The sequence below is a fragment of the Paenibacillus sp. J22P51 genome (assembly GCF_059692215.1).
The window spans coordinates 1-57,671 of sequence record NZ_JCAUAZ010000015.1 but is presented as its reverse complement, the minus strand read 5'-3'; the positions used below and the strand labels follow the sequence as shown (position 1 = coordinate 57,671).

Annotated in this window: 43 protein-coding genes (1 of these 43 running past the window's edge); 17 read left to right on the top strand and 26 right to left on the bottom strand. The window is 45.9% G+C overall.

Annotation, left to right across the window (positions count from 1 at the left end):
* From AC58QC_RS24675 to AC58QC_RS24665, 3 genes are all read left to right on the top strand, one after another.
* A protein-coding gene (locus AC58QC_RS24675) for a UDP-glucose dehydrogenase family protein (RefSeq protein WP_497417693.1) crosses the window boundary here: on the top strand, positions 1–1,210 show its 3' portion. Its footprint begins 83 nt before the window's first position; 1,210 of the gene's 1,293 nt are visible here — the last part of the coding sequence; its start codon lies beyond the left edge, outside the window; it ends in the stop codon at positions 1,208–1,210.
* A gap of 28 nt (positions 1,211–1,238) precedes the next feature.
* A complete protein-coding gene (locus AC58QC_RS24670; protein WP_497417692.1) occupies positions 1,239–2,192 on the top strand; it encodes an NAD-dependent epimerase/dehydratase family protein in 954 nt (317 codons plus the stop codon).
* A gap of 378 nt (positions 2,193–2,570) precedes the next feature.
* Complete coding sequence (locus AC58QC_RS24665) at positions 2,571–3,113, top strand: hypothetical protein (RefSeq protein ID WP_497417691.1); 543 nt, start codon at positions 2,571–2,573, stop codon at positions 3,111–3,113.
* A gap of 863 nt (positions 3,114–3,976) precedes the next feature.
* Here the strand turns inward: AC58QC_RS24665 and AC58QC_RS24660 are convergent.
* The 4 genes from AC58QC_RS24660 to AC58QC_RS24645 form a co-directional block, all read right to left on the bottom strand.
* Positions 3,977–5,872: an LTA synthase family protein gene (locus AC58QC_RS24660; RefSeq protein WP_497417690.1), complete on the bottom strand. Its 1,896-nt coding sequence runs from the start codon at positions 5,870–5,872 to the stop codon at positions 3,977–3,979.
* Positions 5,873–6,163: 291 nt separating this feature from the next.
* Complete coding sequence (locus AC58QC_RS24655; protein ID WP_497417689.1) at positions 6,164–7,831, bottom strand: FAD-binding dehydrogenase; 1,668 nt, start codon at positions 7,829–7,831, stop codon at positions 6,164–6,166.
* A 126-nt stretch (positions 7,832–7,957) separates the two neighbouring features.
* The gene (locus AC58QC_RS24650) at positions 7,958–9,694 is read right to left on the bottom strand and encodes an AAA family ATPase (RefSeq protein ID WP_497417688.1); all 1,737 of its coding nucleotides are present in this window, start codon (positions 9,692–9,694) and stop codon (positions 7,958–7,960) included.
* 90 nt (positions 9,695–9,784) lie between these two features.
* On the bottom strand, positions 9,785–10,075 hold the full coding sequence (locus tag AC58QC_RS24645) for a hypothetical protein (protein ID WP_497417687.1): 291 nt from the start codon (positions 10,073–10,075) through the stop codon (positions 9,785–9,787).
* A gap of 458 nt (positions 10,076–10,533) precedes the next feature.
* On the opposite strand from AC58QC_RS24645, the gene AC58QC_RS24640 reads away from it, so the two are divergent.
* Entirely contained in the window at positions 10,534–12,699 is a 2,166-nt protein-coding gene (locus AC58QC_RS24640; protein ID WP_497417686.1) for an S-layer homology domain-containing protein, read from the top strand.
* Positions 12,700–13,105: 406 nt separating this feature from the next.
* On the opposite strand, the gene AC58QC_RS24635 is transcribed toward AC58QC_RS24640, so the two are convergent.
* The 4 genes from AC58QC_RS24635 to AC58QC_RS24620 all read right to left on the bottom strand — a co-directional run bounded on the left by AC58QC_RS24635 (position 13,106) and on the right by AC58QC_RS24620 (position 20,560).
* Positions 13,106–14,212 carry a rhamnogalacturonan acetylesterase gene (locus AC58QC_RS24635; protein ID WP_497417748.1) on the bottom strand — a complete coding sequence of 369 codons (1,107 nt, stop codon included), beginning with the start codon at positions 14,210–14,212 and terminating at the stop codon, positions 13,106–13,108.
* A gap of 18 nt (positions 14,213–14,230) precedes the next feature.
* On the bottom strand, positions 14,231–15,427 hold the full coding sequence (locus AC58QC_RS24630) for an FG-GAP-like repeat-containing protein (RefSeq protein WP_497417747.1): 1,197 nt from the start codon (positions 15,425–15,427) through the stop codon (positions 14,231–14,233).
* Between the two features lie 95 nt (positions 15,428–15,522).
* Positions 15,523–18,090 carry an exo-rhamnogalacturonan lyase family protein gene (locus AC58QC_RS24625; protein ID WP_497417685.1) on the bottom strand — a complete coding sequence of 856 codons (2,568 nt, stop codon included), beginning with the start codon at positions 18,088–18,090 and terminating at the stop codon, positions 15,523–15,525.
* Positions 18,091–18,214: 124 nt separating this feature from the next.
* Positions 18,215–20,560, bottom strand: coding sequence for a helix-turn-helix domain-containing protein (locus tag AC58QC_RS24620; RefSeq protein WP_497417684.1), 2,346 nt, complete (start codon positions 20,558–20,560; stop codon positions 18,215–18,217).
* A gap of 540 nt (positions 20,561–21,100) precedes the next feature.
* Here AC58QC_RS24620 and AC58QC_RS24615 point away from each other — a divergent pair.
* Positions 21,101–21,187, top strand: a complete 87-nt coding sequence (locus AC58QC_RS24615; protein ID WP_379304201.1) for a putative holin-like toxin — start codon at positions 21,101–21,103, stop codon at positions 21,185–21,187.
* Between the two features lie 140 nt (positions 21,188–21,327).
* On the opposite strand, the gene AC58QC_RS24610 is transcribed toward AC58QC_RS24615, so the two are convergent.
* The 3 genes from AC58QC_RS24610 to AC58QC_RS24600 are packed head-to-tail and all read right to left on the bottom strand — an operon-like array spanning position 21,328 to position 24,808.
* The gene (locus AC58QC_RS24610) at positions 21,328–22,914 is read right to left on the bottom strand and encodes an extracellular solute-binding protein (protein ID WP_497417683.1); all 1,587 of its coding nucleotides are present in this window, start codon (positions 22,912–22,914) and stop codon (positions 21,328–21,330) included.
* Positions 22,915–22,960: 46 nt separating this feature from the next.
* Positions 22,961–23,845, bottom strand: coding sequence for a carbohydrate ABC transporter permease (locus AC58QC_RS24605; RefSeq protein ID WP_497417682.1), 885 nt, complete (start codon positions 23,843–23,845; stop codon positions 22,961–22,963).
* A 33-nt stretch (positions 23,846–23,878) separates the two neighbouring features.
* Positions 23,879–24,808, bottom strand: coding sequence for an ABC transporter permease (locus tag AC58QC_RS24600; RefSeq protein ID WP_497417746.1), 930 nt, complete (start codon positions 24,806–24,808; stop codon positions 23,879–23,881).
* Positions 24,809–25,101: 293 nt separating this feature from the next.
* On the opposite strand from AC58QC_RS24600, the gene AC58QC_RS24595 reads away from it, so the two are divergent.
* Both AC58QC_RS24595 and AC58QC_RS24590 read left to right on the top strand, forming a co-directional pair.
* On the top strand, positions 25,102–27,090 hold the full coding sequence (locus AC58QC_RS24595; RefSeq protein WP_497417681.1) for a beta-galactosidase: 1,989 nt from the start codon (positions 25,102–25,104) through the stop codon (positions 27,088–27,090).
* A 91-nt stretch (positions 27,091–27,181) separates the two neighbouring features.
* Complete coding sequence (locus AC58QC_RS24590; protein ID WP_497417680.1) at positions 27,182–27,940, top strand: YheC/YheD family protein; 759 nt, start codon at positions 27,182–27,184, stop codon at positions 27,938–27,940.
* A gap of 325 nt (positions 27,941–28,265) precedes the next feature.
* Here the strand turns inward: AC58QC_RS24590 and AC58QC_RS24585 are convergent, their stop codons facing one another.
* From AC58QC_RS24585 to AC58QC_RS24555, 7 genes are all read right to left on the bottom strand, one after another.
* Positions 28,266–29,309: a glycoside hydrolase family 88/105 protein gene (locus tag AC58QC_RS24585; protein WP_497417679.1), complete on the bottom strand. Its 1,044-nt coding sequence runs from the start codon at positions 29,307–29,309 to the stop codon at positions 28,266–28,268.
* 24 nt (positions 29,310–29,333) lie between these two features.
* Complete coding sequence (locus tag AC58QC_RS24580) at positions 29,334–30,113, bottom strand: carbohydrate ABC transporter permease (RefSeq protein ID WP_497417745.1); 780 nt, start codon at positions 30,111–30,113, stop codon at positions 29,334–29,336.
* Between the two features lie 73 nt (positions 30,114–30,186).
* Positions 30,187–31,089, bottom strand: coding sequence for a carbohydrate ABC transporter permease (locus AC58QC_RS24575; protein WP_497417678.1), 903 nt, complete (start codon positions 31,087–31,089; stop codon positions 30,187–30,189).
* A 221-nt stretch (positions 31,090–31,310) separates the two neighbouring features.
* Positions 31,311–32,603: an ABC transporter substrate-binding protein gene (locus tag AC58QC_RS24570; protein ID WP_497417677.1), complete on the bottom strand. Its 1,293-nt coding sequence runs from the start codon at positions 32,601–32,603 to the stop codon at positions 31,311–31,313.
* Between the two features lie 39 nt (positions 32,604–32,642).
* On the bottom strand, positions 32,643–34,202 hold the full coding sequence (locus tag AC58QC_RS24565) for a response regulator transcription factor (protein WP_497417676.1): 1,560 nt from the start codon (positions 34,200–34,202) through the stop codon (positions 32,643–32,645).
* A gap of 3 nt (positions 34,203–34,205) precedes the next feature.
* Positions 34,206–35,954 (bottom strand): cache domain-containing sensor histidine kinase, encoded by a 1,749-nt coding sequence (locus tag AC58QC_RS24560; RefSeq protein ID WP_497417675.1) that lies wholly within the window; start codon positions 35,952–35,954, stop codon positions 34,206–34,208.
* A 139-nt stretch (positions 35,955–36,093) separates the two neighbouring features.
* Positions 36,094–36,939 (bottom strand): AraC family transcriptional regulator, encoded by an 846-nt coding sequence (locus AC58QC_RS24555; protein WP_497417674.1) that lies wholly within the window; start codon positions 36,937–36,939, stop codon positions 36,094–36,096.
* A gap of 154 nt (positions 36,940–37,093) precedes the next feature.
* On the opposite strand from AC58QC_RS24555, the gene AC58QC_RS24550 reads away from it, so the two are divergent.
* On the top strand, positions 37,094–38,605 hold the full coding sequence (locus tag AC58QC_RS24550; RefSeq protein ID WP_497417673.1) for a sulfatase family protein: 1,512 nt from the start codon (positions 37,094–37,096) through the stop codon (positions 38,603–38,605).
* A 145-nt stretch (positions 38,606–38,750) separates the two neighbouring features.
* On the opposite strand, the gene AC58QC_RS24545 is transcribed toward AC58QC_RS24550, so the two are convergent.
* Positions 38,751–39,443 carry a hypothetical protein gene (locus tag AC58QC_RS24545; RefSeq protein ID WP_497417672.1) on the bottom strand — a complete coding sequence of 231 codons (693 nt, stop codon included), beginning with the start codon at positions 39,441–39,443 and terminating at the stop codon, positions 38,751–38,753.
* Between the two features lie 228 nt (positions 39,444–39,671).
* Here AC58QC_RS24545 and AC58QC_RS24540 point away from each other — a divergent pair, with 228 nt between their 5' ends.
* Complete coding sequence (locus tag AC58QC_RS24540) at positions 39,672–39,938, top strand: hypothetical protein (RefSeq protein ID WP_497417671.1); 267 nt, start codon at positions 39,672–39,674, stop codon at positions 39,936–39,938.
* A gap of 160 nt (positions 39,939–40,098) precedes the next feature.
* On the opposite strand, the gene AC58QC_RS24535 is transcribed toward AC58QC_RS24540, so the two are convergent.
* Positions 40,099–40,869 carry a phytanoyl-CoA dioxygenase family protein gene (locus AC58QC_RS24535; protein ID WP_497417670.1) on the bottom strand — a complete coding sequence of 257 codons (771 nt, stop codon included), beginning with the start codon at positions 40,867–40,869 and terminating at the stop codon, positions 40,099–40,101.
* Between the two features lie 131 nt (positions 40,870–41,000).
* Here AC58QC_RS24535 and AC58QC_RS24530 point away from each other — a divergent pair, with 131 nt between their 5' ends.
* The 6 genes from AC58QC_RS24530 to AC58QC_RS24505 all read left to right on the top strand — a co-directional run bounded on the left by AC58QC_RS24530 (position 41,001) and on the right by AC58QC_RS24505 (position 45,974).
* Positions 41,001–41,801, top strand: coding sequence for a helix-turn-helix transcriptional regulator (locus tag AC58QC_RS24530; RefSeq protein WP_497417669.1), 801 nt, complete (start codon positions 41,001–41,003; stop codon positions 41,799–41,801).
* Positions 41,802–42,040: 239 nt separating this feature from the next.
* On the top strand, positions 42,041–42,199 hold the full coding sequence (locus tag AC58QC_RS24525; RefSeq protein WP_497417668.1) for a sensor histidine kinase: 159 nt from the start codon (positions 42,041–42,043) through the stop codon (positions 42,197–42,199).
* 119 nt (positions 42,200–42,318) lie between these two features.
* Positions 42,319–42,717, top strand: coding sequence for a CidA/LrgA family protein (locus AC58QC_RS24520; RefSeq protein WP_497417667.1), 399 nt, complete (start codon positions 42,319–42,321; stop codon positions 42,715–42,717).
* The gene (locus AC58QC_RS24515) at positions 42,714–43,406 is read left to right on the top strand and encodes an LrgB family protein (protein WP_497417666.1); all 693 of its coding nucleotides are present in this window, start codon (positions 42,714–42,716) and stop codon (positions 43,404–43,406) included. Before AC58QC_RS24520 ends, AC58QC_RS24515 begins: the two co-directional genes overlap by 4 nt.
* Positions 43,407–43,566: 160 nt before the next feature.
* Positions 43,567–44,556 (top strand): sulfite oxidase, encoded by a 990-nt coding sequence (locus AC58QC_RS24510; protein WP_497417744.1) that lies wholly within the window; start codon positions 43,567–43,569, stop codon positions 44,554–44,556.
* A gap of 188 nt (positions 44,557–44,744) precedes the next feature.
* Complete coding sequence (locus AC58QC_RS24505; protein ID WP_497417665.1) at positions 44,745–45,974, top strand: helix-turn-helix domain-containing protein; 1,230 nt, start codon at positions 44,745–44,747, stop codon at positions 45,972–45,974.
* A 45-nt stretch (positions 45,975–46,019) separates the two neighbouring features.
* Here the strand turns inward: AC58QC_RS24505 and AC58QC_RS24500 are convergent, their stop codons facing one another.
* From AC58QC_RS24500 to AC58QC_RS24490, 3 genes are all read right to left on the bottom strand, one after another.
* The gene (locus AC58QC_RS24500) at positions 46,020–50,300 is read right to left on the bottom strand and encodes a S8 family serine peptidase (RefSeq protein ID WP_497417664.1); all 4,281 of its coding nucleotides are present in this window, start codon (positions 50,298–50,300) and stop codon (positions 46,020–46,022) included.
* Between the two features lie 397 nt (positions 50,301–50,697).
* A complete protein-coding gene (locus AC58QC_RS24495) occupies positions 50,698–51,408 on the bottom strand; it encodes a YebC/PmpR family DNA-binding transcriptional regulator (RefSeq protein WP_497417663.1) in 711 nt (236 codons plus the stop codon).
* Between the two features lie 144 nt (positions 51,409–51,552).
* Positions 51,553–52,377 carry a phytanoyl-CoA dioxygenase family protein gene (locus AC58QC_RS24490; protein WP_497417662.1) on the bottom strand — a complete coding sequence of 275 codons (825 nt, stop codon included), beginning with the start codon at positions 52,375–52,377 and terminating at the stop codon, positions 51,553–51,555.
* Between the two features lie 194 nt (positions 52,378–52,571).
* Here AC58QC_RS24490 and AC58QC_RS24485 point away from each other — a divergent pair, with 194 nt between their 5' ends.
* Positions 52,572–53,387: a helix-turn-helix domain-containing protein gene (locus AC58QC_RS24485; RefSeq protein ID WP_497417743.1), complete on the top strand. Its 816-nt coding sequence runs from the start codon at positions 52,572–52,574 to the stop codon at positions 53,385–53,387.
* 37 nt (positions 53,388–53,424) lie between these two features.
* Here the strand turns inward: AC58QC_RS24485 and AC58QC_RS24480 are convergent, their stop codons facing one another.
* Together AC58QC_RS24480 and AC58QC_RS24475 are read right to left on the bottom strand one after the other, a co-directional pair.
* Positions 53,425–55,332, bottom strand: coding sequence for a glucosidase family protein (locus tag AC58QC_RS24480; protein ID WP_497417661.1), 1,908 nt, complete (start codon positions 55,330–55,332; stop codon positions 53,425–53,427).
* Positions 55,333–55,440: 108 nt separating this feature from the next.
* Positions 55,441–56,295 carry an AraC family transcriptional regulator gene (locus AC58QC_RS24475; RefSeq protein ID WP_497417660.1) on the bottom strand — a complete coding sequence of 285 codons (855 nt, stop codon included), beginning with the start codon at positions 56,293–56,295 and terminating at the stop codon, positions 55,441–55,443.
* Between the two features lie 141 nt (positions 56,296–56,436).
* Here AC58QC_RS24475 and AC58QC_RS24470 point away from each other — a divergent pair, with 141 nt between their 5' ends.
* The gene (locus AC58QC_RS24470) at positions 56,437–57,303 is read left to right on the top strand and encodes a phytanoyl-CoA dioxygenase family protein (RefSeq protein ID WP_497417659.1); all 867 of its coding nucleotides are present in this window, start codon (positions 56,437–56,439) and stop codon (positions 57,301–57,303) included.
* 234 nt (positions 57,304–57,537) lie between these two features.
* Here the strand turns inward: AC58QC_RS24470 and AC58QC_RS24465 are convergent.
* Positions 57,538–57,671, bottom strand: a 134-nt coding sequence (locus tag AC58QC_RS24465) for an IS3 family transposase (RefSeq protein ID WP_497417742.1), incomplete at its 5' end; no start/stop codon positions are given.

The window sequence follows — 57,671 nt, the reverse complement described above, 5'->3', positions numbered from 1 at the left end:
GTTAGATACAGATACGATCAAAATTCAGGCATTATCTGAGGGTAACTTATCCTTTTATGAACCGGGGCTGGACCTGTTATTAAAGAAACATATTGCATCTGGAAAAATCAATTTTATCTCTTCTCCAGAAAAGGGAATTCGAGACAATAGCATCATTTTCATATGTGTCGGCACCCCCTCCGATATAGATGGAAGCGCTGATCTTCAGGCTGTTCGAGGAGCCGCCCATAGTATTGGAACTTTCATGGATGACTATAAAATTATTACTGTGAAAAGCACAGTTCCTATAGACACAAACCGTAAATTAGTCGAGTGGGTCAGAGAAGCCCAAACCTATCCCCACCCTTTCGATGTTGTTTCTAACCCTGAGTTCCTCCGGGAAGGCAGCGCCTTGTTTGATTCACTGAATCCGGATCGCATTATTATAGGAAGCGATAATGAGCAAGCCGCAAATGTCATTCAATCCTTATATGGCAGCATAAAAGCCCCCATTTTTGTGACCAAACCCCGAACAGCGGAATTGATCAAATATGCATCGAATGCCTTCTTGGCAACTAAAATTTCCTACGTGAATGAATTAGCAAGACTCTGTGAATCGTTGGAGGTCAATGTCACCGATGTCACCAAAGGAATTGGAATGGACCAACGGATAGGCCCCCACTTCCTAAAAGCTGGGATCGGTTATGGAGGCTCTTGCTTCCCGAAAGACAGTATGGCTCTCTTATATACGGCGAAAGAGCAACAAGTTGAAATGAGCATTCTTGAACGGGTTGTTGCCGTCAACAACTCACAGTCTTCATACTTTTTGAACATGTGGGAGCAAAAGTTAGGTGGATTCAGCGGTAAAACCATTGCGATCCTTGGCATTGCCTTTAAACCGAATACTGATGATTTAAGGGAAGCACCCGCACTTTCCATCATTCAACAATTACATCATAAACAAGCGAACCTCAGAGTGCACGATCCCATAGCCAAGCTGCCTGAAGCTCTTCGCTCTGAGAAGGTTCAACAATTCGAATCGATCGAGATCACATTGCAGCATTGTGACGCAATCATCCTTTGCTCGGAATGGAAAGATTATATTCGTGCAGATTGGGCACAGTTACGAACGCATTTGAATGATTATTTTGTTTTTGATGGAAGAAATATGCTGAGTGGCAAAGAAATGACCAAGCTAGGCTATGCTTATTATGGCATTGGAAATAGATAATCTGCTTGAGATGGGAGGTTACTTGAAAATGAAAATACTCGTCACAGGAGCAGCAGGGTTTATCGGATCTCATCTTTGTGAAAAACTTCTCCAGGATCCACATAACGAAGTCATTGGATTGGATGCTTATGTTCAGAAATCTCCGACCCCTGTTCCCGTTAGGGAGTATAACCTTCGTTTCTTACTTCCTCACGCTCGATTCACCTTCATTAACCAGGATTTATTACATGTTCCGTGGGCGGAGATTCTTCCTGGCGTAGATATTGTCTACCACTTGGCTGGGATGCCTGGCGTGCGTTCTAGCTGGGGGGAAGATTTTAAAACCTACGTCACCAATAACATCGAAGCTACCCAAAGGCTGCTAGAAGGCTGTCGTACGTATCCCGTTAGTAAAATCGTTTATGCATCGACATCCTCCGTGTACGGCGAAAAAACGAATCAAGTGAATGAGGCCGCTACGACAGTGCCACTCTCGCCTTACGGGGTCACCAAACTGACTGGAGAGCAGCTCTGTAAGGTTTATGCAACGAAAGATGAGCTACCTATCGTTATTTTACGATTCTTCACTGTGTACGGTCCTAGACAGCGTCCTGACATGGCGTTTCATCGGTTTATCCAGCATATTCGGCAAAATAAACCAATCCCTATCCACGGAGATGGCCTCCAAACACGCGACTTTACATTTGTTGGCGACTGTGTAGAAGCCATCGCAGCAACGGCCTATGCAGCAAACGTCATAGGCGAAACCATCAATATCGGAGGCAAAGAACGCGCCTCTGTCCTTGATTGCATCGCCATTCTTGAGGAGCTTTTTGAACGGAAAATAGACAGGCAATTTCTTGGCAAGGCCTCGGGAGAGCCTCGACATACCTGGGCAGATATCAGTAAGGCACAAGCGCTGCTCGGCTATCAACCAAAAACCGATTTACGCAGTGGATTACAAGCAGAAATCATGGATTTATCCCAAACTCCTTATTTATAAGGAGTTTTTCTATTTGGATGGACATCCTTTCTACGCTCCGTGCAAATAAATTCGTAATTTGGACAAAGAATAGACCAATTTAACGTCATGAAATCCATTTATTTGTAAATAAAGGGGGAAATTGATCGTTTTTGATGCATCCAATCCAGTTATTTGAAAATATCAAGTCTGAATTCCCCGCAATTCGTCACAATTACAAGCGTTTCCATGACTTCCAATTAAGAAAATCAGCATTCTCCCGTATTTTCGCGCTCACTAACGTTTGCAATTCCCAATCTTATCGTTTATATTTTTATCTTGCTGGCTATCCTATTAACATAGAATTCGGATTATTTAACAATATAAGCCAGTACATAAATTATGATGAGGTGTACCCACATGACATTGAAAAAAACAGCTGCAGGGCTTCTAATACTTACAATGGCAGTAACAGTCGCTGCATGTACTTCCAAAGATTCTACAACTTCACCAACACCTGCAACTACAGCATCAGCAGCTCCACAAGCAACCGCTGCTGTAACGCAAGATGCAACGAACATGAAAGGCTATATCGCAGCTAGAATTGCACGCGAGAAAGTAGATTACTTGTTCGCTGAAGCGAAATCAGCAGACGGCGCTTTCATCGTTAACCCAATTGCTGCAAAAGATAAAGAAACAGCAAAGAAATTTCTATCCAGCTACATCGACGCTTCGTTGGTAGATACGTTAATGACTCATTACGTAACGGATAAAAAAGCGGGCGAGGCTTTCCTTACGAATACGAAATCGTATTTCACGTCCAATATTTTGGCAACGAAGAAAGAAGATATCACGTTTGATAAAGCGAACACGCCTGAACTCGTGAAATTCACAACAAAAGAAGGAGTTACGTATACGACGAAAAAAGTAAACGATAAATTCCTTCTAGTTGAAGTGAAATAAGGACTAGCAAGAACAAAAAGAGGCTGTACACAAGTCGTTTCAGATACTTGTGTACAGCCTCTTCGCCATTTCAACGCATTGCCCCCTGGCTAGGGTTTCGAAACGGAACGTGAGTAAACAGTACGCGAGTCCACTATTGGGAGGAAATAAGTCGGTTCAGGCATGAAAGGGAAACTGAGTCCGCTTTTTGCCCGATTTTTCGTCTATTTCGGCATTTTGGGGTAAATAAGATACTCAATTTCCCCATCGTTGACGTTCCCGCGCATTATATAGCAAATAGGGTATCCTAGTTCCTTTTCGCCGCGGACAGCGGCACTAGCTGGCCAGATAGTCGAATATATCGACTAACTCGTGCACGACCGCGGGACTTGCAGGCCAGTTAGTCGAATATATCGACTAACTCTTGCGCGGACGCGGCACTAGCAGGCCAGTTAGTCGAATATATCGACTAACTCTTGCGCGGACGCGGCATCAGCAGGCCAGTTAGTCGAATATATCGACTTACTCTTGCGCGGACGCGGCACTAGCAGGCCAGTTAGTCGAATATATCGACTTACTCTTGCGCGGACGCGGCACTAGCAGGCCAGTTAGTCGAATATATCGCTTACTCTTGCGCGGCCGCGGCATCAGCAGACCAGTTAGTCGAATATATCGACTTACTCTTGCGCCGACGCGGCATCAGCAGGCCAGTTAGTCGAATATATCGACTTACTCTTGCGCGGACGCGGCATCAGCAGGCCAGTTAGTCGAATATATCGACTTACTCTTGCGCGGACGCGGCACTAGCAGGCCAGTTAGACGAATATATCGCTTACTCTTGCGCGGCCGCGGCATCAGCAGGCCAGTTAGTCGAATATATCGACTTACTCTTGTGCGGACGCGGCATATTTTGCAAAATAGTTGCTCTGATGCAGCCAATCAGCGATTTGGAACGAACGCAGGATGTGATCTTTCTCCGCATCCCGCGGCTCGCCAACCAGCGTGCCATTATTGAGAATCGTGAAATTTTTATTCGTATTCACAAGAATTTTGCCCATCGCCGTTGACTCGAATTTCGTTTTATCTACACCCATGAGGTAAGCAAGCGTAGGCAATGTGTCTATTTGTCCCCCGATTGTGGGAATCTGCTCGCCCTGCATCCCTTTGCTGTAAATAATGAACGGGAGTTGCAGCGAATGCGTTCTCCAAGCTTCATTTTCCATGGATGGTATCGCGTCGACCTGGTCCTGATAATACTTGTGCACACCTGTGTGGTCACCATAAATCGCAACAACCGTCTGATCCAACAAACCTGATTGATCCAGCTTATTTAAGAATGCGCCAATCTGTTTGTCCGTGTAATTGATCGCTTGGAAATAAGCGCCCATGATCGTCTTATCCAAGCTCGGATCTAATCGAAGTTCCTTTGTTTTCTCTGGTAAATCGAAAGGCCCATGGCTGGATAAAGTAATGACATGAAGCATAAATGGAGATTGGACTGATGTTATTTTATCCCCAAGCTGTCTGAGGTAAGACTCGTCTGACAAACCAAGTCCTACGATATCATCCACCTTGTACTTCCCTAGATCCCAACTCGTTTGGTATCCGATATTGTGATGAGCCTCGACCCAGTTCCAACTCCCCGCGGGTTCTGAATGGGTGGAAATCGTTTGATACCCTATTCCCTCCATCAGCTTTGGCAACGAATTATAGGTGTTTGTTGGATATCGGAAGAAATTCGCGCCTGATCGAACTGGAAATACCGATGTAGTCGTCAGTAAATCGCTATCTGAACTCGTCCCATTGTTGACCTGCTCATAGAAATTCGGGAAATATAAACTATTTCCTAATAAACGGTTGATGTTCGGCGTAATCTCTTGCCCGTTAACCTGCTGACCTATCACGAAATTTTCTAACGATTCCACCTGAATGACGATTAGGTTCTTCCCTTGAAACATCCCTTTGTAGCTATTATCCGGGAGACCTTCACCGTTCTTCAATAGCCATTCCTGTACTTCTGCGCTTGCTTGATCGGTAAGATCAATCCCTTTCGCGTCTCCGAAAAGACGCAATCCATCATAGAGATGATAACCAATTGGTGACATATCTGACATTGATTGAAAAGGCGCCCAACTAAGATTGAAGAACATCATCTCACCATTGGTCGTATCCTTTACATCGATGCGATAATGATCGTAATAAACAATACTCGCAGCTAGTAACATCAATGCGACAGCCAACACGGGCTGCCTTTTGTGTTCACGTCTTCGTGACAGGATCGAGCTGTTCTTCATACGGAAAAGCGCAACCGCAGCGAGCACCACGAGATCAATAAACAGCCATAAATCAAACGGACGTAGGAAGGTCCACAGATTATAGTCGAGTGGATTAAACCCATTCGGATGGTTAATAAAACGTAGTGATAGAAACGCCGCATACGCCCTGTAATAAACCAAATCGCATACCAATAGGAAGCTAATCAGCACCTGTATACTTATTAAATAGTTACGGCGTCCTCGCTTTTTGAAGAAGAGTCCAATCACGACGACAAACAAAATGAACATCAAATGAGAGAGGACTGGCGGAACAGTGAAATACATTTTGCCAATATTGATCCCCGCATTATCTGGCGCATGCAAGGCAGCCAATAAGAGCTGCGACTTCAATAGAATTGCAAAGAACGTATACAACGACAACTTCTCGCTGCTCACAACCAAACGAATGATATTTTGAATTGTGGAACGGAAGGTTCTTCTTTTATTGACTGATAATTGCAGCAAAAAACGATTCACCTCATACCTGTTGATTTCAAACCGATTTCCCCATTTTAACACAAGTAGCAAGCGCATGTTGCTTACAAATATTGCAATATAGCGACAAGCAGCGCGCTTCGGACTGAAAAGCAATGAAAAAAGCCCTGAGACAGGTGCCCCAAGGTCTTTCCTACAGATATACCTACCCGACTTGTTCTCACTGCATATAAAAAGTCAGATCAGATTGATCACCCTTGACAGAGAGATGGTTCGATACGCGTAAGGTCCGCTCAGTGAGCACCATCATATCTTCTCTCGTTATAGATACAGTTTATTTAGTTCCTTCGCAACAGCTCGTCCCGCTGTTCGGCCGGAAAATAAGCAGCCACCGAGAAACGTACCTTCCAGCGCTCGATACCCGTGAAGACCGCCGCCGCCGAAGCCGCTTGCCTCTCCGGCAGCATACAGACCTGGTATAGCCTCCCCCGCCTGATTCAGTACACGACCGGATAAGTCCGTTTGCAGCCCACCTAAGGTTTTGCGGCTTACGATATTCAAGCGCACCGCGATGAGCGGCCCATTTTGAGGGTCCAAGAAACGATGCGGCTTAGCAACGCGAATTAATTTATCACCAATATAATTTCGAGCGCCTCGAATCGCTGTGATTTGCAGATCTTTGGTAAAGGCGTGCGCGATTTCCCGATCCCTCGCCTTGATTTGCCGTTCAATATGGTCAAAATCAAGCAACTTGTCCTCCGTCAACGCATTCATACCAGCGACAAGCTCAGCCAAAGTAGGTGCAACAACGAAATCCTCTCCCTTGTCCATAAAAGCTTGAACAGGTGCCATCGCCCCTGGCAGTGCTCTAGACAACACTTTACGTATACTTTTCCCAGTCAAGTCTGGATTCTGTTCGGAGCCTGACAGTGCGAATTCACGCTCAATTATTTTCTGGGTCAAAATAAACCATGAATAGCTGTAGCCTGACTTCTGAATCGCATCCAACGTACCTAATGTATCAAAGCCTGGGAAGTTCGGAGCAGGAAAACGCTGACCTCGTGCATCCAACCAGAGTGAGGATGGCCCTGGGAGAATGCGAATGCCGTGATTATGCCACACGGGATTCCAATTCTTGATTCCTTCCGTGTAATGCCACATCCGGTCGCGGTTCACAATCCGACCTCCGGATTGCTCCGTAATGGCGAGCATACGTCCATCGACATGTGCGGGCACGCCAGAGAGCATGCGCTTGGGAGCTTCGCCTAGCCGACTCGGCCAATATTGCCGAATTAGCTCGTGGTTAGCGCCAATACCGCCGCTGCTTACGATTACCGCTTGTGCACGGTATTCAAATTCGCCAATCACCTCACGCGAGCTCGCTTCTCCGCGTGCTGCCGAGCTAGGCACAAGTACCGCACCGCGAACACCGGTGATTGCGCCGCCGCTTTCAATAAGCTCGTTCACGCGATGACGTGGTTGATAGACGACACGTCCGTCCTTCATATGCGCGCGAATGCGTTGTTCAAATGGGGCGACGATGCCTGGGCCCGTTCCCCACACAATGTGGAAGCGAGGTACCGAATTGCCATGTCCCTCTGCGAGATAACCGCCACGTTCTGCCCAGCCGACAACTGGGAAAAAGCGTACCCCCATCGCATGCAGCCACTCGCGCTTTTCACCAGAGGCGAATTCGACGTAAGCTTCCGCCCACTTGCGGCCCCAGTAGTCCTCATCGTCTTCGCGATCAAAGCCAGCAGACCCCTGCCAATCCTGCCAGGCTAGCTCTTGCGAATCCTTAATGCCTAGACGGCGCTGCTCTGGTGAGTTAACCAGAAACAATCCGCCGAATGACCACCAGGCTTGTCCGCCGAAGGAAGCTTCTGGTTCTTGATCCAGGAGCAAGACACTTTTGCCTGCATCTGCGATTTCAACTGTTGCCACTAAACCTGCGAGTCCCGCGCCCACTACAATAGCATCAAATTCCATGATCGAATTCTCCTTTAATTCTTGTCTCTAGCTAGCCTTAATTCCGATCTTTTGCATACAAATTGCCCCCTTCTGACCACTATAGCCAAAAAGGAGGCAATTCATAGGAAGGTGATTTCCTTACCATTACGAATCCTTAAGATTCTCATCTGTTTCATCAATGACGGCTAATGGTTTTTCAAGTGAAAGCTTTTTGAGAGGTAAGGGTTTTACCTCAATCGCCCTTGGACGTGTGTCCCCGTACAGCTCCGTAAAGATCTCTTCAATTTCATCGCCTGTCAAATCTTCACGTTTCAGCAGTTCTTCCGCAATTTTGTGGACGAAATCCGTATAATCCAGCACAAGCTTCTTCACTTCAAGCATTTGCTCTTTGAGAAGCTCATTAATTTGTGGTCGAAGTGCTTTGAGACCATCCGTGCGAGAACCAACGGCTAGGAAGCTGAACAATTCATCGCCCATTCCGAGCATACCGAGATAGGCACCAGCAATTTGGGTCGCATGCTGTAAGTCAGATGTAACCCCATTTAGTTTCTTATGGAGGAATTCATCCTCTACGGCGCGGGCAGCTAAACACACCTGGATCTCTGCTAACATCTCAGAGTCGCTTCGGTTATATCGCTCATGCGTCTCTTTTGTTGCCGAGAGCCCTAGCGCGCCCCCCCGTCTAACGATCGTAACTTTCCAAACCCGTTCATGAGGCTTAAGCAGGAACTGCGCCACCGCATGACCCGCTTCGTGATAAGCGACATTCCGCTTCTCATCATCGCGCATCGAGCGAAGCGGCTGTTTGAGACCCCACTCATAGGTCTCCATAGCAGCTCGGAAATCCTCATAACTGGCAGCCTGAGCACCCCGCTGGTGTGCAATCACGACGGCCTCGTTCACTATATGTTTAATTTGCGCAGGGCTATATCCAATGGAGTCGAGACCCGCTTTTTCCGCGGTTAACGTTTCATCCAGCTTTACCTTCTTCAGATAATATTGGAAAATATCCACCCGACCGTCATAGTCAGGAACATCCACCCAGAGCTGCCGATCGAAGCGACCTGGACGAAGCAAGGCAGAATCGAGTACATCGGGCAGGTTGGTCGCTGCTACCGTTAACACGGGCGGTCGTTCCGCCTTTTTACGGCGTAGGCCAAGCGAGCGCAGCATCTTCACAATTTTGGAAGTATCGATATTGGGGGGATCCATTTGCAGAAGCAGCTCATTCAGTAAGCCAGAACCGCCGCCCATCCCCATCATGCCCATCATCCCGCCGCCAGCGCCGCCGCCTTGTCGGCTCATCCCGATGGCATCAATCTCGTCAATAAAGATGATACAAGCGCCATAGACGCGGGCCAGCTTACGAGCTTTCTTGTAAATCCCCATCACCTTCAGGTTCCCAACACCGAAGAACATGTTCTGAAAGCTCGGTGCTGACGCGTAGGCAAAAGGTACCTGTGCTTCATTGGCAATAACCTGTGCTAAGTATGACTTTCCGGTTCCTGGCGGTCCGCAGAGCAGCAATCCGCGAATCGCTTCGCCACCCATCTCCTTGAACTCCTTGACACCCTTCAGCAGGGTAACAATACGCTTCGCGTTCTCTACAATCTCAGGATTTCCTCGGTAATCATCCCATGTAGAGCCCGTCTCTCCCGGTAGAATCCAGTATGTTCGTCCTCTCGCTAAGAACCAGAAAAGCGCAACGAACTGAATAATCATAAAGGCCATAGCCATAACCAGGTTCAACAGTAAGCCGATTATACTAAACGCGACACTCCAATAGGTTGGCCCTCCTACCCATAACACCCCGAAAATCAAGGCAATGGCTGTCAGCCAGAGGATCAACTTTCGCCATCTAATCCATTGATATCTCCTCATGGCTACACTTCCTTCATATGATTAAGTTTGAATATCCCTATGAAAAGACTTCGATTTAGGCCCTGCTCAAAACAGGGCCATCACGCAATATTATTGGAATCTTTTAACGATATCCAACACATACTTGATCATCACAGCGAGACCGCAAATAAAATAAAAAATCACCACAATCCATCCTGTTGGATCAAATGAAATCATAGATAGTAGAACCGTCAGTGGCAGCACATAGTATAGGACATCTTTCAAATAATTTAGCACGAGTGTGGGACCAAAGGAGCCTTCCCAGAAGGATTTGAAGAACGCGATAACAAAATCGATCAACATGAAGCCAAAAATGCCCCAAATCGTGTAAATTATCCAGCCCTCAATTGTATTTGTCACTTTTCATCACCACCTTCCTACATACTATGCTAGGAATTGGGACGGGTGAATGACCAGTAGGCTAGAACGAATTGATTGAAATATTTCTTTTCTATTACTTACTTCATAAAGGTTTATTTTCCTTCTCATTCATGGTTGTTTTAAGAAAAATATATTACTTTTTTTTGAAAATAAGACCGAAGTATACGGCGGAATCTTTGAAAATCATCTAATAAATAGCCGCTAGATCGTGCAAGTGCAACCAAGCTTAACGTATCCAGCATTGGAAACGGTCAAGCGGTGCACGCCTATGCGCTCTTTTCAAGTTAAACAAGTATTGTTATTTCCTTTTTTTAACAAACGACACCCAGAAAAACCCATCTAAGTCCGAATACTGTAATTAGCTTTACCGACTCGAGGCACGCACCGCATAATCGTAATTTTCTACTCATTTATTTTATTAAGGAGAGAAGAAAAAGATGAAGCATTCGCGTATGAAAAAACTGCTTGTACCCACTCTAGCCCTCACACTTGTAATGGCAACGGGAACTACGGCCTTCGCTCAGAACGGCCGCGACCACAAGGATGACGATCGCAACAACAATTCACGTTGGAGCTCCGACAAACGCCCCCAACCACCAATCAAATTCGACTTCAAGGATATAAAGGGCAAAGAGTTTGAATGGGCTTTAAGCTACATCATGAGTCTCGTCTCTCGACGCATTTTCGATGGGTATCCCGATGGCACCTTTAAACCGCAAGAGACAGTCTCTCGCATCGAAGCCATCACGGCAGCGGTAAGGTTAATGGGACTGCGTGATCAAGCGGAATCCGATGAAGAGAAGGCGACCAAGCTGAATTTCCATGACGCAGCAAGTGTACCTTCTTGGGCTGTCGGCTACGTAGCGGTCGCGCTTGAGAACGATCTTTTCGCCGAATCCGATACGAACGTCAATCCGAATCAACCCGCTGATCGACTGTGGGCCACCACACTCCTAGTCAAAGCATTGAAGCTCCAGGACGAAGCTGAAGCTAATATGAACGCAAGACTCCCTTTCTCTGACTCATCCAGCGTACCTGCCGGATCGGTGGGATATGTCAAGGTAGCCGTTGACAAAGGACTTGTGAATGGTTTCGAGGACAATACCTTCCGCCCCAAACAGCTCGTTACTCGTGCGCAAATTGCCGCGTTGCTAGATCGCGCCGGGAACCAATTGCCGAACAGTATTGACGGGTTAGTGACCGGAACTGTGTTAGCGCCAGTCAGTGGCAATGTACTGACCGTCCGAACTAACGGCCAAAATGTCAATCTGAAATTGGATTCCAACGTCTTTATATATCGGAATGGCGCAAAAGTCAGCCCATCCGCTTTGCAAACAGGGGATGTACTGAAGATTCGTTCTTACGATAATAATAACGTCATCTACATCGAAGTAACTCAGCCGAGCGGTGGCAACCCAACAACGCCAACACAGGCCATTGGTGTGAAGACTGGCATGGTAGCCGCAGCGATTACAGGTAATACGCTCACCCTCTTAAGCAATGGGCAAACCATCTCACTCCCCATCAATAACAATGTACTCTACTTCCGAAACGGTTCGGCGACGACAGCCTCAGGCATACAAATTGGAGATATTGTGACCACTCGCTCCTACAACTACGGCGTGAGTTATGTTGAGGTGACACAATCTGTTGGCACTGGAACACCAACGAATTTCGCTTCGGTTGTGACAGGTACGATGGCTTACCCGATTAGCGATAATGTTCTGGCTATAAAAACCAGTTCGCAGCTCCAAGGACTTGCAGTGAACAGTAATTCAATCGTGTACAAGAACGGTGCATTTACGAATCTATCCGCGCTGCAGGTTGGTGATGTCCTGACAACCTACGCCTACAATAATTCTGCAGCTGTCATTGAAGTCACCAAGAGTGTGACACAGGTAACGTCAACTGGTGAGATGTCTGGAACCATTGCAGGACCTATCAGTAATAACCTACTCACGCTTACAAGTGGCGGTCAATCTTACAGCCTTCAGCTTCACGCAAACTCATCCATCTACTTGGATGGCACTCAAACGACGAGCGGCGTACTACTGCCAGGTCAAGTCATTAAAGTCCATTACTATAACGGCGTTGTGCTGCATGCCGAAGTGATCCAACGGGCAGACGGCACATCCGTTGCACAGCCTACAATTACACAGCAGACAGGCACGATCATTTCGGCTGCGAACAATCTTCTCGTTATTGTGAACGGCAACCAAGCGCAAGCGATTACCTTGAACGATAAAGCATTCGTCTACCGCAGCGGCGTTCAGGTTAGCGGATCAGCGCTGCAGCCAGGTGACGTTGTGAAAATCCGCTCCTATAATAATTCAGCCATATATGCCGAAGTTACACAGCTCACTAACGGCAACAATCAGAACTTTAGCGTTTCCGGAACATTTAACAGTGTAACCTTTACGAATCAAGGCAAAATTGCCACCATCACGATCAACCAAACAGGAACGAATGGCAGTAACGTGACAACCACTTACAACGTGTCCTCATCCGTAACAATTACAGGCAACATTACTAACTTGGTACAAAATCATGCGATTTCCCTTCAAGGTACTGGCGCCTTGATAACGAAGATCAATATTCAGTAGTCTCGACCTTCCTAACTAAACAAACCAGTTACTTCTCTTTGCTAAAATAGCACGTTTAGCCTCTCGAAATGACAGGCTAATACAAAAGTGGACCTTCTCCCAAGTAGTTACAATTGCTTGAGAGAAGGTCCACTTTTATTGTTTTTCAACGTTACAGCGTGTGCGGATCAGTTGTGTGCAGCTGTAATGATTATTTCACGCTAACGGCACCCTAATTCGGCTTGTGAAATAATTTCTTGTTCTGTAGTGATGTTTTTCACGCCTATAGCACCCAAATTCGGCTTGTGAAGTAATTTCTTGTTCTGTAGTGATGTTTCTCAACGTTACAGCGTGCGCGGACCAGTTGAGTGCTGCTGTAGTGATGTTTTTCACGATTACGGCAGGAAATCGGTTTGGACATGTAACATCACCGCAAATACAAGCTTAGCGGCTGCAGCTTCAAGTCCTTCAAACCAGCATGAACAAGTCTCGCGATTTCGAGCCCGCCCTGCTGCTGGAAATGGGTGTTGTCTTCGACACCATCGGGGAAATTCATGAATTCACCAGGTGCCAGCCACATGAATAATCGTTTGGTTCCCTCAGGTCCTAACGCTTCAAACAATTCCTTACTGTTTGCAGCAAGATCGATCAATGGCACTCCTTCGGACAAGGCCAACTCACGCATCGCAATCAAATAATCTCCGTGCGTATCCCGCAATGTACCGTCTTCCTCGAAAAAACGCCGCTGCACGGAAGTGACCAGAATCGGATAAGCTCCCCGCTCAAGAGCGCCGTCTATATAGATCTTAAGCGTTTCCTTGTAGGTGGAATATGGCTCCGTAAATCGCGCTTCATCCGGCTTCTGGTCATTATGACCGAATTGGATGAGCAGGTAATCGTGGGGCTTAATTTTGCTCCAAATGGTATCCAACACGCCTTCGCGAATAAAGCTCAGGGAGCTGCGGCCCGACAACGCATAATTGGCTACCGCCGCATCTGCTTTGACGAATAGTGGGAGCATTTGTCCCCAGCCCGCATACGGATACCCAGATGTCGGTTGGTCCGTTACGGTTGAATCCCCTGCTAGAAACAGCGTACAAGCGGCAGGTACGGGCTCGATTTCCAAGGCATTTATGCGTGGTGCCCTCCCCGTGAAACTGAGCTTAAGCTGTGCATCCGCGACCCATACGGAGAAGCTCGTCCGGACAAAATGCCCCGCTGAAGTACGCTGCTTATACAGCACGAGCCTCCCTTCACCCGTGGTAATCGTTGTTTCTGTTTCAGCGATATCATCGCCTAGTAGGATCGAAACCCTGTAAGTCCCGTCCGGGACATCCACCAAGAAAGAGGTATCCAGTGGAATACAAAAATCTCTGCGCAACGAACCTGGTTCATCTCGATCCTTGGCATGAACATTCTTCCCGTTGCTAAATCCATATCCAACAGATTTCTCATATTCGGCTTGTGGTGTAATTTTGGTGTATCCTGACTCCGGATTGCCTACTCCGAAGTCGAACTTGAATGCGTGTGTCATCATCGGATCCTTTCTTTCTCACAACGGAAGCTCTCCGCCTGGATATAAGGTTGAGCTGGACAAGCGTTTGGGCTGCGGCAGTTGAGTGCGAGACAAACCTTCTCGCAACGCAAGCGGCCCACTAGCATAAATGGCGGCTGTGTCGTCATTGAAAATAATCACTTGCTCTGTCCCGCTACCACATACATCGGCATGTACGGCATATCCGTTTAGCGGAAATTCAACAACAACGTTCATTTCCCCATCATATAAGGATGGCCAAACGCCACCACCTCTTCGATAGGCCAAAATCAGATCCGCAGTACCTGCCTTCCAACCCCGGAGAGGCTCAATTATCGTCAGCCAGCCATCCGTTTGGCGGTCTTCCTTCCAGATCTCTTGGCCTTCGCTGTCCAAGAGAAATAAGGCGTCTTTCCCTTTCAAGCCCTTACCGTCATCCTCTCGAACGAGACGATCCAAACCGGCTATTTGCAATCCTGGCTTATCATTCCGGAACCTGCCCAAGGCGATATGCTGCGATTCAATCGAACCTTCGTAACGCCACAGTTCCTTGCCGAAGCGATCATACATAACCGTAACACTCCCGCCAATCACTAGCTCTGGCTGTCCATCCCCATTCACATCGCCAACCCAGATACAATCGGCATGATCCTCGAGATCCTGACAGCTCCACAACTTCTGACCATCATGATCCAATAGATCATAACCAGCCATGACCTCGTCTCTCCCATCCCCATCCAAATCATACACCCATGGGAAATGTCCAGGATTGCCTTCATGCGTCCATAATAAATTAAAATGACGATCGAATGCCCACATCGTGTGGTAGCGGTCTTTCAGAATAATGTCACTGGCGTAATCTCCACCTGTCAAATTCGCCACGATGATGCAATCATGGGCATGCTCGTGCGGCAATTCATGCGTGGCCTTCACTTCACCATTTCGCCCGTTCAGGATGAGAAATCGCCCATCCATCACGCAAAGTACCTCCAACTGACCATCGCCATCGATGTCAGCGATCTGAGCAGGGTAATCTGACCCTGCACTCCCAGCTCCCGAATCTGGCTTTCCTGTCTGCCACAGCAGATTTCCCTCGAGATCAAATGCCGTCAGGCATTGCACCTGATGAGGAATATATCGAACATCCTGTCGATTGTCAGGATGCACCAGCAGCATCTCCATACGACCGTCTCCGTTCAGGTCGCCTAGGAGCATTTTGCAGCGTGGACCAGCCGCGCTAATGTCAATTTTGCCAATCAAATAAGGCTCCTTACTCGTGTGTCCCACAGCTAATTCCTCCTATCATCCGTTTATTTGGGAAGCCAATCCGATATAAGCTCAAGTGCGATAATTGTATTCAATGACCATTGTGCGGCCTCATTCGTGTTCATCCAGTCGATCTCTTGCAAAGTATCCACGTGCGTCACAATGGAAGCCTCCTGCTGAAGATCAACCTTCGCAAAGGCGCTTCCCAGCAAAATGGACCAACACTTCTCCGCTGTCTCCGTATCCCTTTTATAAAATGCGCCATAGGCCGTAATTGCTGCACTTAGCACAGGATGCTCGAAATGCTTGGTGGAGATCTGACCGTGGGTCAGCTTATCCTTCTGTTCCTGCGTTTGGTTGTAATACACGCCGAGCTCCGCCATCATGTCTTCCCATTCCGGGTCCTTCAACATGCCGGCAAGCTCGAACCAAACCTGTGGTCCTCCCATACAAATGGCCAAATGTCTTCCCCAATTATCATCACCGAGTGGCGAAAGCACGCCTGTTTTAGGATCATAGCCATAGGTTGGTCCCGAAATAAGCCCATAATTGGCGTCCTTAATACAGTTGATGCCCACCAGGATTTTGTCCCGATACGCTGTATCCTCATAGCGCTCCCATCTGGTCATCCAGTTCGAGCTGAAAGCCGCCCAATCCGGTCCTACTCGAATATGCGTCGGATGCTCATCCTTCGGAAAATAAGCACGCATCGGATCTAAGTTCACTGTTGTGAAATCTGAGTCCCGTACTTCATCCATGATATCCCCGATCCGCTCATCCGCAGTCAAATAATAGAAGTACCGATGCAGGCCCGCCATCCCGATGCGAGCCTCCTTACAGCCGCAGCCCCAATGGACAACATTATGCCTAGAGCCAAGACCTGCATATTCACCAAAATGGTACAAGTCCACTTCGCTTGTGTGCCGAGTCATGGCTTCCGCCATTCGGAAGATATCCGCTCGGCCCGTACGTAGGAACATGACCCATAGCCACATATTTGGCGCAAGCTCTGTATTTTGCCAAGCACAGCCTCCTAAATCATAATTCCATACATGCCTAACTGGGTCATAGCTATGCATGAAATCGCCGTAATCCCAGAAGCCGTACCACTTTCTCTGTTCAACTTCATCTTGATAAAAGGCGATAATACCATCCAGTCGATTTTCCAGCTGATCTTTCACTTTATTGCTGCGATCTGGCAAGCTCCAATAGCCGAAAGCACCTGACTCATGATAATAAGCAGGCTCGCAAATGAGAAGCGATGGGTTCTGCGTTTCCTCTTGCATGATCTTCAGAAGCTCAGGTGTTGGCGTTTCGCGTGTACACCAGAGCATCATTTCGCTCGTATTCGCAATGCCATAAGGCGTTGCGCGAAGCTCTTCCGCCCCTTCATACGAGGATTCCACGTGTGTTTCTGTATCATAATGACGAAGGTCCATCGGTGTCGCGTCTGGGGACCAGAACCAAATCGTAAACGCAGCCTCCGACGCCGCAGTACCGTGCACCTCAAAGCTAGAAGGATGCTTCTCCCAAAAGTGGCGCAAGCCCACTGCCAAGCCGCCGCCTTCACCGCCTACATAGCCCAGACCGCCAGCGCGCGCTCCATCTGTCACCTTCACCCAGCTGCAGCCCGCCTTCGTCCGCTTCCAAATGCGATAATGTTCAGAAGAATCCTGAACGAGCTTAAAGCTGTCCCAAGTCGCTGAATCATCCAGCAGCCCTAGGAAATACGCATCCTCAGGAGGGTCAAAAGTGGTCAACTCACCTACTGTTTGACGCTCAAAAAGCTCTCGATACTTTCCTTTTGTTCGACGGGTATGTAAAGTTTTGGGCGATTCACTGAAATAACCGCGATCACCAGCAAATCGAATATGCCGATTGTACTGGACCCCTCTCATCGGCACCGCGAAGCGGATGCCTAAGCCTTTGATGAAATCCTCATGGGGATTTCCATCATAGTGAAACGTATGCACAAGTTTAATCGTTTCTTGCCCTGCGTACACATACATACGCAGTGTAAAAGGCAGCCATGCTCTGGCTCCTGTCGTGGAGCGAAGCCTGCCGTCCAGCTTAACGACTGCCCGAATCGGTCCGTCCTGTTCAACAACAGCCCGCAGAACTCGGCTTTCGAAAGTCTCCTCACGGCTAATCCGTACACCGGACGCCTCGCTTTGCCCTTCTTTCAAGCAAATCAGCTCGCCGCCGCGGCATATCTCATTGCCATCCCGAACAATGCTGCGAAGCCATTGTTTCCCCTTCTTGCCTAGTGTGCAAATCATGATGCCAGTATCTAGCGTAATGGTGTCATCCGTTTCCGTTACGAGTATACGGTGATTGGAATCGGAACCTTTACCTTTTCGAATGGCAAACCCTTCAGTTGCTCCAGGTTGAACGGTTGCCGCATGAGCTGACCATTTCACACTGCCATCCGGCCAGTAAGCGGTCGGCCAGCTTTGCACCGGCACAGTTCCTTGGCCATCATCCGTTTCCAATCGCAAAGACTCTTCGCGCCCAAGCTCGCCCTCGCGCCAAGGTATTCCCCATGTTATCCCTACAGGCTTAGAAGCCTCTTTGTTTAACCAACGCAGCTTAATTGCCAGATCCGAAGCCAAGCGATCATCTCCTTTTCACATGTAGCCCCATTGTAGAAAGAGGAGCTCTTGCGAACAAGCGGACATTATTGCAAGGCTATGAAAGGCCCCTTTGCACTTTCTTGGCGGCATTATACATTGTTGCTTAGGAAGTTCGACTGAGTTCTCGATAGCGCGTTGGCGTCATGCCCTCGAGCTTTTTGAATATCCGATTGAAATACGTATGCTGATAACCCACCTGATCGGCAACATCGTTAATTCGCATTTCCGATTCCCGCAGCAACTCTTTCGCTTTGTCCATGCGCAGCTCCGTTAAATAGTCAATGAAGTTTTTGCCGGTTACTTGCTTAAAGGATCTGCTTAAGAAAAACGGGTTCGTCCCTGTGTGCTCTGCACAATTATCAAGGGAAATATCCTGTCTATAATTATTTTGCAAATAAATCATGGCTTGTTCAATGATGCGTTTCACTTGTGCGTCAGAACGTCCTGACATCTCCTTCATGAAAGGCCTCAGTACTTTTTCCTGAAACCAAGCAAGAATTCTCGTGGATTCCCGAATTTGAGAAAGCTGCTCATACAAATTCGCGCCTTTGAAGAGGCGATTAGGGTTAATTCCGGATACCATGATGGCATGTTGGACATTACCAAGCAGATGCAGCATCCCTTGCTGAACCTCAATTTCTTTGGCTCCTTTGCAGGATAAGACCTCTAGGAAGGACACTAGCAATTCGCTCGCTTCTCCTTCTTTCCCTGTCCGTAAAGCTTGAATGAGCTCCCGCTCCTGTGTGAAAGGATATTGCAACTCCATGTCTTCATCTCCTGCAAAATTGTCATGCTCCATATCGATAATCTGGTTCACATTCTCAAAATAGCGATAGCTAACCGCTTGCTTTGCTCGTTCAAATGCCATAGGTATATCGGATATCAGCGGTACTGGTCGGCTAATCGCCATGGTCATTCGCATTTTCAAAATACGATTAATCGACTGCTTCAATTCGTCACTTAAGGTTTGGCAGGCAACTGTATAGGATTCATCCTCAGGTAAAATAAGTAGTATACCCGCTGTCAGATCGTGAAAGTTGAGTGTATGACTCTGATCAAAATATTGAGCAGCCAGCTCTTCGATCATATTCACGGCCGCAAAGGTGACAAGTCCCTCTTCCCCTAACCGAAAGTTCCCCTCCAAGCTTGACATTCCAATTAACTGGACGTAGAGGACAACGAATTGCTTATTCTTCACATCCCATTTAAAACGCTCCATTCGGTGGCGCAAATCATCCTCTGAATACGCATTCAAATATCCCTGTAGCAGTTGATGCAGAAAGCTGTCCTTCAGGTGGGGGAGCTGTTCCGTCAGCTTCGTATTCAGCGCCAAGCTCTCATTATGCAATTGCATCCATTGAGATTCCAGCAATGTGAATTCATCGCATTGAAGACTGTTGGAGGAGCTTCCTCCCAGCATCGAAACCAGCCTTTTGACTGGCAAGTAGATACGCCTAGAAGCCAGCCAGGCAAGTAAAGCCGCAAGCAGCAATACTGCAAGACTTATTGTGATAATCAGCTTGGATATAAATACCACTGGCGACGTAATGTTCGAAATCGGCGATGCGGATACGAACGTCCAGTCCTCCGAGATTCTGGCCAAGCTGCCATAAGAAACTGTATATGTAGAGCCATTCCAATCGATAAAGAAGGAACCTTTTTTACCGTTTAAAGTTGCTATCTTGTCACGCAGAGCGCCCACAAAAGGTGAAGTTGATGTGTTCCCGTTCGCTGAGACGAAGAGCTCGCCAGCATTCTGGATCAGAAACGTCTCCCCGCCTTCGTATGGCGTTAGCGTATTGAGCATATTCGCCACCTTTTGACTATCAAAACGGAACACTAACACACCAAACGGTTTCAGGCTACCGCCTGGAATTTGATGCACGAGCGTTAGATCCTTGTTCTCCGGACGATTCGCATCAAACGACCATTGCGCCCAATAGGTCGTATGCTGCCCGTGGATGAGAGGTTCGTATCTGGAAGCTGTTGCGGCTGCACGTTCATCCAGCTTCATATATTCAGGGTTAAACAGAACCGAGCTTGTTCCACCCACATAAAGCTCTGCATGCTTCACCATCGCATTCGAGCCCTGCATGGCGATCAACGTTCTCGTGATATCCTGAGTTCGTTCGAAATTCCGCACAAAATCATATCCATTTAAGCTATAGTCAAATTTATTGTCAAACGCCCAATGAGATAGCAGCAGCTCCAGATTACCTAATTGATCATCGATATTTTGCGACCGTTGTTCAATTTGCCGATAATGCAGCTGAAGAAGCTCGCTTTCCACGCGCCCGCCAGCCATCCAATACACGAGCACCCCCATCAAGAGTCCTGGAATACCCGAAACAATAAATATCATGATCAGACTCTTTTTGTAAAAGCGTCCTTGTCCACCAACGATCTTACTTAACCCGTTTGCTAGTCCTTTTTTTAAGGCTCGTAACATGCTCTCACCAACCGTTCGAAAGTTTAGTTTGGAGCGAAAACTTCACCTTTGAGCGTATACCGTTTGTGATGAAGAAGGAAGTTAATTTCCAGTGGAGTTACACCACTTTTCCGACTTTTTGGTGAGGGCATCCGTAATGGTCTACATTCCCTAACGGACACCAATGACGTTATTCTTACTCCAATCGATCTTTTCAGGTTCTAACGGACACGAAAGGCATTATTTGGACATAACAGGCGAATTGATGTCGGAATTTCTGTTGACAGCGTCTTCTGTGTCCGTTAGCCATTCAAAATCGCTAATTTCAATCAAATAGCGCCTCCTATGTCCGTTAACGAACAGCTCAGAATCAATAATCGATTCCATAACCGATTGAGAATTACCACATTGCGAGATTCGCAGTGAAACAAAAATACGCGAATTATGTAGAAAGAAAAATAGTCCCATTGACACTACCACAATTATCCATTTTATTTTAAACTTTACAATAGGACGACTTGTACAAGGCGGACACCTTACTGGAAAGGTGGAGCTGTGAACATGGATATATTTCAATCTCTTTCAATCATGTTTGCTTTTGGGTTATTTATACTCACATTGTTAACTTACATTGACAAGAGGAAATGATCTGATTGGCACTAGTTTTGGTTTGAAACCATACTAAAGAATCCGCCAATTACAAGCCGCCGTACAAGTCGGATCAATTGATCCGACTTTTTCCTTTATATAAAAAAAGCCGTGTCCACTGGACACGGCTTTTCCCCACTTTATTTCTTCGCAGCTGCATACAAATCGTTCATTTCCTTCACCAAATCATCCCCGCCTGATTTCTTCCAAGTTTCGAACGCTGCTTTCAAAGCCGCTTCGTCACTTTGACCGACGATGAATTTAATACGCGCATCGTTGATGATGTTATCCAGTTGTTGGCCTTTTTGCGAGTAAACCGTGGAGATGAATGGCTCGACTGGGTTCGCCACGATGTTCGCTTCTGCTTCTTTTTGAATCTTCGTCGTTTGCAAACGAAGCGGTGTTTGCTTCACTTTCAAACCGCGATCTTCCGGGATAAATGGCAGCATTTGGTTCAGACCTTCTACTTCTGATTCGAGAAGAGCTGTATCCTTACTCACCACTAGCGCGTCGCCATCCTTCGTATAATGCTTGCCTTCGATGCCGTAGCCAGCTAACGTTTGAAGATCCGGCTCATTCATTTGATCCAAGAATTTCAATACGCGTTTAAGCTCTTCCTCTGTCTTCACAGTGGATTTCGAAACGGCCAGGATACCTGCAAATCCAGAAGTTGGCAGAGCTTTCAAGCCATTTTTGCCTGTCACGCCAATCATATTATCTACATAGTGAATGTTAGGATTATCTTTGCCATCCTTCGCAAGCGCTGCATGAATTTTATCATCCATACGTGCGGCATTGTCTGTTACGTCTACGACGACTCCTGCTTGATTGTTGGCAATTGGATCGTTCCACTTCGCTGAATCAAACACAGCGAAATCCTGATTGATTAACTTCTCATCATATAGCTTCTTCATGAATTTAAGCGCTTCGAGATATTCTGCGGTTTGATGCTCAGGTACGAGCTTACCGTCTACAACGCCCCATTTGTTCGGCGCTCCAAACCAGAGCTTCATAATATCAAAGCTGCTTGCCCATTGCCCCGTCCATTTGACCAATACCATGCCGTATGTGTCATCTTTGCCGTTTTTGTCAGGATCTTTTTCTTTAAACGCTTTGAGCATATTGTAGAAATCATCAATTGTTTTCGGAGGTTGCATACCCACAGCCTCTAACCAATCCTTACGATAGTTAATACCATTTCGACCCAAAGCACGTCCACGGTAAATACCGTAGTTTTTCCCATCAACCGATGAGTTGTTCATAATGACTTGGTTCGCTTTGCTGAGATTTGGGTAATCTTTCAGATACTTGCCAATTTCCCAGAACGCACCCGATTTAGCAGCGTTCACGAAACTCGGGTTCTTCACATCACCAACGTAGATGATCTGAGGCAGCTTCCCTGATGCCAGTGTAATATTAAATTTATCCGTATAAGATGCGTTCGGCACCCACTCCAAGTGAATATTCGTATTCGTTTTCTTCTCAATTTCGGTCGTAACAGGACCATCGTCCTTCGGGAAATTCGTTTTGAAGATAGGAAGCATGATGCTCAGATCAAGCGGAGCTAAGTTCTCAGGAGCCTTCGTCTGTACAGCCGCTGCTGTTGCAGCAGCGGATGCTGCGGGTGACGCCGTTCCCCCTTTGTCACTACTACAGCCAGCAATTGTCGTCATAACAGCTGTGCCAACGGTTGCTGCGGTAACCCATTTTTTCGCATTTTTTTTCATCTAACATGCCTCCTCTAAGATATGGACTTGCTTCTATCTGATTCCGTTACCCCTTGACCGAACCAATCAAGACCCCTTTAGCAAAATGCTTTTGCAGGAACGGATAGACAAACAAAATTGGAATGGTGCCCACGACGATAACAGCCATCTTGATGGATTGCTCGGGCGGTTTCACGAAATTCGGATCCATGGAATTAAGATCTCCAGCTGCAGCCTGTGACAATAAAACAATCTGTCTAAGCATTACTTGTAATGGCCACTTGGCGGGATCGTTGATGTACAGCAAGGCTGAGAAGAAGTTGTTCCAATGACCGACGGCATAAAATAACGTGAAGGTTGCCAGTACAGGCATCGATAACGGCAGTACGATTCGCCATAGGAGACCGAGCTCTGTGCAGCCATCGATTTTCGCTGCTTCCTCCAGTTCCGGCGGGAGCTCTTGGAAAAAGTTTTTCACAATAATCAAGTTAAAAGCGCTAATCGCCCCTGGGATCATCAACGCCCAGAACGTATCCAGCATATGAAGCTGGCGAATAACGAGATAGGTAGGAATTAATCCTCCGCCGAAAAGCATCGAGAAAATAATCAGATTTAACACGGTGTTCCGTCCCATTAAATTCCGCTTCGATAACGCATAAGCCATCGTCACCGTGAAGAAGAGGTTAACGAAAGTACCGACGACCATGACATAAAGCGATACGCCAATACTTTTCACAATCGTATCCGTCGAAAAAATAAACTTATAGGCCGTCAATGTAAATGTCTCCGGTATGAGGAATACTGCGCGTTTCGTCAGCTCCGCATCAGATGCGAAAGACCCTGCTATGACGTAGAGAAATGGCAGAATGGCAACTATGCCAATGACACCAAGTACAAGATAATTGCTTACATCGAAGATGGTTCCGGAAACGCTCTTATATTGCTTCGCCAAAACCTCTCTCCTCCTTTACCTATAATATTCGTATTAGTAAATGCCAGATTGTCCGAAACGTTTCGCTGTCCAGTTCGCGCCAAGTACTAAGATGACGCCAATGACTGCTTTAAACAAGCCGACAGCCGTGCTGTAACTGAACGCACCTTGTGTGATCCCCATCATATACACATAGGTATCAAATACTTCGGCTACATCCCTGTTCAAAGGATTCAGCATGAGGAATATTTGCTCGAAGCCATTATCCAGAACATCTCCCATGCGCAGGATGAGCAGGATAACGATGGTGCTGCGAATCGATGGCAGCGTAATGTGCCACAGCTGTCTCCAGCGATTGGCCCCATCCATAATGGCTGCTTCGTATTGTTCTACATCCACACCAGCCAGTGCTGCCAAGAAGATAATCGTTCCAAAGCCACATTCCTTCCACATCGTTTGCATAATAATCATCGGTCTGAACCATTCCGGGGTCGCCAAGAAGTTAATTTTATACCCGAAATACTTCTGTAAGAGCTCGTTTACGAGTCCGCCTTCCGTAGTTAGGAAGACATAGGTTAAGCTGGCCACGATCACTAAGGATATGAAGTGCGGCACATAGATCAAGGTCTGAATGGTTCTTTTATACATACTTACCTTGATCTCATTCAGTAAGAGTGCAAGTACAATCGGTGCTGGAAAGTAAAACACCAGATTATATAACGAGAGCAACAACGTATTACGGAGGAGCATGAAAAATTCGGGATTTTGAAAAAATACACGAAAGTGCTCTAAGCCGACCCAGTCACTTTTCCAAAATCCTAGAAAGGGTTGGTAATTCTTAAAGGCAAGCAGCACGCCCCACATGGGGACATATTTGAAAATAATGAAATACAATAAGCCTGGTGCCAGAAGTAGGTAAATCCATTTATCCTTACGCAACCTTCCCCACACCTGCGACCTGCGAAGCCCCTTCGCCTGGGACATCTGAACAATCTCTCTGCTGTTAGGAGCAGCAGCCTGCTTCATCCTCTTCACCTCCACGATGATCGCCTTGTGAGCGTTGTATCCCCATTATGCATCGCTTGGCATTTTCCGCCTATCAGACATTCTTGTAAGCCCTTCCAAAGGCTTGAATTGGACCAGCATCAAGAAAGTGCAAACCCGTCAAAACAGTTGAACCCCCCTAATATTTCCAGCAAGAATGTGTTATTGCCCCTGAGGCATGGTAGCACTTATAGTAGAAACTAACTTTTAGATGTAGAGGATGGTTGATGGAAATGGGAAACAAGTTATATCATGGTGCGGCCTGGTATCCTGAGCTTTGGGATCAAGCGGTCATTGAACAAGATATTGTATTAATGAAGCAAGCTGGAATGAATGTCGTGCGAATTGGTGAATTCGCTTGGTCGAATATGGAGCCAACCGAGGGCAATATCGATCTTGGATTTTTTGTACAAATGGTTAACCTCCTTTATGCAAATGGAATCGATACCGTCATGTGCACACCAACACCAACGCCTCCGATTTGGTTCACGCACGGACATCCTGAGCGGATGTATGTGAATGAGCAGCTGCAAGTCATGGGCCATGGTTCACGCCAGCATGCATGTACGAATCATCCTTATTTCCGCGAGAAGGCGGCCATCATCACCGAACACATCGCTAAGGCGATTGGTCGCTTGCCAGGCGTAATCGGTTGGCAGATCGATAATGAATTCAAAGCACATGTGTCCGAATGCATGTGTGGAACCTGCCTCACACAGTGGCATTCTTGGTTAGAAGAGCGATACGGAACAATTGAGAAGTTGAATGAGGCATGGGGCACACAAATTTGGAGCGAATATTACCAGAGCTTCGACCAAGTACCACAGCCTGGTCCAGCGCCATTCTTACATAACTCCTCCCTCAGCACGATGTACCAACTATTCTCGATGGAAAAAATTGCCCAGTTCTCAAATGAACAAGCAGCCATTATCCGTCAATTCTCGGATGCGCCGATCACCCACAACAGCAGTGTTGCTTTCAGCGTAGACAATGAGCGATTATTCCGCGAGCTGGATTTTGCCTCCTTCGATACCTATGCGACCTATGATCACCCCGCCAACTATTTATTAAATAACGATCTGTGGCGGAACTTTAAGCGCGGACGGGATTATTGGATCATGGAAACGAGTCCTTCCCATGCTGCCTCACTTGCAAGCTATGCGAAGCCGCATCCGAATGGCTATCTCGAAGCAGAAGCGGTAGCCGCTTATGCACTAGGCGCAGAAGCTTTCTGCTATTGGCTTTGGAGACAGCAGCGCGCAGGCTGCGAACAGCCGCACGGCTCTGTCATCAGTACATGGGGCAAGCCTACGGTTGGCTTCGCTAATGTGCTAGAGGTCGAGCAAGCTAGACATGAAATCGAAGCTACGATCCTAGCAACACGGCCGGCGCAAGCTGAAGTTGCCATGACGTATTCGGATCGATCCAAAGCGTTCCTGAAAACCGAACCACATCAAAAGCTGAATCATCGGGGGCTGGTGACCGGGTTCTATGAGCGCATCCTGAACTTAGGAGTTCATCGAGATCTTGTGCCGGAAGGTGCAGAACTAGCTGGCTACAAGCTGCTGTTCACTCCTTTCCTTCCTTATATCTCCGCTGATCTAATGAAGCGTGCTGCTGCGTTTGTTGCCGAAGGCGGTGTGTGGGTTGTTGGTCCTCTCTCAGGTGGACGCACTGAAGAACACACGATGCATACGAATGCTGCGCTCGGCGAATTGGAGCAGCTCGCTGGTGTGGAAACGGTCTATACGTTTCCGATGGACGGCAGCAGCACAATCGGCAGTGCCTTTGGCGTCGCTGCACCTCTTTCACTTTGGAGCTCCGTCTTCGAGGCGAAGGAAGCGACTGCTGTTGGAACCATCGAATCAGGCTTGGCGGTGGGACATGCCTTCATTACTGAACGCGCGTATGGCAAAGGCAAGATCGTGATGCTCGGCTCCATGCCGACTGGCGAAGAAGGCGAACAGTTGTTGAATAGCCTCATCTTGCAGTATGCGGATGATGCTGGTGTTACCCTGCGCACGGATGTGACCGCAGGTACGATTGTCGCTCCGAGACGAGGCGATGGTTACGAGGTATGGGTCGTGGTTAATATGGATGGTGCGGGCGGCAGTGTGACGCTTCCAAGGGATGGCATGGATCCAATCTCAGGTACACGATACAGTGAGGGTCAGCTGACGTTAGGCCGTTACGAGCATAAGGTGATTCAGTTTACTAGCTAAAATTGAACTATTAAAGATGTGGTTGCTAGGTAAACGCACTGACAAGCAGGAGTCAGTTCACATACGCTGACTAAAAAGAGGTGTACGCCCTATGCCCACGTATAAAAGCAGTTCAATTAAAAGCAAATGGCGTAAAACAGAATGGCTGCTTCAGCAGCCTAAATTACGCCCATATGTCCCTCGAACCGTGCTTTTTACGAAAAGTAATTTGAGTTCTATGCTTTCTAGTTATAAAACTGTCTTCTTTAAGCCAACAGGCGGTTCAGGCGGCTCGAATATTATTCGTATTAAGCGGAAACCGAGCGGCTTCCTAACCCAATTGAATCGAAAAAAAACCTTCTTCAAGTCGGAGAAACGTCTGTATAAGGAGCTCTCTCATTTCGCCGATGATCGTTCCTTTTTACTGCAGAAAGGGATTCAACTCGCCAAAACAAAAGGAAGACCCTTCGATATTCGCGTCATGGTGCAGAAGACGAATCAAGGTGAATGGATCAGTACTGGAATCTTCACCAAAATCGGCAGACCGGGTAAGGTAGCAACCAATTATAATCAAGGCGGGAACATTGGGTACTTCCAGCCGACAATGCTAGGCGCTGGTTATTCCAAGCCAATTATCCATGAAAGAGAAGTGGAATTGAAACAGCTAGGCGTCTCCGTTGGGCACAACTTTGATAGTCATAAGAAAGGGTTCAGAGAACTGGGGCTCGACGTTGCACTGGATTCAAAGGGGAAGCCGTGGATTCTGGAAGTGAACACACGGCCTCAGTTCTACCCTTTGAAGAATATGTCAAATCGCAAATTGTATCGGCGTATGGTCGACACGGGCAAGCAATACGGGCGAACGAAATAGGTAGCGTTTCAAGCGTTACATGCGCGGAGTGCTGGCATGTGGTGGCAAGCGAAATGTGAATGATGCGTGGAAGCGCGAAAAACTAAAGCTCTACTACTTGAAATAGATGGATAATGTCCATCTATTTTCTTTTATTTCTTGGATTATTGGGAATTAGCAGGAAAACCTCCAGCTATTTTCGAGCATTCGCTGCGATTAACGCGGGAATGTGAATATTAGCTGGAGGTTTTCCATTTAAAGTTGATTATTAACGATATTGCGTGAAATGAACTGTATAATTTCCATCTAACCACTGTCGGAAAACGACCCAGTTTGTTGGTTCCGCTCAGCAGCCATTCCCGAAGCTATTTTTCTTCGAATTCAACACCTCGGCAAGGAACGTCAAGGTTAGCCCTTGTCCCCACCCTTGGATGCGTTTGTCAGGCACGCCTTTGTAGCCTTCGGCGTTTTCCATAACCGCTGTCCCTGCGGAGACGCCTGTTACGGTGCCTTCCTCGGTGATGCGAGCCAAGATACCGTCGATCGACTTCTGTGTATACTTGTTATATAGTCGTCCTCTCGTGAGCAAAGCCGTAGCAATACCTGCAGAGCCGGAGGTCTCTAGAGGCGCAGTTGGATCATCCAGAATTGTGTGCCACAAGCCTGATTCATCCTGTAATCGGACAAGTGAGCTCAGTTGATCACGAAGTGAACCATCAATGATCATGAACGAAGGATGTGTAACTGATACGAGATGGAGCGCACGCGCCATCGTTAGCGATGCCCAAGAATTCCCACGCGCCCAGAACATGGCGGACATATTGTTCTGAGCAATGTTGTCCCAACCGTGATAATACATATTGGTTTTCGCATCCTGTAGAACATTTTCATGTCCATGATACTGCTTCAAGCCAAGCTCGAAGTAGTCCTCGTTATTAAGCAATTTACCGACACGCAGTAGGAAGTAACCCGCCATAAACATCGTGTCAACCCAGGCTTGTTCTGGGAAATTATACGTTTCGGAATTAACGGTATGCTGGAGAATGTCGTCCCCAAAGCGCTCCGCTTGTGTTGTCAAGAAATCAGCCATTTCCTTGACAGTGTCTAGATATTTCTCGTCTTTCGTCACTTCATACAAGGTAAGAAGGGAATGTCCGATGGACACCGCATTGACCGAGAGCCTCGGCAAGCCATCCTCCATATTTTCATCCACCCAAGCCTTCAACCTGGTCAGATAAGATTCATTCCCAGTCGCTGCATAAGCTTCACAAACCCCATAAAACGCGACACCGCCTGGCCAATCCCAACCGAAGTCCATGCGAAACGTGCGGTCTACCACACGGTCGATTGCTGATCTAATCTCATTTTCATTAAAAACTAATTTCGGCATGTCCAATAAATCCCCTCTCATAATTTATCCTTTCAAACCGCTTGTAGAAATTCCTTCCACAATGTAACGCTGAAAAATAAAGAACACGATGATGATCGGAATCAGTGACAACGATGCCATTGCAAACATCCCGCCCCAGTTGTTGAGTGAATCGCCGTCCAGAAATAGCTTGAGGGCTAATGACACTGGATAAAGCGAAGGTTTATTCAAATAAAGCAGCGGATTGATGAAATCCTCCCAGCGCCAGTAGAAAGAGAAAATGGTCGCTGTAATAAGTGAAGGTACGATTAATGGCACTAGAATTCGGAAGAAAATACTGTATTTGCTGCAACCGTCCATTTTCGCCGCTTCATCCAGCTCGACAGGAATCGTGCGGATAAACTGCATAATGAGAAAAATGAAGAATGGAATCGCGAAAAATTGCGGCAGTATGATTGGTTTAAATGAAGATAGCCAGCCCAACTTCGAGAACATCACATACTGTGGAATGATGGTGACGTCATGCGGAAGCATCATCGTAATCATCATGCAGGTGAACCAGATGTTTTTGCCTGCAAACGGAATGCGCGCGAATGCATACGCAACTAATGCCGAGCTCACGACCGCTCCGATCGTCGACAAAATAACGATGTAGAACGAGTTGAGATAGAAAGTAGCGAATGTGTTTCCAGCAAAGCCCTTCCAACCTGACACATAATTCTCCCAGGCGATTTTACTTGGTATTAAGCTATAGGTGGTTGTAAAAATCTCATCATTCGGTTTAAGTGAACTCGCAATAAGCCAAAGAATGGGATAAATCATCATTAAGGCAATTGCGCCAACAATAATATGATACGCATAAGGCTTCAAGGTTTTTCTCATGCTGACGTTGAGCATTTTACCGCTCTCCCTTCGATTCGTAATACACCCAGTACTTGGAGGTTTGGAATAGAACCAGTGCGATAAGTCCGATTAACAAGAGCATGACCCAAGCCATTGCCGATGCGTAGCCCATCTCGTAAAACTGGAACGCTCTGCGATACAAGTAAAGCGAATAAAGCAATGTATTATCGAGGGGTCCACCTTCACCACGTGAAATGATGTAAGCTGGCGTAAACGTCATGAATGCAGATATCGTCTGCATGATGAGGTTAAATAAAATGATTGGGCTAAGGAGCGGCAAAGTAATATTGAAAAATTGTCTGACCTTGCTCGCGCCATCCACACTTGCTGCTTCATAGTAGGAATACGGGATGTTCTTGAGACCTGCAAGGAAGATCAACATGGACGATCCGAACTGCCAGACAGACAGAGCAATCAATGTCCAAATCGCTGTTGCTGGATTTCCGATCCAAGATATGTCTGTATGAATGCCGAAGACGGCTAAGAAGGAATTCAGCAGTCCTTTGTCACCAAACAACTGCGTCCACATGATGGAAACGGCAACACTGCCGCCGATCAACGAAGGAAGATAAAAGGATGAGCGATAAACACCAATCCCCCGAGCCGCTTTATTCAACAACATAGCAACCGCTAAAGCGAAAATAAGCCGTAAAGGAACGCTGGCACATACATACGTAAAAGTAACACTTAATGATTTCCAATATTTATCATCCGCTGTAAACATCTTCTGATAATTGTCGAACCCAATTACACTAGGTGCTTCAAATAAATTGTAGTCCGTAAATGAATAGTAAAGTGACGAAATGATTGGGTACAACGTGAAAATGAGAAAGCCTAGTATAAACGGAGAAGCAAACACATACCCGACTAGGTTATCGTTATCCCGCAGCTTGTTCATTGTTAATCAGCCCCTATATGTTTGATCTCAGGAATGAAGGACTTTACGCCTCATCTCTTCTCTATCTGTATTATAAAGAGGATTGGACTCACAAAGAAGGCAAAAAACAGTTCATTTTGTTTAATTAGCCGAGGTCAGCGTACACTTTGTAAGCGGTTTATTCATCTCGTCCATGTCAAAAAAAAAGACTCCGCAGTGAATTCTGCGGAGCTTGTCTCATATTACTTCTTATTCTTTGCTAGAATTGCCGTCGCATCCTGGCGAAATTTAGCTGCGCCTTCTTCAACCGTCAGCTTTTTGTATAGAATTTGCTCAACGGTATCCTTGAGCAATGTATCAACTTCAATCGCACCTACCGGGTTCGGAGGATCCATTTGGGAGCTGTTTTTCTCAGCCCAAGCGACATATTCAAATACTTTCTTTTGCTCTGGTGTGAGATCCGGCAGTAGTGCTTCCTTCACCTTGGAGGAAACGGGTACGCCGCGCTCCCCTTTAATAATCTTGTTCGCATCGATATCATTAATCAGGAAGTCAACGAATTTGACAGCTTCTTCTTTGACTTTAGAGGACTTCGCAACTGTCCAATACATGCTTGGTTTCAAGTATAGTGCTTTGTTCTGATTCCAGCCTGGAATCGGAAGAATATCAAGTGATCGCTTCGCAGCTGTGTTGACAAGGATAAATTGGTTCGACCAACCATTCAACGAAACTGCGTTGCCTAGTACCACTTCATCGTCTTCTGGCGTTCCTTTTTTCTGAGCTAACTTATCTAGCGGAAGTAGGTATCCAGAATCGTACCATTTTTTGTACATGGTGTAGAAAACAATGAAAGGTTTGTCGTCGGCGTAACCAAGTGAAGCTCCATCAGCTCCGTACATTTTCTGGCCTTGGCCTCTTAAGAAGAACGGAAAGATGACATCATGACGTAGATCAGCAGCTAGCAGCTTCCCTTTGGCATTCAATTGAGCGCCAATAGCCTCCCAATCAGCAAACGTCCAATCTCGCTTCGGCGTAATCCCCGCATCCTTCAGCATTTGCGGATCAACCGTAGCTTGAAGGGCATTGGAGCCAGCACTAATCGCAACTAGCTTGCCATCTACTTTTCCACCGGAAAGGTTGTTCATGCTAATATCCTTCACATTTAGAACGCCACTCTGTGTATAGGGTTCGAAATCTTCCAACTGTCCTTTGCTTCCATACTGCGTAAGGTAGGAGATGTCCATTTGAAATACATCGGGTAATCCACTAGCAGCAGCCTGAGGCGCGAGCTTTTTCCAATAATCGTCGAAAGCAGCATACTCGGATTCAATTTTCACATTCGGATGCTTCTTCTGGTACAATTCAATCACTTTCAACGTATAATCGTGGCGAGCTTGTCCACCCCACCAAGCAACTTTCAGTGTAACTGGGTTTATTTTGCCACTCGTCTTCAGTGTTAATCCGTTAGAACCGCTAGTACCGCAACCTGCAAGTAGTACGGCGGCCGAGATTACAGTGAACATGACTTTTTTCATCTGTATTTCATCCCCAAAGTTGAATTGGTTATTATTTGTTTATAACGAATTGTCTGTCAATTTCATGTATTCAGAAGGTGTTGAACCCCGATATTTCTTAAATACTTGACTAAAATATTGTGGATTGTCACCGAAGCCTAGTCGCTCCGCGAGTTCGAAAATTTTGATATCAGCATCATCAGCGATCATTTCTGTGGCTCGTGAGATTCGAGCTTTCATCACATAATTGGAAAATTTCTCTCCTGTTTCCTTCTTGAATAATTTCCCGAGATAGTCCGCGTTCATATACAGCATATCATGCGCCACCCAATTCAAGCTGAGATCTGAGTTCCCGAGCTGGGCATCAATCACATCGATCACTTTTTGAACAATTGCACTATGCTTCACTTTATTGAGCCCGTAGAATCGTTCCGTCATCGTAATAACAACATTTTCCAAGAACGTCTGGATCGTTTGAAGTGTATTCATTTCCACAATTAATGGAATTTGCGTGAAATACTCATTCATTTCTTCCGGTGCACACTGCCGAACAAGCGAAACGAATTGCTGAATAACGTATGATTTCGTCACATCAATGTCCAGCTGCGCTTCCTTCAATCCCCCGATAAAGGCATGCAAAGCTGCCTCCGCTTCCTCGCGATGTCCGGATCTCACCGACATATTCAACCGTTCCTCGTCCCACCCTAGCTCCTTCGGCGAAACCTCTTGGGAGACCGCCGTGTCCTTACGCGTAATGAGGCTGCCTTCTCCCAGATAAAAGCGGTAATTCAAGAGATGCAGGCATTGCTTATACAGATGTCTGGCCTTCGTAATATGGCTCGGCTCACTGAGCGCGATCGTCGCATCCATTTTGTAGTACATTTGAAACGTGTCCCGTATATGATAGATCCGCTCATGGAGTTGATCAATGTGATCTGATTCCTCAATAAGAATTAAGACATGATTCCCAATCGTTGTACTTAGAAGGGGACTATCCAAGATTTCCTGGGCAATATTCTTGATAGCGAACAGATGCTCGAACTCGAACCCTTCTTCCAATTGGAACAGAAGTAGTCGAATTTGATAATCAAAGTCGAGTCTAAATAAGCTTCGGAAATAATCCCAATCCCAATTTCCATACGTTTTATTCGTGACGAACTCCTTCAGGAATTGCTCTTTCACATGCGGCATCACTTTCTCAAGCTCTGCCTTCATGTTTCGAACGAACGACTCCTTACTCGTTTCCTGCTCAAGCTCTGCCACAATCTCCTGCAGCGCTTCACCGATTTTACCTTCGTTAGTTGGTTTGAGTAAATAATGTTTAACGCCATATTGCATTGCTCTGCTCGCGTAGTCAAATTCACCAAAACCTGATAGCAGCACGAATCGGATATGAGGATACGCCTCATGAACACGCTCAACCAGCTCTAGTCCATCCATCCCTGGCATTCGAATATCACTAATGATCATGTCTGGAGCCTGTCTCTGTATAAATTCAAAGGCCTCGACGCCATTACGCGCGGTCCCGATAAGCTCGGTTTGTAAGGACGGCCAATCCACCATGCGAGAAATGCCGTCTAGAATTATTCTCTCGTCATCAACTAACAATACTTTGTACATCCCTTATTCCTCCGTTCTTATCGGTAAACATAAAATGATAGAAGCGCCATGCTCAGCAGTCTCATCCACACGAATCCCATAAGCTTCACCGAAGGCTAGTTTAATGCGATCATCGATATTCAGGAGACCAATGCCTTTGCCTTTCGTTGTCACTTCACCACTCCGCAGTCTTTCAATCATGCCTCTCGGCATCCCGGGGCCTGTATCCTCAACCGCAAGGTAGATTCCCTCTTCGTTACTCCAGCCTCGGATCGAGATTTCACAAGGCTCGATGGTTGACTCCAGCGCATAATGAATCGCATTCTCCATCAAAGGCTGGAGCGTTAGCTTAGGAATGGCGCGATCCATTAATTCTTCAGGCACATCCAGCTTGAACACCAACCGCTCTTCGAAGCGTATTTTCTGAATTGTCACATAGCTTCGAACGATATCAATTTCCTCACCTAGCGTAATAATTGGTTCCTTCAGATCCACGGAGTGGCGAAGCAAATACGCAAGTGCTTCCACCATCTCGGAAATTTTGGATTGCCGATTCACCTTCGCCATCCAATTAATCGATTCCAACGTGTTGTACAGAAAATGCGGATTTATTTGCGACTGCAAGGCTTTAAATTCCGTCTCCTTAATGAGAAGTCGATTGGCATAATTCTCCTGAATTAATGTATTGATGCGTTCAATCATGAACCGGAAGCTCCTCTGTAAGAGCCCGATTTCATTCATTGCGACCTGGCCGCCTGGCGGAAATAAATTCGCTTCTTCGAAATTCCCTTTCTCTGCCAGCTTCATACGCACCATCAACTCGTCTATCGGTCGAGTTAAGCTGTACGAGAATCGTATTCCTAACAAAATGACGACCACGAAGATGGCAATGAAGACGAATACGACCATTTCTTTAATGAATACAATACGATCAAAAATTTGATTAAATGGCGTTATATTCAAATAGGTCCAACCTGTGTTCAGGGATTGTATTTGAGCAATGAAATATTCTTCACCGTCAATATTCTGAAATTCATACCCTTTAACGGCTTTCATCGGCTTAGCAATTCGACTCGAATCAAAGGAAGGATCACTTGGGAATATCACATGTCCATCGGAAACGATCATCACATCGCCCTCTTCCGGTGCAATATCGCGAACGATTTTCTCAATATTGATTCGGATGACAAGCGTCCCTAAGTAATCCAAGTCAAAGTTCGTTTTATGAAATGAGCGAATTTCCCGTGTCGCGATCAATGCCGAATCGTTGTTATCCGGGTAAAGCCATCGGTTTTCCCCATTACCCTCCGCTGCGACACTCAGAATATGTTTTTTCCTTTCTTCGTCCATCCTTAGAATGTTGCCGCCTTCGTGCTCGTTTCCTTGGGCATCCAAAATTTGAATGGAAAATAAATAAGGTTCCTCACCTGAATAGCTGATCAATCGATCTATCAAATAATGACTAATAATGAGGCGGTCATAATCGGACGGATTTTTTTTGAGCAGAGTCAACCATTCCTGAACCTGCTCTTCCGCCAAAATCCGGTAAGAAAGCTGCTGCAATCGCTTGAGCTCTGTTTCGATCGCCGTTGACGATAAATTAAGTACGCGCGAGGATTTCTCATATATTTGTCCGTCATAGATCGAGAACACATACTGCTGAATCATGATCGTAAATGTCAACGAAACCGCGATAATCATCGTTATCAGAATCGACAACTTGTTTTTAATCTTCATATGCCGATAAGCGTCTATGACTGAACGTAAACTCATGCTTGACTGACTCCCTACGTCGTTTTGTATTCGATTATGGCACCCGAAAGGATAATGGTCAACGGTCAAAAGAAAATCCCACAAGGGTTCTCTCTCCTGTGGGACAACGCCTGCCAGATATTCTGCAGAAATCGTAATATTAACTCCTGTATGTCCTTGGGGAGACACCCATATATGTCGTGAAAGCACGCGTGAACGCATAAAGCTCGGAGTAACCCAACGAGTAGGCGATTTCCGTCACGGATAACGACGTTGTTTTCAGGAGATCCGCCCCCTTCTCCAAACGCTTTCGGGCTAAATAACGCTGCGGCGAGATGCCATACTTTTTCATAAATGCTGCATATAAATGGGACCGATGGTAGCCAAAATGCTCGGCTGCATCCTCCACACGAATATGTTCAGTATAATGCAGATCGAAGAAATCCTTTACTTGCGCCAGCCAATTCTCTTTCTCCCGTGCGGTAGAACGGTTCACTTGCAGATTCATTTTATAAAATAGGTCACTGAGCGCCCGCTGTTCAAGAAACATGTTTTTCTTCGATCCCGAAACGATGCCTATCACACTCCGCAGTGCCTCACCAACTTCGTTGCTCATGATTCCGCTTAGCCAATATTTATCTGGGGTAAGTCCAAACTCCGCTGTTAATAGCGGCAATTGATTCCCTTCCATAGCAAGCCAAATCATCTTCAACGGAGGACTGCTGCTATCTTCCGTATGCATCGTTTCATACACATAAGGACGTCCGGGAAATAAACAGAACAGATCTCCCTCACTTAACTCAACCGTTCGCTCATGCGAAGTCACCTTTACCCCGCCTTGTATAATCCAATGAAAGCTTGTCTGCTCAATTACCTTGGGTCCAATCTGATAAGTAGACTTGGCCATGTTCTGACCTGCGCGTACAATCCAACAGCCGCTTGCAACTTGAAACGGGTGAGGAATCGCAAACCACATATCCGCAAATTCCATCTCAAACTCCTGCATCCCAAACCTCCTTCACCACTTGTTTCTCTTCTCCCTAGCTTAATTAAAAGTAGACAAAATGACAACTTCTAACATCCTATCATGTTGTTATCTCCCTCATATTTTTATACTAATCATAGTGTGTACTACGCAAAATGAAAGGTGGAGATGATCTTTGAAGAAACCGAATATTCTTCTCATCACAAGTGATCAACAGCATTGGAATACGATTGGTGCTTTTAATCCTGAAATATCCACACCAAATTTGGATCGACTTGTCCAGGAAGGAACGACCTTTACCCGGGCTTATTGTCCTAATCCTACCTGTACACCGACAAGAGCTTCCATCATTACAGGCCAATATCCTAGCCAACATGGCGCATGGACGCTCGGTACGAAGCTTTTGGAAAGTCGACATACCGTTGGTGAAGATTTCAAGAAAGCAGATTATTGTACAGCGCTGATTGGTAAAGCACATTTCCACCCGCTCAAAGGCACAGAAGAATACCCCTCGCTAGAAGCGTATCCACTCCTGCAAGACCTCGACTTCTGGAAAGCATTCGATCAGCCTTTCTATGGTTTTGACCATGTTGAGTTAGCGCGTAACCATACGAATGAAGCACATGTGGGACAACATTATGCACTATGGATGGAGGAGAAAGGACTCACCAATTGGCGCGATTATTTCTTAGCTCCGACAGGAACGATGGACCCTGATCAGCTGCATCATTGGGCGATTCCCGAAGAGTTTCACTATAATACCTGGATAGCTGAAAGGACAAATGCCCTTCTGGAGCAGTACCAGGAATCCGAGGAAAGCTTCTTCCTATGGTCGAGCTTCTTCGATCCCCATCCTGACTATTTAGTCCCTTCCCCATGGGACAGGATGTATGATCCGGACAAGTTAACCATCCCAACTGTAACGCCTGGCGAACATGAGAAGAATCCGCCGCACTTTCGTCTAACACAGGAAGAGAATCCCGACTTTTCTCATTTACAAGAAAGCGGCTATGGCATTCATGGCTATCACTCGCATTCCCACCTGCCAGAAAGTGAGCGTAAACAACTCGTAGCGACCTATTACGGTATGATTAGCTGCATGGACGCGCACATTGGCCGTATCTTGGATCGGCTTGACGCACTCGGACTTGCCGAGAATACGATCGTTGTATTCACAACGGATCATGGTCATTTCTTCGGACAGCACGGCCTTCAATATAAAGGCGGCTTCCATTATGAGGATTTAATTAAGCTGCCATTTATCGTTCGTTACCCAGGTCATGTTCCTGCTGGCAAAACCTCAAATGCCATCCAGTCCCTCGTTGATCTCGCGCCTACCTTCCTCTCCATGGCAGGCCTGCCGATCCCTATCTTCATGACGGGTGTTGATCAAAGTGGCGTGTGGACAGGTCATACTGAACGAGTACGTGAGCATGCGATCTGTGAATTCCATCACGAGAAGACGACCATTCATCAGAAGACGTATGTGGATGATCGGTATAAACTAACCGTCTACTATAATCAAACCTATGGTGAACTCTTTGATCTCAAGGAGGATCCAGGTGAGATTCAAAATTTATGGGATGATCCTGACTTTAAAGATTTGAAAGCCACTCTGCTGCTGTCTTATATTTGGGCCGAGCTTGGGAAAGAGCCATTGGCGATGCCGCGAATATGGCATGCTTAGGTTTATTGAAATGCCAAAAAAAAGAAGCTCCCGCACATGGAACGCTGGGAGCTTCTTTGAAAGCTTGTCTTATCGGCATGCTTATATTTAACACCTGAATCACGCGTCGATATGACCATCATATCTCGCCAAATCAGCAGATCGGTCACCCCTCTTCTCTGCAGCAAGTACATCTGCGACTTTCCAAATATACATCTTTCACAAGTCTGAGATAATCCAGTGATTGATCCATTGTAAAATTGTTCGTCTCTATACAATGCTGCTTACCGCTCATCAGATTAACGACTTGCAGCTTAACAGGTATCGTACCAAAAGCTTTGTTACAAAAAACAACCGACATATGTGTAAACAGTGCAAGTGATGCCACACTGTCTTCCATGACAAATTTATAGATCATAACGGATTGTTGCGAGGCTTCCATCGCTTGAATGATCATGGATAATCCCATATCAAGCTCTTCGACCCACACATTCATGCTTTCAAATAAAAGGAGCGGCCATTCGCTTCGACTTTCGTTCGTCAGAATGTGATACAACTGATCTACGACTAGCTGCTTAACCTCGCTATAGAAGGTATCCGTCCCAAATTTTTGAACTTTATTCGTCCATTTTTTTTCGAACTCTTTCTTTAAAACACAACGCGTTCGAGCAGTCACAGGTAACGTATACCATGCGTTGATCGCATGATAGGCCGCGAATTGGGTAAGCTGCTGCCAATTCAGCTCCTCGGAGGTTGATCTATTATCTTTATGTGAAAGGGTGTGCAGCCATCGCTCTAACTGATAATCTGCAATGACCTCCAAGGTCCCGACGCCAATACCGCTTTCGCTATTATTCATCTCGCCCTCGCCCCCTCATGCTGCTGTTCACATCCGTCATCAATTGATAATCATTTTCATTTAGCTACACTATAACGAATGATAATGGTTCTCACTGACAATGTCAAGATGAACAAACATAATTTGAAGCCGTTTGACAAAATGTCAGAAAACGACAACGATTTTCGAGCGACATCGCATCCTAAATACGTTAATCTATGAAAAATGATTCATAGGAGGCGTACTAGGATGCAAAACTTACAAATCTGTGGATTGGGTTTTATCGTGCTATGTATTATGTACTATCTCGTCATCGATGTTTTCGAGAAGAGTAAACGCCTCAGACAGACTGCTTCAAACCTGCAAGAACCACTCACCGAAGCGGTTACCGTCGTTGTCAGCAGGGTTCCCTCTCCTATTCAGGAAGGTGTGTATCCCATGTATATCGACTGCAGTCGAAATGAACAATTTATCCCGCCACACTCGAATAATGCCTTAACCCCTGTGACCATATAAAATAAGCGCCCATCACGACAACGAGTGTTACGGCTGGAACGCCCCACATTGCCCAGCCGTGTTGCTCTGGACGCAACAATCCCAAGATTTCCCAAATGGATGTTACTAGTTTAAAACAGAAACTGGCCTCTCATCTGTGGGATGAAAGGCCAGTTTCTGTTTAGTATAGCGGATATTTCACACGTAAATCTTCACGGTGTAAGACGCTGGAATCGTGGCGGATATAATGACACACGTAGGAGCGGCGCCAGCGATCTTTACTGCGGTTTTTGTAGGAAGAGTGAATGAGCAGCTCATGGAAAAATAAAATATCACCTTTCTCCATGATGACTGGAATCTCATGTGCAAGATCGACACCCTCGGTTTCATCTGTCCAGCTTTCATGTTCCTCGAGATTCTTCACTTTCCCATGTGGCAGCAAGCCTAGCTTGTGTGTGCCAGGAATCACCCATAGGCAGCCGTTTTCTTCGTCTACCAGTTCCTCCAAAGCAATCCAAGCCGCAATCATCGATTTCGGGTCATCCTTGATATAGTAATAATCCTGGTGCGGCGCTTGCCCTGGGGAGCCCGGCTCCTTATAGAAGTACATACTTTGCACGCAAACAGCTTCATCGCCCATCATTTGCGCAAGTGCGCCCCGCACAATAGGGAGTTTCATCAACTGCTGCGAGAAACCGTCATGCTTATGCGGATTGAAAAGTCTGACGGAAAAGCGATCTTTATCATTCACTTGTGAGCCAGCCTTTTTGGGGAGAGCCCATTCGGGCATCTCATTCGAAGCTCGGATACTATGAATGTGTCCATTAAAGGCATCAATGAGATCCGCGCTGCATCCCTTTTTCAACAAATAATACCCATGCTCATGAAAAAATGCTAATTCTTTTTCCCCAATCGGTGTCAGACGATCCTTGAGTTGACTCTCCATTTCCATTTCCCCTTTCAAAATGAAAGCTCGCACTATATACTTAGCATACAGACGAACGCTGCTTTCGAACATGGCTGTGATTGACGACAATATATCTGCAATTGATATTTCTAGATAAAAAAGGACATTGATTAATTATGCCGTTACATAATAACATTCAATTACCGCGTATACACTACGCTGCTAGTGGAAGTATTGTATACCCGCCCGGCAGTCGTTTCGGCCCACGTATTCAGCCTGATCTTCAGCTAGTTTTGCTGCATAGCGGCTCCATGACTGTATATATTGATGATGTTCCACATGTTGTCCAGCCTGGGCAGGTGATCCTCCTGAAGCCGGGCCATCAAGAACAGTTTCTGTTCGCCAAAGAGCAAGAAACGTGGCATCGTTGGATTGCCGTGCGTGTTGATGAACTCTCGGATCATCAGCGGAATCAGCTGGAGCAACTACCGAATACACAAGCTATTAGCGAAGAAATGAATCGGATAACCGATATGCTCATTTCTTTAAGATTGCGATATGAGGCTGCCTCAGAACCACTTTGCAGTCTGGGACTGGCAGCCATTCAGCTATTTATTGCAGATTCGACAAGCAGCCAAACGCAGCATACACATCCTTCTGTTCTACATGCGAAGAAAATTATCGAACAGCAATTCCACGACCATCTCTCGCTGGAGGCAATTGCCGATGAAGTCGGGTTGTCTCCGGAGCATCTCGTTCGCTTGTTTCGTAAGCACGAAGGCATCACACCGATCAAATTCGTGTGGAATTATCGGATTCTGAGGGCCAACGAATTACTTGCGCAGACAGGCTTATCGATTGGCGAAATCGCTATGCGCTGCGGCTTCAAGAACTCGTTTCATTTTGCGCGTGTTTTCAAAAGCACAACAGGAACCACGCCGTCTGATTACCGGCACGGCAACTGGCGGGGGAAATGACAGGATTCTGAGCCTATTGCGGGGAACCCTTCACTTTAGGCTCGGATTACTTATCACGCTTCAATCCACGCTTTACTCATGAAAGCTAACACGATTTTGCTGCCCGCGGGCTTCTCGTAAGGCGTTGCAGGTTTTGCATTTCGTTACAGCCGCAAATTGAGAATGCCTTTGTGCATGGATTGGAACGGAGCCTCCCTTCCGGGTTGCTAGAGGTATCTTCCCAAATATCGGGGGATGACTTGCTCATACAGGTGAAGGATAATGGAATTGGCATGGATGAAATCAAGCTGCAACAGCTGCGAAATCGTCTCGCCCAGCCTTCAGACACACTGGATGAAACACATATTGGAATCAAAAATGTGCATAATCGTATCGTTTTCTATTTCGGAGATCCGTAAGTGATCGAGATCGATAGTCAGCTTGCGAAGGTACGACTGTAAGGATACGGATTCCTGCTCAGTAGGCAGAAACAGAGATAAATAAGAGGGGCCATGAGTGCCCCTATGAAGGAGACAACATGTTAGGACTTGCGATTTTACTTGCTTTTAATGGAATCGGCATCTGGCTCCAGACGAGCTTTCACATCCCGCTCCCAGGAAATGTGATTGGTTTAATTCTCTTTACCATCGCCTTGTTTACGAAGCTGGTTAAGCTTGAATGGGTTGAAACGACGGCCAATTGGTTTACGGGGCATATGATGTTGTTTTTTCTCCCTTTTGTCGTTGGGACCATGGCTTTCTTCCCCCTCATCGGGGCGAATTGGCTTTCCATCGGGGTTGGCGTCATAGGAAGTTCTGTGGCCGTCCTGATTGTAACTGGATTCATTACCTCTAAAATGCAGCGCCATGAGGAGAAAGGGCATCGGATTCATGCTGGTACACACGGGCAAAAATCTGCAGAAGGTGGGATGAAATGAACACCTCAACTTGGTTAATGAACCCGCTGTTTGGCATCGCTCTTAGTGTAGTAGCCTACACGGCTGCGCAACATATTCACAAGCGTTGGCGGTGGCTGCATCCGCTTTTTGTATGTTCAGGCTTGATCATCTGCATCCTGCTCAGCTTTCACATCCCCTATTCCGCCTATAAGGTGGGCGCGGATATGATTACCGTGCTGCTTGGGCCAGCAACTGTGGCTCTAGGTGTACCGCTATACAAGAATGCCGGCTTAATTAAAAAGCATATCACCGGCATATTGATCGCCGTTACGATTGGATCGTTGACCGGCATCGTCAGCGCCGCTGCCCTTGTCGGCTTCCTCGGCGGGAGCCGCGAGATTCTGCTCAGCATGCTGCCGAAATCCGTCAGCTCGCCTATCGCTCTAGAGATCTCACGCCATCTCGGCGGCTTGCCGGAATTAACGGCCGTACTGACCGTCCTCACTGGGCTATTCGGAAGCATGGTCGGCAGAAGGCTGCTGACGTGGCTCGGATTGCGAGACTCTCTATCGATCGGCATCGCTGTTGGGACTGCTGCACACGGGATTGGCACCGCACGACTCATCAAAGATTCAGAGGAAGAAGGCAGTATGAGCGGTTTCGCCATGGGGGCTGCCGGGATCATCACGTCAATTTTGTTTATACCGGTGTATTGGTGGTTTATGTAGTGGTTTTTGGCTGATATGATTTACGCGAAGGTGATCTCAATTTAATGGGAGGATCATAACTTTAGTAAAGACTTTTTTACGAGAGGATGATAGGTCCCCCTTGTTGTACTCACCTCATTTGATCACCCGGAAACTCCTACCAGAAATCCAAGAATTCCCGATGGTATCGTTATGTAGTCGAATCACGCCGGAGAATCTCTTTTTTATTCGGAATCACTTTCCCTATCCTGATGTGGATGCTCGTACGTGGAGGCTTCAGATCGAAGGATTAGTAAATCGACCTCTTCATTTATGTTATCAAGATCTTCTACACATGGATCTGGTTTCGTTACCCGTCACGCTCGAATGTGCGGGAGATAAGCGGTCTTTTTTTCATCCAAAAACACGTGGCGAGCAGTGGGAGTCAGGAGCCAGTAGTCATGCTATATGGACTGGCGTGCGTCTTGCAGATCTTTTAAATGCAGCTGGCATTCGAATGAATGCGGTTGAAGTGACCTTTGAGGGGATGGATACAGGGGTTAGGACGGATATGCCTGGGGTGATTGCTTATACCAGAAGTTTACCGATCCAAGATGCTCTGCATCCAGATGTGTTAATTGCGCTTTATATGAATGGAAAGCCATTACCCTACCGTCATGGGTACCCAGCACGATTGATCGTTCCAGGATGGTATGGCATGGCTTCGGTCAAATGGTTACACCGTATTTCGGTTATTGATGAGCCCTTTACAGGCCCTTTTCAAGCTGTGGATTACAAATACATCCTCAATCACCAATCCGCACATGATGATGAGCCAGTCACAACCATGCGTTTAAATTCCACGATTGCCCGTCCCTCCGATCAGGAAGTACTCACAAAAGGAGAACATTGGCTAGTCGGTACAGCGATCTCGGGCATTTATCCCGTTGTTCTTGTTGAAATCAGCACGGATAATGGGAATACTTGGAAGCCCGCTACGTGGCTGGATCCCCATGAAGCCTATTCTTGGCGACGTTGGTGCTTTAAATGGGAAGCGAAGCAATCGGGAACATTCAAAATTAGCGTTCGAGCATCGGATTCCCAAGGAAACACACAACCGGAAATGGCAGCTTGGAATGTAAAAGGCTATGGCTACAATACGATTGGGCACATACAAGTCTATGTCGATTGACGTGAAAAAAATATCAAATTAGCAAAGAGAGGGATATCCCCCTCTTTTTTGGCATTTTCTGCTACCTCTCTGAAGATGCCTCTGCTAATTTTTTGTTGTACAATGAAATAGTAAGTCTTATTAGGAGTCACGACTATATTCCTAGGTATGATTCAAGTCGTGATTATTTTTTTTGGGGGGAATTTGATATGTATGAAGGTAAAATAATTAAATTCTATCGAGAAACATCCCAATTAACACAAGAACAACTGGGGCGAGGTATTTGCTCGGATACGCATATTAGTAAAATAGAACGAGGATCCACGGAGTATTCTCCTGAAATTATTACGTTTCTATCCCAACGTCTTCAAATTGATATTTCACAAGAGGCCATTCGCCTTAAAAATATACGAACACGTCTTCATCATTGGCACGATGTGATTATTGAGCAGTTATTTGAGGATATGGATACACTTTATGAAGAGTTAGAGAAAGAACCACTTATACAGATCTCTGATTATCAACCACTTTACAATTTGCTAAAGGCTCGCTACTATCTGATGCATAACCAAGCTGATAAAGCTAATAAGATTATCAAGCATTTTCAGAAGGAGTTTCAACAATCCCCTCCTTATGAAACCAATTTATTCAAGCATGTACTGGGGATGTATTATATGGCAAAACAGGAGTATTCAAAAGCCATTGATACGTTAACTGCCATTGTGCATGAGGATTACAATAATCCAGAGTATTACTATCATTTGGCCTCAGCCTACCATGCTATACAGTCACCCGTAATGGCCTACTTTTACGCTGAGAAATCGCTTGTTTTTTTCAAAGGAATCAATAGCTTTTTAAGAATTATAGATGCTGAAATGCTGATGCTAATTCAAGTCAAAGATGATAAAAGCCGTGACTTTAAAGAAACGATTCGACGGTTTGAAAAACTGCTTTTAAGCTGTGACATTTGTAGTGCACCGATTCGAAAGGCAAGAGTTCTACATAATTTGGCTTATGAGTACATGCGTAGAGAAAACTATGAACTAGCGAGTAAATACTATCAGCAGTCATTACAGTTAAAAGAAAAGAAAACAGGCACTTACCTGCTTTCTTTAGAGGGATATATTCGAAGTTGTTTTTATGGAGATCTGCTGCCTAGCGACGAATTACTCCAAATTACAAGAGACGGACTAGCTCTAGCTAAGAAGTTGAAGGAATCCTTCTACTTCCTTCTTCTTAATCTCCTTAACCTTTTAATCCAGAAAAAGGAATCCGAGTACCATCACTATCTATGTGATGTTGCTTTACCTAAGTTTAGGGAGTCGGGAAATACCTACCTAATTCAGAGTTCGGAGAAAGAATTGTTTGACTATTATTCCAAGACGAATCAATTTGATCACGCGATGGAGATCGCACGAATCATGATTAATAAAACATGAAGAACAAGTACTCCGAAGAGTACTTGTTCTTTTGCATTTATGCTGCTAATTCATTGGCTCAAGACCTAGTTCACGCAAGTATTCAACTAATCCTTTTTTCCCGTCTTTCTCTTTCAGCTTACCCTTGACATCAGGATCAATTCTTAGGAAGTTCTTTTCGATGAAACGAACATCCTTCTCATCCACGATGCCATCTTGGTTCAGATCCTCCTCTTTCTTGGAGGACTTGCCGTAAACTTTGGCCACTTTCTTGAGATCTTCAATGTCGATCATCCCATCACCATTCACATCTCCGGCGTAGCTGAGCGGTTGATCTGGCGCAAGCCACGGGTCTGTCCCTATAAGCTCGCCATCTTCCGTTTTACTCAATTGTACCGTTAATTTACTTTTCAAATGACCCGGAACCTCTACAATAATATCATAAGCTTTTGTAGAGACAGGGAGATCGTAAATGTAGAAAACTCCGCCTGGATCGATGATTCCTTCATATTTTTTTCCATCCGCTGCTTTCGCATACACTTTGGTTCCGATTTTGCTGAAATCCTTAGTCCAATCTAAGTATCCATACTCATCAAGAAATGCTTCCGCCCAAGTTGCCGATGCGATGGTCGAATGTTTCGGAATAATATTAAATCCATTGATTTGATTAAACACAGGCGCTTTAGTCGCTATCGTTTCTCCATCTTTCATATAGAAAAACTCTTCGATATTTTGTTCAATATTCATCGTATCTTTTTCCAAATACCACTTATCATCCGTTAATCTAAAAGTGACATCTAGGAAGGCAATGTCTCCATCAAATCCGTGAAAATTGTTTCCTGTTAGTGAGGCCCCGACTTTCACCATCTTTTTGGATTCGGTGTATACATCGTGATCACTTACGACCGCGTTATCCAATTTCACCTTCAGGCCTTTTTGGGCAGCCATCGCTTGGAAAGCAGGATTTACCTTAACGTTTACAAATTCAAAATGCTTATAATAGTCTACCGTATAGTTTCCTGAGATTAGCTTTTGAACATTGTTTAAGTTTAAGGTCATGGTGATCTCGTCACCCAAATATACTTTTTTCTTATTATATTTTGGTAAGACGTAATCTGATCCTGCTTTGATAAAGCCATAGTGCTGGAAATCTCTAACAAGGCGGCCGTTTGTGGCCATGTCAACCGGGAATAAATTCATCGTTAATGGATGTTCCGCGATGTCATCCTTGGTTACGCCGAACTTCACATCTCCGTTCGGTTTAACAGGGAATTCACCATCAGGATAGACATTCTGATTTTCATAATAATAGAGATGATTAGCAGATTGCGTAATGTTCGACGATGCTAGTGAATCAAGCGCTGCGTCATGTACGTTGGCATGTACCCACATAGCCTGATAGCTTTTACCGTCTATTTCTTCAACAGTGTACATATCATCACTTACTTCGTAGACACCCGGCGCATAGTCTAGGTACTTGAGTTCAGGCAGTGTATTATCCACAACAAACGGTTGTTCTTTGATAAAAGTGTGACCGTTCGCTTCCGTTGCGATCATTCTAATCTTATATGCACCTTCCGGTAAGTCGACGGAGTTCGGACTCATACTTGGATGAGCTGGATCTCCAGTAAAAGGATACACCCATCCGCCAACGGGATAAATATAAATTTCTTGGTCTAACGGGGCATTAACTGCATCAACAGTATGGCCATTAGCACTTCCCATAACATGTCCGTCTTTATCTGTTATGAGCACATTGATCGTTTGTATCATGCTATTCAATTTGAAAAACAATATTTTAGCTGGATCTTCTAAAAACGGGTGGCTCACTTCAGGCGGTTTCGTCATAATCGCCTGGTTACTTAATTGCATATAATCGATTCCCGGTTCAACAACACGAACCGCAAAAGGAATCCGATATTTCTCATTAGCTTGAGTTGGGTCCGCATTAACAATGTTAATATAACCTTCATATCTGCCTAATGCCGCATTAGCTGGAACCTGAATGCTCGCTACCAGATCGTTCATCTGCTTACCCGCGACACTGATAGTGCTTGGTACATTCACTGTAACACCATTTGCTGTAGCATTTGGAATACCTGGCTTCGCTGGTAAATATTCAACCGTGAGATGATATTGTTTAGCATCAGTACTTCTATTTTGAATAACCAGGTTTCTGCTCTCCTCAACTGCTATGTTCTCACGTTTAGAATGGTTCCCAAAAAATATGGATCCAGTTTGGTCTTCGATTTCAGCTCTAACGCCATCTACTTCGTTAATCGTCTTAGCAATTACTTTAATTGAAGTTGTCGCATTAACCGCTTCAACAACATCAACTTCTCCAGCACCCACTTCGTAAACCGAGTAATTTCCATTAAGGGCATCTGCGGTATTCATCAGTGCAACTTTCACATCAAATGGCGTATACGTAGGATTTTGTTGTAAAACAAGAGCTGCTATACCTGCCATATGCGGAGTTGCCATGGAAGTTCCAGAAATACGGGCATAAGCTGATGAATAATCGATCCCATCTTCAGGACTATTGATATACTCCGGATAGCTGGAATATACGGCTACACCTGGACCGATTACGTCCGGCTTAATGTCGTAATTCGTATTAACCGGCCCTCTTCCGCTAAAATCAGCCAAACGGTTGCCTTCCGTTACAATGGAGCTTAGAGATCCAAACGTAATCGTAGGCTTATCAAGCGATAATAAGAATTCACCATATGCCTTGGATAACCGGAAAGACGGTATAAATTTGGGACCTTGTCCAGTATAATGAGGGATTTCCCCATCGACATTGTTAAACAATACAACCGCTTCTGCTCCAGCTGCTCTAGCATTTACAACTTTCTCGTCCAGAGCATTCTCTCCCCGCCCAATCAAGGCTACCTTGCCTGAAAAGTCCTTACCTTCAAAGTCAGCGCTCATACCTAGTCCTGCGTATTGGATCGGGTATGTTTTTCCTGTTAAATCATCGAGGTTGTCACTGAAATTTTTGGCTAAAAGTTTCATATCTGGAAGCTGCGTGTAAACACTAGCGTATACGCTCGCCGAAACCGTTGGAATGGTCATGGAGAAATCGCTTGCTCCTACCGTAATACCAAGGGCAGTCGTTCCTGGAACAGTTACTGTTCTTTCATTCGGCCCTGAATTCCCTGCCGCTACAAGACAAACTACGCCTGAGAGTGTAGCGTTATTTATCGCGATGGCTTCTGGGGCTAATGGATCATTATATGTTGCGCCCAACGATAAATTAATGACTTGCATCCCGTCCTGAACAGATTTATCGATAGCTGCGATAATACCGCTTTCTGGTCCACTCCCGTAAGGTCCCAGCACTCGATAAGCATATAGATCAACTTCAGGAGCTACGCCTAAAGCGGGGGTAGCAACGTTATTCGTACCTTGACCAGCGATCGTTCCAGATACATGGGTTCCATGCGAAGTATAGTAGGTGGCTCCTTCAGGCTTTCCAACATCTACCCAATCCTTATACGTCGTTTCCATGGGATCAGCATCGTTATCGATGAAGTCCCACCCTTTAACGGTTGCAGGATCGATAGTCTTCGGATCAACGTTCTGTCGAGCTATATAACCTTTATAAACAGCCTTCAAATCGGGATGATTATAGTCGATTCCTGTATCGAGAACGCCTACTTTAACCCCTTTTCCTTTAATTCCTTTGCTATGAAGAACGTCGATTCCTTCTAAAGGAATACGATTGTCATCTGATTGTTGTTGGACTTGCTGATTAACTTGAGATGAAGATAATGCCACTTCTTTAGGATCAAGCTTTACGACATTATCTTTCCAAATTCGATTCACGACGCCTGATTTCAATAGCGCCTCAATTTCAGAACCTGGTAAGGTCATCGCTACACCATTAAATGCATAGTGATATTCTTTTGTAATCTTCAGCTTTTCTTCTCCAACGGCGAATGGAGTTACTCCCGGTGCAGATGTTGAACTTCCATTCATTTTTTGTATAAACTTTTTAAAAACCTCATGATCTTCTTCCGCATACTGCTGAGCCGCCGAAGGTGCAATATGAATGCCTTCTGCCGCTTGTTTGATCACTTCTACCTTTGCAGGTGCCTGCTTAAATTCAATAATCACGTTGGTTAATGCAGAACTCTTCAGATTAATTTCTGGAGAAATGACAGGACGTCCTACTTTTAATTCAGTTAGGGCTTTTCTTTGTACAGCCGAGAGACTTTTTAATAGACTCTCTGGATGCTGAGAAGGAGCACTAGCAAATACTTGGTAGGGAAGAAATGAAGATACAAGTAATAAACCAGTTAGTGCTTTTACTGTCATTTTGTTGAATTTTCTTATTCGCATGTCATCTCTCCTCACTATCTTTTTATTCTCATATATGAGTTTAATTAACTTGTGTACAATTAGTTTACATGCACTTCAAAATGACGTAAATGGGGGGAATTTGGGCCCTTTTTTAAGGTTTTCAGCTTGAAATCACCGTGTGATTTTCGTGCAAATACCATAAAACGCGAAAAAAACGCCCCTAGATGCTAGAGGCGCAAGCGATTGATAGATTTATGACGTGCTGACTAGGTCTCATTATTTTCAAGAAAACTTGAAGCGTTTCCTGAATTATTAATGCACATGGCTCGTAAACTGCTCACAATGTCAACAATTACCACAGTCATCCTTGTAAGCGATTTCAAATTAAACAATAAAAGCAGTGCCATGGAGCTCGCACCGCTTTTTATTCATACCATTATTCCACGTTGTGATACACTTGCTGTACATCCTCTAAATCTTCCAGAGCATCAATCATTTTATCAAATTGGACTTGTGCGTCATCCGATAAAGAGATGTTGTTCTGCGCAATCATCGTCAGCTCGGCAACCGTAAACTCCGTGATGCCCGCATTTTTCAAGCATTCTTGAACGGCATGGAACTGTTCTGGCTCCGCGTAAACCATGACCATCTCATCTTCTTCAAGAAGATCACGAACGTCTACATCCGCTTCCATTAAAATTTCCATGATTTCATCAATGCTCTTATTTTCAATACCGATCGCTGCTGTAGCATCGAACATGTACGCAACTGAACCTGTTACCCCCATATTACCGCCATTTTTACTAAATGCTGCACGCACGCTTGACGCGGTACGGTTTACGTTATTCGTTAGCGTGTCCACAATGACCATGGAACCATTAGGTCCAAAGCCTTCATAACGAAGCTCTTCATAAATTTCATCTGAGCTGCCTTTAGCTTTATTGATCGCACGATCAATGATCGCTTTCGGTACATTATACGTTTTGGCCCGTTCAAGGACGACCTTCAACGCACGATTCGATTCAGGGTCCGGTTCACCTTTCCGTGCTGCTACATAAATTTCAAGGCCGAACTTCGCGTAAACGCGACTCGTACTTGCATCATTAGAAGCTTTCTTCTCTTTTATGTTATTCCACTTACGTCCCACTATGGATCCCACTTTCTATTATGATTTCATTACCTATCATAACCTATTTTCACGTTAAATTAAAATGTTTCCATAGGCCCTGATGATCTAGTCATAATAGATAATAACAAACTTTGAGCGGAGTAGGAATATTTCAAAGGATTTTTATTTGAAGTGTCCCTTCGGCTTTTTGCCGCTCCATCTTTCGTCTACCTTCTCGTTTACCGACTGGTACCTCGCGTCAACACTGATCCGATACTGGCTGGTCGTATTCTCGAGTGAGCAGTGCAGCAAGAACATGCCGAAAATGAGTACATCCCCTGCTTGAAATTCTGTTGTTGCCCACTTACCTCCAAATTTCTCCGTGATGATTAGCGGATCATCCGTGTAATGGCCAACCCCATCGCGATCCGAATCTTTCGAACCGTAGGATTGCTTCAATTTCTCAAATCGATGCGAGCCCAGACAAATAGCCAGACCACCCATCTCATAGGAAACGTCGCCAAGCGGAGACCAGACAGTATAGACATTCTGCGTGCCTCTGCCCATATACACAATATCGTAGTGCGCCCCTGTGAAATCCCCTTTACCAACAGCACGAAGCCATTTGTAATGATACGTTAGCGACGGTTCACCAAGGAATTCATCAAAAAAACGCATGATATGCTCGCCATTTAATACGTTCAACAACGCAGGCAAGTCTTCATTGGTCCCACCCATGAAAATGGTTTTGCTGCCGTCCGCCATGACGCCTTCTTCAAGCTGCGTGTCCCGATCGAGCTTGCCCATTTGCGCCATTTTCTCCAAAATACTCGTACGAGCCTCCAGTACCTTAACTCGATTATGAAATCCGCGTATGAGTAAGTAACCGTCTTCTTCCATCCGCTCACGTAGCGCTTCAATATCATGGAAAATATCATTTGAGCTTCTAAGCTCCGTTAAATGCTCCCCATTCAGTTCTAATTCGCGGTTTCCTACTTTGACCATCATGTGTACATCCACTCCTCTTCAAACGTGTGATTGGTGTCTTATGATTTAAATGTAAGGGAATAACGCGAAATCATCCATGGATTGCCGTATGTATTTCATGTATAATTGTACATAATTATAATATTTTTCACGATAAACCCGTAATTTGCATGTATGTTGGAACAATTCTAGGTGGTGTATTATTCGTGTCCTTTATGAACATCCCGTATGGCTTACCTGATAAATCTGAAGTCCCTTCCTGCCAATTCAGCTCCATTTGGAAAGTACAGGCGAATGATGCCTATCACGTTACCCAGAGCAATGGTTTCGATGTACCTGGCGTATTTATTACCTATGAAGGAACAGGAAGGCTAACACAACATAATGCCTCCTACGAACTGCACACAGGTACTTATTTTATTGTTCAGGAGGGTGTTACTACTTCGTATCGCTGTCACGATAATGACTGGAAATTTTACTTTATTGATTTTAGTTCGATTGCTATGCCGCGCTTTCTACAACTTCCCATTGGTGAAGTCGTTTCTTCAGGTAAAGTAGGTGAGGCCTTACAAAAATGCGAACGCCTCATTGAAACGTTGATCGAACAGCCGATAGGCTGCGTATATGCCACAAACATCCTGCTGCAGGAAATCTTACTCCTCTTCTCCAAAGAACAGTCTGTTGCAACAATGCCCCAGCATAAAGAGCTGAACAAGATCATTCTCTATATCCACAAGCATTTAGACAAAGCCATTCGTGTTGAAGAACTTGTTCAATTGAGCGGTTTGGCACGAACGACCTTTTTCACGCGATTTCGCGCTATAACTGGCCTATCTCCAAGTGATTATATGTTGAAGCTCAAATTAGAGTCGGCCAAAGTGTCTCTTGAAACGACATCCTTATCCGTGAAAGAAATTGCAGCTAACCTGCAGTTCTATGATGAGTTTCATTTCTCCAAATTGTTTAAGCGGAAGTACGGCCTGTCCCCAAGCTCGTTACGTCATTCCCACAAGACAAATACCCTAATCTAGACAAAACTGACTTGTCTGATTAGGGCATCCATGCAACTCACCGTAGCTTGATCGCAATCGGGCAATCCTGATTCCACACATAGGTTTCTGTCTTATCAGGAGTTCTACATTTTATCATTACCCCATCGCCACATCGTGAAACGACTAAATCGAAGCAGGAATCGAATGCTCGGATAGATCGAAGCGCCATCGTCTCCCAAGCCTCAGGTAACCGCGGACAACATGTAAAAGTGTCAAGACCCGTGGGGATGATGCCAAATAATCCTTCAATGATCACTCGCGCGTATAACGCACTCTCTGCAGAAAGATGCCGTTGATTGCCTTCGGGAAAAGCTTCAACTGCGTAGGGCACATGATCGCCAAGCAATCGGTTACGAGAGTATTCGAGTAGTCGCGAAATCCCCTGCTCGGTTTCACCTGAATAGAGAATACCTCGCAGTGCATACAAGGTTGATCGATCCCAGTACGTGGTTTCTCCCGCTTGCGTGACAAGTCCGCCGTTCACCCATAATCGGGAAGATAACAAGGCTGCGATGGTCTGTTCCTTACGATCTAAGATATTCATCGTCAGCGGCACGCAGATCCACGAACGCAGAATGTCGTTCCCTTCGTAATACCGATAAGTCTCATACCCCTCAACGTTTGCACCAAAATGGGATTCAATCGCTTGCCGCAGCGCCACGGCTTCTTCCTCTAAACGTGAAGAGGTATCCGCTTTGGCTAATTCTCGTGCAAGCTGTGCCGAGGACAGAAGTGCACCATACGCGAGAGAGGATGTGAAAAGATTAGCGTCACCGCTGGGAAAGCGATTCTCCAGTTCATCCGAGTCGGATGCGATAACACTATCTTTGGTACGTTTCCGCCTGCAAAATGCCAAACACCATTCGATAGCAGGCCACAGCTCCTCCGCTAATCTATGACTGCCGCTTGCCAGCGCGAACCGTGCTGCACCATAGGCATACATCGCTGCATCGCCCCGATCTCCAGCACCTTCCCATATATCTACCCCTTCCGCAATAATGGAAGAAGGAATGGGATGATAGTCAGGCCCCATGAACGGCATATAGAGGCGATAGGCATTCAAGGAAGCCTCCATCGCATCCTTCTCTCCTAGAAAAGGAAAAAATGGCCCCGCATATTCCGCTTGATCGTTGGTCCAGACTGCAGCATAATAGGATCCACCTCCGGGGCAGTGCATCAAACCGCTCTTGGTGCGAAATACACTCTCCGCCGCGCGGATTTTGGCAAGATCAAACATCCGGTTCAAATGAGGCTCTGGCGTTTCAAGCTGCAAGGACGAACTCAGCTCCTTCAAGAATTGCCGCCGCTTTCCTTCCTCGTTTACGACGTCCAGACTTTCTTTGGGCTCTTGTATGGTCGCAGCACAAATCCAACCCATGAATTCCAGCGTCTCACCTGCTTCCAGCACCACGGATGCTGGCGCATTATGTCCTGCTTCCACCACATAAATCCCTTTGGTGCCTCTGCGATAATGTGATTTTGCTATCCGCTCTATCTCGAGCTGCACAGCGTCCTCCGTCAAGTTCTGAACTTGTACGCGTTCTAGCGCGTACGGTTTATCTCTCGCCGTAAATACAGTTCTACGTACAAGAACCCCTTGATCGGATACAGAGGCCAATTGCAGCATCCCGTCGAACGTAATTCTGAACAGCTTTTCCTGAACAGGTTGACCCCCAACACGCATACTCGGCATAAGCTCCTGTCCGAATTCCTCCATTAAACTGGCATGTGTATCATTCGGAATCGTACGCAGACGAGGCCACACCACTTTGCGTTTTAAAATAACGCCTCCTTCCGGATCTATGCCATACGTCACGATAAGGGAAACCTCTTTCCCGCTCATTTCTACATGATCCTGATGAGCAAGGTCTCCGAGTCGAATGTCCCAGACGATTCCGGCTACTTCGCCTAATTGCCAACGCATCCTTCCGCCCCCTTCCTGTTCTATTTAACCTTACTTCGATAGGATTGCTTCTATGACAACTTGGCTGGCAAGCGAGATTTAATGAGTGCGATTTTACCATTTTCCCAACTAACTCTTCCTCCTTCGGAACTCCGTTGGCGAAACACCATGGAATTGTGTGAATTGTTTGGAAAAATGATGGACCGACGAATAACCGAAATCCTCCGCAATGGCTGTTATGGAGCGATTGCTTTCCCACAAAGCTGCTTCCGCTTGCCTCATAATGGCTTTGGTCCAGTACGCTTTGGGCGAGATCCCTGTAGCCTGCTTGAATAGCTCATGAAATTGAGTTTTGCGAAGCCCACATTGGCTCATCCATTCATCATAACCTCGACTTGCATTCGCTTCCCTGTCCATGCGCTCGATGATCGGGATGATTCGGTAATCGATGAAGTGTGGCGTTGAAGCGATTTGTACAAGCGCAAGAAGGAATGCTTTGAGGAGATTGCTTACGATTAATTCGGAGTAGTCGTCACTTTTCCTCGATTGAGTCACAGCATGTATGAATAATTGACCAAGTGAAGCATCATGTTGGATGGGCGTCACGACAGGTAGCATGGCCAGCTCTGGACACGGGACAATAGGCGTTAGCAACTCACAATTAAAGTCAGACTCGTCCCAAAAGAGATGTTGACCACTTCTCAATTTATAATTCCAGAGATCACAATACAGATTGTAGGTGGCTAACGGTTGATCTGTATTGGCGTAAAAAGAGTGACCAACCTCAGGTGGAAAATAGATCAGATCACCTTTCTTCACAGGATATGTTTTCCCCTGGGCGGAAACCGTTCCTTTGCCACTGGCGACGAAATGAAAGGCATAGCAGTACCCGATCCTGCCTACCTCAGCTTGGTTTCGTTTAATTGGAAATTGATAATAATGGCCCACTCTTACATAGGGATTAATGGAAGATAAGGAAGTCATCGTAACCCTCACAATCGTTAGTAAATTTACGAAATGAATGAGCGGAAGAATTGATCAATAGACGAACACAGAAGCAAATACAACTACCACATGGAATGTTATTATTTTCTATATTACAACACATGTTGGAGGATGAGTAGGATGATCAAGCAAAATGGAAGCGGAAGTTTAACTACCGAGCAATCGCAGTTTTACGAGGAACAAGGCTATCTCATCATCCCTCATTTATTGTCGGAAGAGGACTTAGCCTCTGCTCGAGAAGCGATGAATGCGAAGGTTTCAATGATTGCGGATGAACTGTTCGCGGATGGACTTATCACGGATAAGCTTGAGGATCGGCCATTTCCAAATCGCTTAGCTGAGCTGTTTCAGGATTTGTCCGCCGAAAACTTCCTGAAATACGGCCGAAGCTGGCGAGACCGCATCCCTGGCTACTTCACCCTGATGAGCAACCCGAAAATTTTGGACGCGGTAGAATCGTTAATTGGCGGAGAGTTATTCTCTAACCCGGTATATAACGTACGCCCAAAGGTCCCGAAAGTAGCTGCTGGCGCAGTTCCTTGGCATCAAGATAAATCGTATTGGCCGGATGCAAACGCGAATCCCGTTATTACCGTATGGATCCCGCTTGTCGATGCGAATGAAGTGAATGGGTGCCTCCATATCAAGCCCCAGACACATCGCAAACGTGTGCTCAAGTGGCATCGTGAAACCTACACAGGAACAGGGTATACAGCACTCAAAGATAGTCAGCTTGGCAAAACGGAAACGGTAGCCCTGCCTGTACCCGCTGGAAGCGCGATTCTGTTCAACGATCGCTGTCTCCATATGTCCACCCCGAATATGTCCAATGAGGTTCGCTGGAGTGTTGATCTGCGTTATCAGCCTACAGATCAAGATCCCATGCTGCAGCATGGTGTAGGCTTTCTAGCGAGAAGCTACAAATATCCATCACGTGTAGCTACGCTTGAGGATTGGCTAGCTAGTAAGCCTGAGCACATGGATTAGTTTGAAGGTCCTTCAGGAACGACCTGAACGTTAGACAAGAAACAAGCTGAAGCGCAGCGCTTCAGCTTGTTTCTTGTCTATGGATGAACAGGGAAACCCGGCGCTAACTCTGGGGTTCACCCGTGTTGAGCATTAACTGGAAAACATACAGCTATTTCCGTGCAATTTCGCATTTTTACAACTTTAACTGGAAAATTGGACCTCTGTCAACTAAGTAGACACTCGCTAAGAGAATTAACCAACGACTCTGTAATAGTTTTTTTCAAATTGAACTGGTGAAAGGTAACCCAAAGAGCCATGGATCCTTTTACGATTGTAAAAAAGTTCAATGTACTCGAACATATCTTGTTGTGCTTGGGCTTTGGTCA

Bases quoted from the DNA above. Each gene is read 5' to 3' on its own strand.
- AC58QC_RS24670 (WP_497417692.1), top strand. From the start codon at position 1,239: ATGAAAATACTCGTCACAGGAGCAGCAGGGTTTATCGGATCTCATCTT.
- AC58QC_RS24665 (WP_497417691.1), top strand. From the start codon at position 2,571: ATGACATTGAAAAAAACAGCTGCAGGGCTTCTAATACTTACAATGGCA.
- AC58QC_RS24655 (WP_497417689.1), bottom strand. From the start codon at position 7,831: ATGGAATTTGATGCTATTGTAGTGGGCGCGGGACTCGCAGGTTTAGTG.
- AC58QC_RS24650 (WP_497417688.1), bottom strand. From the start codon at position 9,694: ATGAGGAGATATCAATGGATTAGATGGCGAAAGTTGATCCTCTGGCTG.
- AC58QC_RS24640 (WP_497417686.1), top strand. From the start codon at position 10,534: ATGAAGCATTCGCGTATGAAAAAACTGCTTGTACCCACTCTAGCCCTC.
- AC58QC_RS24635 (WP_497417748.1), bottom strand. From the start codon at position 14,212: ATGACACACGCATTCAAGTTCGACTTCGGAGTAGGCAATCCGGAGTCA.
- AC58QC_RS24630 (WP_497417747.1), bottom strand. From the start codon at position 15,427: ATGCTCCTAGGCGACCTGAACGGAGACGGTCGTATGGAGATGCTGCTG.
- AC58QC_RS24620 (WP_497417684.1), bottom strand. From the start codon at position 20,560: ATGTTACGAGCCTTAAAAAAAGGACTAGCAAACGGGTTAAGTAAGATC.
- AC58QC_RS24615 (WP_379304201.1), top strand. From the start codon at position 21,101: ATGGATATATTTCAATCTCTTTCAATCATGTTTGCTTTTGGGTTATTT.
- AC58QC_RS24610 (WP_497417683.1), bottom strand. From the start codon at position 22,914: ATGAAAAAAAATGCGAAAAAATGGGTTACCGCAGCAACCGTTGGCACA.
- AC58QC_RS24600 (WP_497417746.1), bottom strand. From the start codon at position 24,808: ATGTCCCAGGCGAAGGGGCTTCGCAGGTCGCAGGTGTGGGGAAGGTTG.
- AC58QC_RS24595 (WP_497417681.1), top strand. From the start codon at position 25,102: ATGGGAAACAAGTTATATCATGGTGCGGCCTGGTATCCTGAGCTTTGG.
- AC58QC_RS24590 (WP_497417680.1), top strand. From the start codon at position 27,182: ATGCCCACGTATAAAAGCAGTTCAATTAAAAGCAAATGGCGTAAAACA.
- AC58QC_RS24585 (WP_497417679.1), bottom strand. From the start codon at position 29,309: ATGCCGAAATTAGTTTTTAATGAAAATGAGATTAGATCAGCAATCGAC.
- AC58QC_RS24580 (WP_497417745.1), bottom strand. From the start codon at position 30,113: ATGATGATTTATCCCATTCTTTGGCTTATTGCGAGTTCACTTAAACCG.
- AC58QC_RS24575 (WP_497417678.1), bottom strand. From the start codon at position 31,089: ATGAACAAGCTGCGGGATAACGATAACCTAGTCGGGTATGTGTTTGCT.
- AC58QC_RS24570 (WP_497417677.1), bottom strand. From the start codon at position 32,603: ATGAAAAAAGTCATGTTCACTGTAATCTCGGCCGCCGTACTACTTGCA.
- AC58QC_RS24565 (WP_497417676.1), bottom strand. From the start codon at position 34,202: ATGTACAAAGTATTGTTAGTTGATGACGAGAGAATAATTCTAGACGGC.
- AC58QC_RS24560 (WP_497417675.1), bottom strand. From the start codon at position 35,954: ATGAGTTTACGTTCAGTCATAGACGCTTATCGGCATATGAAGATTAAA.
- AC58QC_RS24555 (WP_497417674.1), bottom strand. From the start codon at position 36,939: ATGCAGGAGTTTGAGATGGAATTTGCGGATATGTGGTTTGCGATTCCT.
- AC58QC_RS24545 (WP_497417672.1), bottom strand. From the start codon at position 39,443: ATGAATAATAGCGAAAGCGGTATTGGCGTCGGGACCTTGGAGGTCATT.
- AC58QC_RS24540 (WP_497417671.1), top strand. From the start codon at position 39,672: ATGCAAAACTTACAAATCTGTGGATTGGGTTTTATCGTGCTATGTATT.
- AC58QC_RS24535 (WP_497417670.1), bottom strand. From the start codon at position 40,869: ATGGAAATGGAGAGTCAACTCAAGGATCGTCTGACACCGATTGGGGAA.
- AC58QC_RS24530 (WP_497417669.1), top strand. From the start codon at position 41,001: ATGCCGTTACATAATAACATTCAATTACCGCGTATACACTACGCTGCT.
- AC58QC_RS24520 (WP_497417667.1), top strand. From the start codon at position 42,319: ATGTTAGGACTTGCGATTTTACTTGCTTTTAATGGAATCGGCATCTGG.
- AC58QC_RS24515 (WP_497417666.1), top strand. From the start codon at position 42,714: ATGAACACCTCAACTTGGTTAATGAACCCGCTGTTTGGCATCGCTCTT.
- AC58QC_RS24510 (WP_497417744.1), top strand. From the start codon at position 43,567: ATGGTATCGTTATGTAGTCGAATCACGCCGGAGAATCTCTTTTTTATT.
- AC58QC_RS24505 (WP_497417665.1), top strand. From the start codon at position 44,745: ATGTATGAAGGTAAAATAATTAAATTCTATCGAGAAACATCCCAATTA.
- AC58QC_RS24500 (WP_497417664.1), bottom strand. From the start codon at position 50,300: ATGCGAATAAGAAAATTCAACAAAATGACAGTAAAAGCACTAACTGGT.
- AC58QC_RS24490 (WP_497417662.1), bottom strand. From the start codon at position 52,377: ATGATGGTCAAAGTAGGAAACCGCGAATTAGAACTGAATGGGGAGCAT.
- AC58QC_RS24485 (WP_497417743.1), top strand. From the start codon at position 52,572: ATGAACATCCCGTATGGCTTACCTGATAAATCTGAAGTCCCTTCCTGC.
- AC58QC_RS24480 (WP_497417661.1), bottom strand. From the start codon at position 55,332: ATGCGTTGGCAATTAGGCGAAGTAGCCGGAATCGTCTGGGACATTCGA.
- AC58QC_RS24475 (WP_497417660.1), bottom strand. From the start codon at position 56,295: ATGACTTCCTTATCTTCCATTAATCCCTATGTAAGAGTGGGCCATTAT.
- AC58QC_RS24470 (WP_497417659.1), top strand. From the start codon at position 56,437: ATGATCAAGCAAAATGGAAGCGGAAGTTTAACTACCGAGCAATCGCAG.